This is a genomic window from Actinoplanes utahensis, assembly GCF_016862455.1.
In the GTDB taxonomy this organism is placed as follows: domain Bacteria; phylum Actinomycetota; class Actinomycetes; order Mycobacteriales; family Micromonosporaceae; genus Actinoplanes; species Actinoplanes utahensis.
Genome location: NZ_BOMZ01000015.1, coordinates 226,531 through 284,201 on the forward strand (window position 1 = coordinate 226,531; position 57,671 = coordinate 284,201).

At 70.9% G+C, this 57,671-nt stretch carries 46 protein-coding genes and 1 pseudogene (2 of these 47 only partly in view); 25 read left to right on the forward strand and 22 right to left on the reverse strand.

What is annotated here, in order from left to right; translation table 11 throughout:
- The 4 genes from Aut01nite_RS04690 to Aut01nite_RS04705 form a co-directional block, all read left to right on the forward strand.
- Positions 1-446 carry the final stretch of an ABC transporter permease gene (locus Aut01nite_RS04690; RefSeq protein ID WP_043522180.1) on the forward strand. The gene continues 481 nt to the left of window position 1, outside the view, so 446 of the gene's 927 nt are visible here — the last part of the coding sequence; its start codon lies beyond the left edge, outside the window; the stop codon is at positions 444-446.
- Positions 439-1,326 carry an ABC transporter permease gene (locus Aut01nite_RS04695; protein ID WP_052163151.1) on the forward strand — a complete coding sequence of 296 codons (888 nt, stop codon included), beginning with the start codon at positions 439-441 and terminating at the stop codon, positions 1,324-1,326. Before Aut01nite_RS04690 ends, Aut01nite_RS04695 begins: the two co-directional genes overlap by 8 nt.
- An 82-nt stretch (positions 1,327-1,408) precedes the next feature.
- A complete protein-coding gene (locus tag Aut01nite_RS04700; protein ID WP_043522178.1) occupies positions 1,409-2,440 on the forward strand; it encodes an ABC transporter ATP-binding protein in 1,032 nt (343 codons plus the stop codon).
- Positions 2,433-3,395: an ABC transporter ATP-binding protein gene (locus Aut01nite_RS04705; RefSeq protein ID WP_043522177.1), complete on the forward strand. Its 963-nt coding sequence runs from the start codon at positions 2,433-2,435 to the stop codon at positions 3,393-3,395. Before Aut01nite_RS04700 ends, Aut01nite_RS04705 begins: the two co-directional genes overlap by 8 nt.
- Before the next feature lie 135 nt (positions 3,396-3,530).
- On the opposite strand, the gene Aut01nite_RS04710 is transcribed toward Aut01nite_RS04705, so the two are convergent.
- A complete protein-coding gene (locus Aut01nite_RS04710; RefSeq protein ID WP_043522175.1) occupies positions 3,531-3,821 on the reverse strand; it encodes a chorismate mutase in 291 nt (96 codons plus the stop codon).
- A gap of 235 nt (positions 3,822-4,056) precedes the next feature.
- Complete coding sequence (locus Aut01nite_RS04715; RefSeq protein WP_043522273.1) at positions 4,057-5,862, reverse strand: bifunctional metallophosphatase/5'-nucleotidase; 1,806 nt, start codon at positions 5,860-5,862, stop codon at positions 4,057-4,059.
- 169 nt (positions 5,863-6,031) lie between these two features.
- Here Aut01nite_RS04715 and pcrA point away from each other — a divergent pair, with 169 nt between their 5' ends.
- Entirely contained in the window at positions 6,032-8,467 is a 2,436-nt protein-coding gene (gene pcrA / locus Aut01nite_RS04720; protein WP_043522173.1) for a DNA helicase PcrA, read from the forward strand.
- A 55-nt stretch (positions 8,468-8,522) separates the two neighbouring features.
- Here pcrA and Aut01nite_RS04725 read toward each other — a convergent pair whose 3' ends face one another.
- Both Aut01nite_RS04725 and Aut01nite_RS04730 read right to left on the reverse strand, forming a co-directional pair.
- A complete protein-coding gene (locus tag Aut01nite_RS04725; protein ID WP_043522172.1) occupies positions 8,523-9,290 on the reverse strand; it encodes a M23 family metallopeptidase in 768 nt (255 codons plus the stop codon).
- 146 nt (positions 9,291-9,436) lie between these two features.
- A complete protein-coding gene (locus Aut01nite_RS04730; protein WP_043522170.1) occupies positions 9,437-10,177 on the reverse strand; it encodes a M23 family metallopeptidase in 741 nt (246 codons plus the stop codon).
- 421 nt (positions 10,178-10,598) lie between these two features.
- Between Aut01nite_RS04730 and icmB the strand changes: the two genes are divergently transcribed.
- The 7 genes from icmB (at position 10,599) to mdh (ending at position 18,492) form a co-directional block, all read left to right on the forward strand.
- Entirely contained in the window at positions 10,599-11,003 is a 405-nt protein-coding gene (gene icmB / locus Aut01nite_RS04735; RefSeq protein ID WP_043522167.1) for a coenzyme B12-dependent isobutyryl CoA mutase small subunit, read from the forward strand.
- 583 nt (positions 11,004-11,586) lie between these two features.
- Positions 11,587-12,765 (forward strand): ADP-forming succinate--CoA ligase subunit beta, encoded by a 1,179-nt coding sequence (gene sucC / locus Aut01nite_RS04740; RefSeq protein WP_043522166.1) that lies wholly within the window; start codon positions 11,587-11,589, stop codon positions 12,763-12,765.
- 4 nt (positions 12,766-12,769) lie between these two features.
- Positions 12,770-13,651 (forward strand): succinate--CoA ligase subunit alpha, encoded by an 882-nt coding sequence (sucD, locus tag Aut01nite_RS04745; protein WP_043522164.1) that lies wholly within the window; start codon positions 12,770-12,772, stop codon positions 13,649-13,651.
- Positions 13,652-13,758: 107 nt separating this feature from the next.
- Positions 13,759-15,231, forward strand: coding sequence for a cell division protein PerM (locus tag Aut01nite_RS04750; RefSeq protein WP_173476630.1), 1,473 nt, complete (start codon positions 13,759-13,761; stop codon positions 15,229-15,231).
- A gap of 9 nt (positions 15,232-15,240) precedes the next feature.
- On the forward strand, positions 15,241-15,858 hold the full coding sequence (gene purN / locus Aut01nite_RS04755; protein WP_043522163.1) for a phosphoribosylglycinamide formyltransferase: 618 nt from the start codon (positions 15,241-15,243) through the stop codon (positions 15,856-15,858).
- Positions 15,855-17,420: a bifunctional phosphoribosylaminoimidazolecarboxamide formyltransferase/IMP cyclohydrolase gene (gene purH / locus Aut01nite_RS04760; protein WP_043522162.1), complete on the forward strand. Its 1,566-nt coding sequence runs from the start codon at positions 15,855-15,857 to the stop codon at positions 17,418-17,420. Before purN ends, purH begins: the two co-directional genes overlap by 4 nt.
- A 121-nt stretch (positions 17,421-17,541) precedes the next feature.
- Positions 17,542-18,492 (forward strand): malate dehydrogenase, encoded by a 951-nt coding sequence (gene mdh, locus Aut01nite_RS04765; protein ID WP_043522160.1) that lies wholly within the window; start codon positions 17,542-17,544, stop codon positions 18,490-18,492.
- Between the two features lie 53 nt (positions 18,493-18,545).
- Here mdh and Aut01nite_RS04770 read toward each other — a convergent pair whose 3' ends face one another.
- Positions 18,546-19,091 (reverse strand): hypothetical protein, encoded by a 546-nt coding sequence (locus Aut01nite_RS04770; RefSeq protein WP_043522159.1) that lies wholly within the window; start codon positions 19,089-19,091, stop codon positions 18,546-18,548.
- 169 nt (positions 19,092-19,260) lie between these two features.
- On the opposite strand from Aut01nite_RS04770, the gene Aut01nite_RS04775 reads away from it, so the two are divergent.
- Together Aut01nite_RS04775 and adhE are read left to right on the forward strand one after the other, a co-directional pair.
- The gene (locus Aut01nite_RS04775; protein WP_043522158.1) at positions 19,261-20,475 is read left to right on the forward strand and encodes an NADP-dependent isocitrate dehydrogenase; all 1,215 of its coding nucleotides are present in this window, start codon (positions 19,261-19,263) and stop codon (positions 20,473-20,475) included.
- A gap of 64 nt (positions 20,476-20,539) precedes the next feature.
- Positions 20,540-23,155 (forward strand): annotated as a pseudogene (adhE, locus tag Aut01nite_RS04780) (bifunctional acetaldehyde-CoA/alcohol dehydrogenase); the annotation flags it as partial.
- Positions 23,156-23,227: 72 nt separating this feature from the next.
- On the opposite strand, the gene galT reads toward adhE, so the two are convergent.
- The 4 genes from galT to Aut01nite_RS04800 all read right to left on the reverse strand — a co-directional run bounded on the left by galT (position 23,228) and on the right by Aut01nite_RS04800 (position 27,015).
- On the reverse strand, positions 23,228-24,313 hold the full coding sequence (gene galT / locus Aut01nite_RS04785) for a galactose-1-phosphate uridylyltransferase (RefSeq protein ID WP_043522154.1): 1,086 nt from the start codon (positions 24,311-24,313) through the stop codon (positions 23,228-23,230).
- Positions 24,310-25,086 carry a DeoR/GlpR family DNA-binding transcription regulator gene (locus Aut01nite_RS04790; protein ID WP_043522153.1) on the reverse strand — a complete coding sequence of 259 codons (777 nt, stop codon included), beginning with the start codon at positions 25,084-25,086 and terminating at the stop codon, positions 24,310-24,312. The genes galT and Aut01nite_RS04790 overlap by 4 nt, the downstream gene beginning before the upstream one ends.
- Before the next feature lie 82 nt (positions 25,087-25,168).
- Positions 25,169-26,083 (reverse strand): glycosyltransferase family 2 protein, encoded by a 915-nt coding sequence (locus Aut01nite_RS04795; RefSeq protein ID WP_043522151.1) that lies wholly within the window; start codon positions 26,081-26,083, stop codon positions 25,169-25,171.
- Complete coding sequence (locus tag Aut01nite_RS04800; RefSeq protein ID WP_043522150.1) at positions 26,083-27,015, reverse strand: sulfotransferase; 933 nt, start codon at positions 27,013-27,015, stop codon at positions 26,083-26,085. The genes Aut01nite_RS04795 and Aut01nite_RS04800 overlap by 1 nt, the downstream gene beginning before the upstream one ends.
- A gap of 62 nt (positions 27,016-27,077) precedes the next feature.
- Here Aut01nite_RS04800 and Aut01nite_RS04805 point away from each other — a divergent pair, with 62 nt between their 5' ends.
- Positions 27,078-27,875, forward strand: coding sequence for a WecB/TagA/CpsF family glycosyltransferase (locus Aut01nite_RS04805; protein ID WP_043522148.1), 798 nt, complete (start codon positions 27,078-27,080; stop codon positions 27,873-27,875).
- Here Aut01nite_RS04805 and Aut01nite_RS04810 read toward each other — a convergent pair.
- The 9 genes from Aut01nite_RS04810 to cysC all read right to left on the reverse strand — a co-directional run bounded on the left by Aut01nite_RS04810 (position 27,821) and on the right by cysC (position 38,481).
- Positions 27,821-28,384, reverse strand: coding sequence for a DUF4262 domain-containing protein (locus tag Aut01nite_RS04810; protein WP_063958703.1), 564 nt, complete (start codon positions 28,382-28,384; stop codon positions 27,821-27,823). The genes Aut01nite_RS04805 and Aut01nite_RS04810 overlap by 55 nt on opposite strands.
- Positions 28,385-28,493: 109 nt before the next feature.
- Positions 28,494-29,486 carry a glycosyl hydrolase gene (locus Aut01nite_RS04815; RefSeq protein ID WP_043522147.1) on the reverse strand — a complete coding sequence of 331 codons (993 nt, stop codon included), beginning with the start codon at positions 29,484-29,486 and terminating at the stop codon, positions 28,494-28,496.
- Positions 29,479-30,213 carry a methyltransferase domain-containing protein gene (locus Aut01nite_RS04820; protein WP_043522146.1) on the reverse strand — a complete coding sequence of 245 codons (735 nt, stop codon included), beginning with the start codon at positions 30,211-30,213 and terminating at the stop codon, positions 29,479-29,481. The genes Aut01nite_RS04815 and Aut01nite_RS04820 overlap by 8 nt, the downstream gene beginning before the upstream one ends.
- Positions 30,210-31,709, reverse strand: coding sequence for a lipopolysaccharide biosynthesis protein (locus Aut01nite_RS04825; RefSeq protein ID WP_236642492.1), 1,500 nt, complete (start codon positions 31,707-31,709; stop codon positions 30,210-30,212). The genes Aut01nite_RS04820 and Aut01nite_RS04825 overlap by 4 nt, the downstream gene beginning before the upstream one ends.
- Positions 31,706-32,584, reverse strand: coding sequence for a sulfotransferase domain-containing protein (locus tag Aut01nite_RS04830; protein ID WP_043522266.1), 879 nt, complete (start codon positions 32,582-32,584; stop codon positions 31,706-31,708). The genes Aut01nite_RS04825 and Aut01nite_RS04830 overlap by 4 nt, the downstream gene beginning before the upstream one ends.
- A 6-nt stretch (positions 32,585-32,590) precedes the next feature.
- The gene (locus Aut01nite_RS04835; protein ID WP_043522145.1) at positions 32,591-33,820 is read right to left on the reverse strand and encodes a hypothetical protein; all 1,230 of its coding nucleotides are present in this window, start codon (positions 33,818-33,820) and stop codon (positions 32,591-32,593) included.
- On the reverse strand, positions 33,817-35,187 hold the full coding sequence (locus tag Aut01nite_RS04840; protein WP_239124592.1) for a hypothetical protein: 1,371 nt from the start codon (positions 35,185-35,187) through the stop codon (positions 33,817-33,819). The genes Aut01nite_RS04835 and Aut01nite_RS04840 overlap by 4 nt, the downstream gene beginning before the upstream one ends.
- Positions 35,184-36,869, reverse strand: coding sequence for a Wzz/FepE/Etk N-terminal domain-containing protein (locus Aut01nite_RS04845; protein WP_043522143.1), 1,686 nt, complete (start codon positions 36,867-36,869; stop codon positions 35,184-35,186). Before Aut01nite_RS04845 ends, Aut01nite_RS04840 begins: the two co-directional genes overlap by 4 nt.
- A 91-nt stretch (positions 36,870-36,960) precedes the next feature.
- Complete coding sequence (gene cysC / locus Aut01nite_RS04850; RefSeq protein WP_043522142.1) at positions 36,961-38,481, reverse strand: adenylyl-sulfate kinase; 1,521 nt, start codon at positions 38,479-38,481, stop codon at positions 36,961-36,963.
- 181 nt (positions 38,482-38,662) lie between these two features.
- On the opposite strand from cysC, the gene Aut01nite_RS04855 reads away from it, so the two are divergent.
- From Aut01nite_RS04855 to Aut01nite_RS04880, 6 genes are all read left to right on the forward strand, one after another.
- A complete protein-coding gene (locus Aut01nite_RS04855) occupies positions 38,663-39,946 on the forward strand; it encodes a glycoside hydrolase family 26 protein (protein WP_236642491.1) in 1,284 nt (427 codons plus the stop codon).
- A gap of 103 nt (positions 39,947-40,049) precedes the next feature.
- Positions 40,050-40,964 carry an ABC transporter ATP-binding protein gene (locus tag Aut01nite_RS04860; RefSeq protein WP_043522140.1) on the forward strand — a complete coding sequence of 305 codons (915 nt, stop codon included), beginning with the start codon at positions 40,050-40,052 and terminating at the stop codon, positions 40,962-40,964.
- Positions 40,957-41,820, forward strand: coding sequence for an ABC transporter permease (locus Aut01nite_RS04865; protein WP_043522139.1), 864 nt, complete (start codon positions 40,957-40,959; stop codon positions 41,818-41,820). Before Aut01nite_RS04860 ends, Aut01nite_RS04865 begins: the two co-directional genes overlap by 8 nt.
- The gene (locus tag Aut01nite_RS04870) at positions 41,817-42,767 is read left to right on the forward strand and encodes an ABC transporter ATP-binding protein (protein WP_043522137.1); all 951 of its coding nucleotides are present in this window, start codon (positions 41,817-41,819) and stop codon (positions 42,765-42,767) included. The genes Aut01nite_RS04865 and Aut01nite_RS04870 overlap by 4 nt, the downstream gene beginning before the upstream one ends.
- Positions 42,767-43,477 (forward strand): ABC transporter permease, encoded by a 711-nt coding sequence (locus Aut01nite_RS04875; protein ID WP_043522136.1) that lies wholly within the window; start codon positions 42,767-42,769, stop codon positions 43,475-43,477. The genes Aut01nite_RS04870 and Aut01nite_RS04875 overlap by 1 nt, the downstream gene beginning before the upstream one ends.
- 114 nt (positions 43,478-43,591) lie before the next feature.
- On the forward strand, positions 43,592-43,978 hold the full coding sequence (locus tag Aut01nite_RS04880; RefSeq protein ID WP_043522135.1) for a MarR family transcriptional regulator: 387 nt from the start codon (positions 43,592-43,594) through the stop codon (positions 43,976-43,978).
- A 121-nt stretch (positions 43,979-44,099) separates the two neighbouring features.
- On the opposite strand, the gene ppc is transcribed toward Aut01nite_RS04880, so the two are convergent.
- From ppc to Aut01nite_RS04900, 4 genes are all read right to left on the reverse strand, one after another.
- Positions 44,100-46,895, reverse strand: coding sequence for a phosphoenolpyruvate carboxylase (gene ppc / locus Aut01nite_RS04885; RefSeq protein ID WP_043522133.1), 2,796 nt, complete (start codon positions 46,893-46,895; stop codon positions 44,100-44,102).
- A gap of 100 nt (positions 46,896-46,995) precedes the next feature.
- Positions 46,996-48,003: a glycoside hydrolase family 6 protein gene (locus tag Aut01nite_RS04890; RefSeq protein WP_043522132.1), complete on the reverse strand. Its 1,008-nt coding sequence runs from the start codon at positions 48,001-48,003 to the stop codon at positions 46,996-46,998.
- A gap of 4 nt (positions 48,004-48,007) precedes the next feature.
- Complete coding sequence (glxA, locus tag Aut01nite_RS04895; RefSeq protein WP_043522131.1) at positions 48,008-49,957, reverse strand: radical copper oxidase GlxA; 1,950 nt, start codon at positions 49,955-49,957, stop codon at positions 48,008-48,010.
- Positions 49,954-51,747 (reverse strand): glycosyltransferase family 2 protein, encoded by a 1,794-nt coding sequence (locus tag Aut01nite_RS04900; protein ID WP_236642490.1) that lies wholly within the window; start codon positions 51,745-51,747, stop codon positions 49,954-49,956. Before Aut01nite_RS04900 ends, glxA begins: the two co-directional genes overlap by 4 nt.
- 234 nt (positions 51,748-51,981) lie before the next feature.
- Here Aut01nite_RS04900 and mfd point away from each other — a divergent pair, with 234 nt between their 5' ends.
- From mfd to Aut01nite_RS04920, 4 genes are all read left to right on the forward strand, one after another.
- The gene (mfd, locus tag Aut01nite_RS04905) at positions 51,982-55,593 is read left to right on the forward strand and encodes a transcription-repair coupling factor (protein ID WP_043522130.1); all 3,612 of its coding nucleotides are present in this window, start codon (positions 51,982-51,984) and stop codon (positions 55,591-55,593) included.
- 96 nt (positions 55,594-55,689) lie between these two features.
- Positions 55,690-56,508: a DEAD/DEAH box helicase family protein gene (locus Aut01nite_RS04910; protein WP_152628465.1), complete on the forward strand. Its 819-nt coding sequence runs from the start codon at positions 55,690-55,692 to the stop codon at positions 56,506-56,508.
- Positions 56,505-57,464, forward strand: coding sequence for a nucleoside triphosphate pyrophosphohydrolase (locus Aut01nite_RS04915; protein WP_043522128.1), 960 nt, complete (start codon positions 56,505-56,507; stop codon positions 57,462-57,464). The genes Aut01nite_RS04910 and Aut01nite_RS04915 overlap by 4 nt, the downstream gene beginning before the upstream one ends.
- Positions 57,465-57,473: 9 nt before the next feature.
- Positions 57,474-57,671, forward strand: the beginning of a protein-coding gene (locus Aut01nite_RS04920; protein ID WP_043522127.1) for a DUF885 domain-containing protein. It continues 1,419 nt past the right edge of the window; only the first 198 of its 1,617 coding nucleotides appear in the window; the start codon lies at positions 57,474-57,476; the stop codon falls past the right edge of the window.

Here is a 57,671-nt window from a genome sequence, read left to right on the forward strand (position 1 = left end):
GGTTCCCGGCGACCGCCTCCCGGAACGCCTCCTTCTACGCGATGCTGCTGCCGGCGATCGTGCTGGCCACCACCGTGGTCGCCACCGAGCTGCGGGTGACCCGTACCTCGGTGGTGGAGAACCTGCGGTCGGACTATGTGCGGACCGCGCGGGCCAAGGGCCTGACCCCGCGCCGGGTGACCTGGGTGCACGTGCTGCGCAACTCGCTGATCCCGGTGATCACGCTGATCGGTGTCGACCTGGGCACGCTGATGTCCGGCGCGCTGATCACCGAGGAGGTCTTCAACATCCCGGGTGTCGGCCTGAAGCTGGCCCAGGGCATCCGCAACGAGGACGGCCCGATGGTGGTCGGCTTCGTCAGCATCCTGGTGATCATCTTCTTGTTCGTGAACCTCCTCGTCGACCTGCTGTACGCCGCCCTCGACCCCAGGATCCGCTATGAATGAGACTCCAGGATCCGTGGTGAACGTGACGCGCAGCCTCGCCGGCGACGCCTGGAGCGACCTGCGCCGCAACAAGATCTTCTGGGGCGCCGCGGTCCTGGTCGTGGTGGTGCTGACGATGGCGGCGGTTCCGTCGTTGTTCACCTCGGCCGACCCGGCCTCCTGCACGCTGGGCAACCAGCACAAGGGCCCGTCCGGCGGCGCCATCTTCGGGTACGACTTCCAGGGCTGTGACGTGTTCGCCCGGACCGTTCACGGCACCCGCAACTCGATCCAGGTCGGGATCCTGTCCACCCTGCTGGCCGGGATCCTCGGCATCGCGTTCGGGCTGACCGCCGGCTACTTCGGCGGGGCGGTCGACGCGGTGCTGTCCCGGCTCACCGACATCTGGCTGGGTGTGCCGTTCCTGCTCGGCGCGATCGTCCTCTCCGGCCGGCTGTCCGCGGGGGAGAAGAACGACGGCGTGATGGCGGTGACCCTCACCCTCGGCGTGCTGACCTGGACCTCCTCGGCCCGGGTCATGCGGTCCTCGGTGATCACGGCGAAGAGCCAGGATTACGTGGCGGCGGCCCGGATGCTCGGGGCGGGCCCGGCGCGGCTGATGTTCCGGCACATCCTGCCGAACTCGATCGCCTCCGTCATCGTGGTGCTGACCCTGCTGCTCGGCGCCAACATCGCCACCGAGGCGACGCTGTCCTACCTGGGTGTGGGCCTGAAGGGCGGCGCGCTGAGCTGGGGCCTGCAGATCGCCGACGCGCAGAGTTACGCCCGGATCGCGGCCGCGCCGCTGATCTGGCCGTCCGCCTTCCTCGCCGCCACCGTGCTGGCCTTCATCATGTTGGGCGACGCCATCCGCGACGCCTTCGACCCGAAGCTGCGGTGATCTCCATGAGCGAGCCTACGAGCGAATCAGTCAGCACCACAGGTGGGCCGGGACGGCGCCGGAGCGAAGCGGAGGCGACGGCATGACCGACATCAAGGCGCAGATCGACGTGCTGCCCGGTACCGACCCGCGGGCACCGTTGTTGCAGGTCAACGACCTGCATGTGGAGTTCCGCACCCGGGACGGGGTGGCGAAGGCGGTCAACGGGGCGAGCTTCTGGCTGAACCCCGGCGAGACCCTGGCGATCCTCGGTGAGTCGGGCTGCGGCAAGTCGGTGACGGCGAGCGCGATCATGGGCATCCTGGAGACCCCGCCCGGCCGCATCACCAAGGGCGAGATCCGCTATCGCGGCGTCGACCTGCTGAAACTGCGCGGGGCCGAACGGCGCCGGGTGCGCGCCAACAAGATCGCGATGATCTTCCAGGACGCGCTGTCGGCGCTGAATCCGGTCTACACCGTCGGTTTCCAGCTGGCCGAGCTGTTCCGGGTGCACCGCGGCATGTCCCGCGCGGACGCCAAGAACCGGGCCGTCGACCTGCTCGACCAGGTCCGGATTCCGGCCGCGCGGAGCCGGGTCGACGACTATCCGCACCAGTTCTCCGGCGGTATGCGGCAGCGCGTCATGATCGCGATGGCGCTGGCGCTCGACCCCGAGGTGCTGATCGCCGACGAGCCGACCACCGCGCTCGACGTCACCGTGCAGGCGCAGATCATGGGTCTGCTCGCGGAGCTCCAGCGGCAGCGCAACATGGGCCTCATCCTGATCACGCACGACATGGGCGTGGTCGCCGACGTCGCCGACCGGATCTCGGTCATGTACGCCGGCCGGGTCATCGAGGAGGCGCCCGTGCACGACGTCTACGCGCGCCCCGGTCACCCGTACACCCGCGCCCTTCTCGAATCGATTCCCCGGCTGGACCTCAAGGGCCAGCAGCTCAACGTGATCCGCGGCCTGCCGCCGGCGCTCACCGACATCCCGCAGGGGTGCGCGTTCAATCCGCGCTGCCGGTACGCGAAGGATCCCTGCCGCCAGGACCCGCCGCCGCCGGCCTACGCGATCGCGCCGCGCCGCACCGCCCGCTGCCACTTCTTCCGGGAGGTCCTCGGTGAGTGACGTCGTCCTCGAGACCCGCGGCCTGGTCAAGCACTTCAAGCAGGTGCGGGCGGTCGACGGCGTCGACGTGCACCTGCGGCGCGGCGAGACCCTCGGCGTGGTCGGCGAGTCCGGCTGCGGCAAGTCGACCCTGGCCAAGCTGCTGGTCGGCCTGGAGAAGCCGACCTCCGGCTCGGTCATGGTGCGCGGGCAGGACATGACCCGGCTCAAGGGCGGTGACCTGCGCCGGGCCCGCCGCAACATCCAGATGGTGATGCAGGACCCGTACACCTCGCTCAACCCGCGGATGACGGTCGGCGACATCATCGGCGAGCCGTTCGAGATCCACCCCGACGTGGTGGCGAAGGGCAAACGGCAGCAGGCCGTGCAGGACCTGCTCGACACGGTCGGCCTGAACCCGGACCACGTCAACCGGTACCCGCACCAGTTCTCCGGCGGTCAGCGGCAGCGCATCGGCATCGCCCGGGCGCTGGCGCTGCGGCCCGAGATCATCGTGTGCGACGAGCCGGTGTCGGCGCTCGACGTCTCCATCCAGGCCCAGGTGATCAACCTGCTGGAGCGGCTGCAGGACGACTTCGGGCTGTCGTACATCTTCATCGCCCACGATCTGTCGGTGGTGCGGCACATCTCCGACCGGGTCGCCGTGATGTACCTCGGCAAGATCGTCGAGCAGGGGCACGACGTGGCGATCTACGATCAGCCGACCCACCCGTACACCCAGGCCCTGCTCTCGGCCGTGCCCGTGCCGGACCCGCGCCTGCGGGGCCACCGCAACCAGATCGTGCTGGAGGGCGACGTCCCGTCACCGGCCGATCCGCCGTCCGGCTGCCGTTTCCGTACCCGTTGCTGGAAGGCGCAGCACGTCTGCGCCGAGCAGGAGCCGGTGCTGCAGATCCGGGAACGCTCGCCGCACCCCAGCGCCTGCCACTTCGCCGAGATCCGGCGTATTCATTGAGGGATGCGCGACGGGCACGGTCTGCGGCCCGTCGCGGCCCGTCTCTTCTCTTTTCCGGTACGGGCTACCCGCGGCCCGGACAGCGAGGACCACGGCAGGCGCGGCCTCAACTCGCGACAGTGCACGAAGCTCCGGTCACAGCGGGCCGCGACCGGAGCGCAGCAGCAACAGGGCGACCTGTGTGCCGTCCGGGCCGAGCGCCTCGCGGAAGTGCTCGATGATCTCCCGCTCCCGGGCCAGCACCAGGCGGGTGCCACCGCTGGCCATCCGGGTCTTGCCGACCTCCTGCGAGAGCGACGCGCGCTCCAGCCAGAGATCGATGATCGTCTTGTCGATCTCGTTGATGCGCTCGCGGATCGCGCGGATCTTGGCAGCGGCCTCTTCCTCGCCCGCGCCGGTGGTCTGGTCCATCACTTCGGCGGTCATGTCCTGCTCCTCGGGTGCTGGCGTCCCGGCCAACCCGGCCCGGACAGCATCAAGCCCCGAGCTGGGCGGCCCGGGGCTTGATGTAGGTCTGGGAATCAGGAGCGACCTACGGCTGCCGGGCTTCCGGTGCCGTAGTAAAAAAATCGCGCCTGCTGGATCACGAGCCGAGTATGCCCCCGGCTCGGACGGTCCCGCAAGGAAACCGCCCGAGTGTTGGGACGAAAGTAGGGGCTGATCAGGGGGTGGTCGTCACCCGGTCGGCCGGTCCCGGCGCGATCGGGCCGGTGGCCAGGTACGCGACGAGTGCGTCCACGTCGAAACCCGGCGCGGTGACCCGCCCGTCGCCGAGTGTCAGATTGCTGAACCCGTCCCCGCCGTTGGCCAGGTAGTCGTTGGTGGTGACCAGATAGGTCGCGGCCGGGTCGATCGGCGTCCCGTCCAGTGCCAGGGCGCTCAGCTTGGAACCGGGCGGCGCGGACGCGCTCCAGGTGTAGGTCAGCCCGGCCGACACCTGCAGGATCCGCTGGGTGGTCTGCCCGCCGAACCCGACGAACTGCTGCTCCAGGACGTTCTTCAGCTCGGCGCCGGTGAGGCTCTGGGTGACGACCAGGTTGTTGAACGGCTGGACGGTGAACGCCTCGCCGTACGTCACCTGGCCGTAGGCCTCGCCGCCGGAGGACTGGTCGGCGTCCAGGTCGGCGCGGATGCCGCCCGGGTTCATCAGGGCGATCTGCGCGCCCGCCGGCCGGGTGTAGGCGAGCTGGGCGTCGGCGATCACATCGCCGAGCGGGCTCTCCCCGGCCGCGTTGTTCGTCCGGACGATGTCCGCGCTGATGCTGCCGACCAGCCGGTTCGCGATCGGGGCGACCGCGGTGCGGTACTTGTCAGCCACCTTCTTGGCGGCGGCGTCCACGGTGTCCGGGTTGCGCAGGTAGGCGCCGGACGCGTCCTTGAGCCAGCCGCCGGCACCGTCCGGCACCCCGTTCTCGACGATCACGTTCCGCGCGCTGATCTCGGTGAACCGGCCGGTCCGCCGGTCCAGCGTGTAGTCGATGTCGGTGACCAGCTGACCGTTGGCGCCGGCGCTGGTGACGATGGTCTTCCGGCCCGTGCTGCCGGGCAGCGCACACGAGTAGAAGCGGTGCGTGTGCCCGGAGATCACCACGCTGATCGCGGGGTCGAGGCCCGCGACGATCGGCACCACCGGGCCGGTGAAGTTCACGCAGTCCGAGACGCCCGGCGTCGGCGTGGCCGAACCCTGCGAGCCGCCCTCGTGCAGGAGCAGCACCTGGGCCTTCACCCCGTACGACGTCAGCACCCGGCTCCACCTGTTGGCGGTCGCCACCTCGTCGGTGAAGGTCACGTCCTTGATGCCGGCCGGGTTGACGATGTTCGCCGTGCCTTCGAGGGTCAGGCCGATGAACCCGACCGGAACACCGCCCACGTACCGGATGTCGATCGGCGGCAGGATCGGCTTGCCGGTCCGCTTGTCGATGGTGTTCGCCGCCAGATAGGTGAAGCGGGCGCCCCGGTACGGATCGCCGTCCTGACACCCGTCGGTGGGGTGGCAGCCGCCCCGCTGGATCCGGATCAGCTCCGCCACGCCCTCGTCGAACTCGTGGTTGCCGACCGAGCTGACCTGCAACCCGATCTCGTTCATCAGCTCGATCGTCGGCTCGTCGTGGAACGCCGCGCTGACCAGCGGGCTCGCCCCGATCAGGTCACCGGCCCCGGCCGTGATCGTCGGCCGCTCCGCACGCAGCCTCTTCAGAACGGTGGCGAGGTACTCCACTCCGCCGGCCGGGGTGCTGGTGCCGCTGGCGTTGACCACCGCGCCGCTGCCGGTCGGTGGGTCGATCGCCCCGTGGAAGTCGTTGTAGCTGAGGATCTGGCCCTGGACCGTCTGAGCTCCACCTCCGTAGTAGGCGGAGGCCGGGGCGAACTCGGGCGGTGGAGCGGCGGCGGTCGGTGTGGTCGGGATCGCCGTGAGCACGCCGGCCGCGGCCAGCAGAGCGGCCGGTCCGGCAAGGTGACGCCGCATCTTCATGGGTCCCCCGATCGGAGAGATTTTTTCGTCGACCCGGACAGCCTGGTGGACCGGTCGATTCATCGCCACACTTCGGGGTGACGCATTCATAGTCTGACGCTGATGGGTACGGGGGTCGGGCGGCGGATTCGTGTCGGTGGGTCGGCATACACTGGCTCCCGCGATGCGACCTTCCTCAGAACCTTCCGACGCCCTGTTCTCGCTGCCCGCGGTGCGGACCCCGGCGCCGCCCCGGCCGGCGCCCCGCCCGGCCGCCCGGCGCCTCGACCCGGAGGAGCTGCTGACCGGTCTCAACGGTCCGCAGCGGGATGCGGTGACCCATGCCGGGTCGCCGCTGCTCATCGTGGCCGGCGCGGGTTCCGGCAAGACCCGGGTGCTCACCCACCGGATCGCCTACCTGCTGGCCGAGCGCGACGTGCACCCCGGCGAGATCATGGCGATCACCTTCACCAACAAGGCCGCCGGTGAGATGAAGGAGCGGGTCGCCGCCCTGGTCGGCCCGCGCGCCCGGCTGATGTGGGTGTCGACGTTCCACTCGGCGTGCGTGCGGATCCTGCGGGCCGAGCACGAGCACGCCGGGCTGAAGAGCACCTTCTCCATCTACGACGCCGACGACTCGCGCCGTCTGATGACCCTCGTCGCCCGCGAGCTCGACCTGGACCCGAAGCGGTACACCGCTCGGAGCCTGGCCGCCCAGGTGTCGAACCTGAAGAACGAGCTCATCGAGCCGGAGGAGTACAAGAAGGGCGCGAAGGGCCCGAACGAGCGGGCCGTCGCGGAGGCGTACGAGCTGTATCAGCGGCGGCTGCGTGAGGCGCACGCGCTCGACTTCGACGACATCATCATGACCGTGGTGCACCTGTTCCAGTCGCACCCGCACCTGGCCGAGGCGTACCGCCGCCGGTTCCGGCACGTCATGGTCGACGAGTACCAGGACACCAACCACGCGCAGTACACGCTGATCCGTGAGCTGGTCGGCGTGACCGGTGGCGACGTCGAGCCGAGCGAGCTCTGCGTGGTCGGTGACGCCGACCAGTCGATCTACGCGTTCCGGGGCGCGACGATCCGCAACATCCTGGAGTTCGAGCGGGATTACCCGGAGGCCCGCACGATCCTGCTCGAGCAGAACTACCGCTCCACCCAGACCATCCTGACCGCCGCCAACGCGGTGATCGACCGCAACACCTCGCGCAAGCCCAAACGGCTCTGGAGCGACCAGGGCCAGGGCGAGCAGATCGTCGGCTACGTCGCCGACACCGAGCACGCCGAAGCGGACTGGGTGGCCCGGGAGATCGACCGGCTCACCGACAACCACGACGTGCGACCCGGTGACGTGGCGGTGTTCTACCGGACGAACGCGCAGTCCCGGGTGTTCGAGGAGGTGTTCATCCGCGTCGGCCTGCCGTACAAGGTGGTCGGCGGGGTGCGCTTCTACGAGCGCAAGGAGGTCCGCGACGCGCTGGGCTACCTGCGCGCGATCGTGAACGACGACGACACCGTCAGCATCCGCCGGGTGCTGAACACCCCGAAACGCGGCATCGGCGACCGGGCCGAGGCCTGCGTCGAAGCCCTCGCCGCACGAGACCGGGTCTCGTTCGGCCAGGCGCTGCGGCGGGCCAAGGACGCGCCCGGCATCTCCACCCGCGCGGTCAACAGCATCACCGACTTCGTGCAGCTCCTCGACGATCTGCGGGACCTGGCGCTGTCCGCACCGCCGGAGGAGGTCCTGGAAGCGGTTCTGCAACGGTCCGGCCTGCTCAGCGAGCTGGAGGAGAGCCTCGACCCGCAGGACCAGGGCCGCGTGGAGAACCTTCAGGAGCTGGTGAGCGTCGCCCGGGAGTACACCGAGCGCGTCGAGTCGCTGGCTGATCCGGACTCGTCCGACGACGGCGAGCAGGTCGCCACCCTGGCCGGCTTCCTCGAGCAGGTCGCGCTCGTCGCCGACGCCGACCAGTTGCCCGACGACGACCCGGACAACCAGGGCGTGGTCACGCTGATGACCCTGCACACCGCCAAGGGGCTGGAGTTCCCGGTGGTGTTCCTGACCGGTCTGGAGGACGGCGTCTTCCCGCACATGCGGGCACTCGGCGACAACACCGAGCTGGAGGAGGAGCGCCGCCTGGCGTACGTGGGGATCACCCGGGCCAGGCAGCGGCTCTACCTGTCCCGCGCGGTGACCCGGTCGGCGTGGGGCCAGCCGCAGTACAACCCGCCGTCGCGGTTCACCGACGAGTTGCCGGCCGAGCTGGTGCGCTGGGAGCGGACCGGCGGGTCGTACACGTCCTGGTCCGGCACCGGCGGCGGGGTCGGCGGCCGGGGTGGCGGCGACCGGCAGCGCGGTGGCGGCTTCTCCGGTGGCACGCCGAAAGCGCAGCGCATCGCCGAACGGCTCGGTATCGACGCCAGCAAGCTGTCCACCGCGAGCGAGCTCAAGCAGACGCCGAAGGTGGATCCGGGCGACCGGGTCAACCATCAGCGCTACGGTCTGGGCCGGGTGCTGGCCGTGGAAGGGCACGGTCCGGGCACCCGGGCGCAGATCGACTTCGGTGACCAGGTGATGTGGCTGGTCCTCCGCCACGCCCCGATCGACAAGCTGTAAAGCCCCGGCTGGTTCGCATCGCCGTCTCAGCGACGCTGAGCCGGTGATGCGAATCTCAGGAGCAGCCGGGGATCGGCACGCCGTGCTCGCGCATCCAGGCGGTCGGTTCCACCGGGTTCTTGAAGTGCCCCCGGTGCACCTCGAAATGCAGGTGCGGGCCGGTCGAGTGCCCGGTCGAGCCCTCGTCGCCGATCCGCTGGCCGGCCTCGACCGTCTGGCCGGCCTCGACCGCGACCGCCGACAGGTGACCGTAATGGGTGAGCCAGCCGTCGCCGTGGTCGAGCAGGACCGCGTTGCCGTAACCGCCGTTCGGGCCGGCCGCCACGACCACACCGGCGCCGGCCGCGACGATCGCCGTGCCGTGCGGGGCGGCCAGGTCGACGCCGGCGTGCAGGCGGCCCCAGCGCTGCCCGAAACAGGACGTGGTCCGGGCGGCCGGATTCGGGTTCACCCAGGCGGCTTCGGGGAGCGGGCGTTCCTTCCGGCGTACCGGGGCGGCGGCCGGGGCGCCGCCGATCTCCTCGGGCAGCGGCTCCAGGAACTTCGCGGGCGCGTCGTCGCCGGGCGGCGGGACGATCGGCAGCGCCGCGGTGGCGTGCGCGGCGGTGGGCAGACCGGATCCGCCGTGGCCACCGACGGGGGACGCCGACGCCGCGACAGTAGCGGCGCCGACCCCGGCGGCCAGGGTGGCGCTCAGCGCGGTGATCGAGAGCGCGGAACGGCTGCGGGTGGCGAAGAGCGCGGGGAAGGCGGGGGCGCGGTGCCGGTGCAGATTCTCCTGGCGGTGCCGGCCACCTCGGCCTGATGACGAATGCTGCCCCACGCGGTTGCTCCTCCCCGACGGCCGTGACGTTGGCTTGTCACATGCCTGTCGGTCCGGGAGCGGGCGGCGCTGAGGGGGTGGAGCCGGGTTCTACCGACCTGCAACCGGGCAGGTTTCAAGTGGTCCCGGTCAGGAAAGTGGAGACGTCAGGAAGCCTGCTCGGCGGCGATCCCGGCGTAGACGGACTCCATCTGGAGCTTGATGTCGACGCCACGCTGCAGCAGGAACGTGATCGGGTCGGTCGGGGTGCCGTTGACGTGGACCTCGAGGTGCAGGTGCGTGCCGTACGAGTAACCGGTGTTGCCCACCTCGCCGATCACCTGACCAGCCTGGACCTTCGCGCCCTTGTCGACGAGCGTGCGCCGGGAGTGGGCGTAGATGATCTCGGTGCCGTCGTCCTGCTTGATGGTGATGGAGTTGCCGTACCCGCCGTTGTAGCCGACCTGGGTCACGGTGCCCGCGTGGATCGCCTTGTAGGGGGTGCCGTCCGGGGCGGCCAGGTCGATGCCGGCGTGCAGCTGGCCGAAGCGGACCCCGTAACCCGACGTGAACTCGTACTCGTCGAGGGGCAGCAGGTAGGTGTCCTTGGCGGCCTGCTCGGCGGTCAGCTCGGTGGCCGCCTGACGGTTCTCACCGCGGGAGGCGGCGTTCGAGCCCTCGCGGTTCTCCAGGGCCTCGGTGGCGACCTGCGAGTTCTGCGACATCCCCTGGAGGATCTCGGGGTCGACGGCCTTCTGATCCGGGAGGTTCGAGGCGGCGCCGAGAGCGACGACGCCGGCACCGATGAACGCGGAGGTGACGACGACCGCGTAGCGGCTGCGGGGAGGGGTGGGAACGCGACGCCGGCCGCGATAGCGATCGGGCTCAGACGACAAGCGCTGGCGCACGAAGGACCCTCCGTCGATGGCATTGCGGGCGGCGCGGTGAGCTCAGATCCCGGGAAATTGGGTTGAGCGTCGGTCCGGCCGGGCTGTCGCCGTGGGGGGAACCTGTGTGACAGCCGTGGCCACGGTAACGAAACGGCGACCGGGTCACAAGTCGCAGCGCCAATTTCGTGACAGTTCCTGGTCGGCATTGATCAGCTATTGTCCGAATTGATTACCTTTCTGGAACCCGGTTGTGGCGACCGTGTGTAATTGAACACGAAACGGAAAGTAATGTGACCCAGGGAACTATTCCTCGTGCCCATCGGCCGTGGTCAGCGGCTACCCCGGCCCGGCGCGGCAGGTTACCGTTCGTTCAGGTGACCACGGCGGTCGTCCCGCGTGGCGGCCGGACACCGGGGTCGGAGAGCCCGAAGGGGTCAGCATGCAAGCACGGATCAGGGTCGTCGTCGCCAAGCCCGGGCTGGACGGGCATGACCGCGGGGCCAAGGTGATCGCGCGCGCCCTGCGCGACGCCGGCATGGAGGTGATCTACACCGGGTTGCACCAGACCCCGGAGCAGATCGTGGAGACCGCGATTCAGGAGGACGCCGACGGCATCGGCCTGTCCGTGCTCTCCGGCGCGCACATGACGCTCTTTCGGAGAGTGCTCGAACTGTTGGCGGAGCGTGACGCGTCCGACATCGTGGTATTCGGCGGCGGCATCATTCCGGACGACGACATCACGGAATTGCAATCACTCGGGGTAGCCGCGCTATTCACTCCCGGTACCTCACTCGAAACCGTCGTCGAATGGGTCCGCGCCAATGTGGCGGCGCCGGTCTCCTGACCGGTGGGACTGAGCCGGCTGGTTCTCACAGCTGTCTCGACGCCGCCGAGGCGGCCCTGAGAACCAGCCGGAGGCGGTCGGAGGCAGTCGGAGGCAAGGGGAGAGGCCGGACGCACCCCTCACACGTCCGGCCCCTCTATGCGCGATGCCCCGCCGCCACCCCTCGACCGACAGGGCATCGGCCGCTTCCTTGCGGGCGCCGCAGCGCTCCGACACCACACTCAACGACCCCTCGGCGGGCCGGTTACGCGCGCCCGCGGGACTTTTTCGCGGGCGCCGGCGAGATGCCTCACCACAACGGCGCGAGACCTGTCGTGAAATCTCCCCAGGCACTTGGTGCACGGTGGCCCCGACCGTCCCGGAGCTGCGCTTTCGTCCCACTGGTGTGTGGTCTTGCACACCCTGTACCCGCGCGGGCACAGGGCCCTATTCGGTCGCTACTCTGCGGATGAGGGCCATTCGTCAGTTTGCGGATGGCCGGACGATCCTCACGCTGGCGGCGCGCCGCGCTGCCTCGCGCACACAGGTCGGGACGCAATGGTGCGGCTTGCCGGCGCTTGGCGTCGCGAGCGAAAGGAGACACGTGGACCTGTTCGAGTATCAGGGGCGCGACCTGTTCGAACGGCACGGGCTGCCCGTGCTGGGCGGCGGTGTCGCCGAGACCCCGCAGGAGGCCCGGGCGATCGCCGAGCGCCTCGGTGGCAAGGTCGTCGTCAAGGCGCAGGTGAAGGTCGGCGGCCGCGGCAAGGCCGGCGGCGTCAAGCTGGCCGACGGCGCGGACGAGGCCGAGGCCCGCGCGACCGACATCCTGGGCATGGACATCAAGGGCCACACGGTCCAGAAGGTGATGCTGGCCGAGACGGCCGACATCGTGGAGGAGTACTACTTCTCCTACCTGCTGGACCGGGCCAACCGCACGTTCCTCTGCATCGCCAGCGTCGCCGGCGGCATGGAGATCGAGACGGTCGCCGAGGAGGACCCGGACCGGGTCGCCAAGATCGCGATCGACGCGAGCAAGGGCGTGGACGAGGCGAAGGCGCGCGAGATCGTGACCGCCGCCAAGTTCCCGGCCGATGTCGCCGACCAGGTCGTCGACATCGCGGTGAAGCTGTGGCAGGCGTTCGTCGCCGAGGACGCCACGCTCGTCGAGGTCAACCCGCTGGCCAAGGTCGGCGACGGCCGCGTGCTGGCGCTCGACGCCAAGGTCACGCTGGACGAGAACGCCGGCTTCCGGCACCCCGACCACGAGGCGCTCGAGGACAAGTCCGCGGTCGACCCGCTGGAGCAGGCCGCCAAGGCGAAGAACCTCAACTACGTCAAGCTCGACGGCGAGGTCGGCATCATCGGTAACGGCGCCGGCCTGGTCATGTCGACCCTGGACGTGGTGGCGTACGCGGGTGAGAAGCATGGCGGCGTCAAGCCGGCCAACTTCCTCGACATCGGTGGCGGCGCCAGCGCCCAGGTGATGGCGAACGGCCTGGAGATCGTCCTCGGCGACCCGGCCGTCAAGTCGGTCTTCGTGAACGTCTTCGGCGGCATCACCGCCTGCGACGCGGTGGCCAACGGCATCATCCAGGCCCTGGCTCTGCTGACCGAGCGCGGCGAGACCGTCACCAAGCCGCTCGTGGTCCGCCTCGACGGCAACAACGCCGAGGCCGGCCGCGCCATCCTCGACGGCGCCAACAACCCGCTGGTCGAGCGGGTCGACACGATGGACGGAGCGGCCGCTCGCGCCGCCGAGCTCGCGGCTGCGGGGAAGTGAACTAATGGCTATCTGGCTCACCAAGGACTCCAAGGTCATCGTCCAGGGCATCACCGGTGGTGAGGGCTCCAAGCACACCAAGCGGATGCTCGCCGCGGGCACCCAGGTAGTAGGCGGCGTCAACCCGCGCAAGGCCGGCACCAAGGTGGACTTCGACGGCACCGAGCTGCCCGTCTTCGCCACCGTTGCCGAGGCGATCGCGGAGACCGGCGCCGACGTGTCCGTCATCTTCGTGCCGCCGGCGTTCACCAAGGCCGCGGTGGTCGAGGCGATCGACGCCGAGATCCCGCTCGCCATCGTGATCACCGAGGGTGTGCCGGTGCAGGACTCGGCGGCCTTCTGGTCGTACAACGTGGCCAAGGGCGAGAAGACCCGGATCATCGGGCCGAACTGCCCCGGCATCGCGTCGCCCGGCGCCTCCAACGCGGGCATCATCCCGGCCGACATCACCCCGCACGGCCGGATCGGCCTGGTCAGCAAGAGCGGCACGCTGACCTACCAGCTCATGTACGAGCTGCGGGAGTTCGGCTTCTCCACGGCGGTCGGCATCGGTGGTGACCCGATCATCGGCACCACCCACATCGACGCGCTGAAGGCGTTCCAGGAGGACCCGGACACCGACGCGATCGTCATGATCGGTGAGATCGGTGGCGACGCCGAGGAGCGGGCCGCCGAGTTCATCAAGGCCAACGTCACCAAGCCGGTCGTCGGCTACATCGCCGGCTTCACCGCGCCGCCCGGAAAGACGATGGGCCACGCCGGCGCCATCATCTCCGGCTCGGCCGGCACTGCCGACGCCAAGAAGGTCGCTCTCGAGGCGGCCGGCGTCAAGGTCGGCAAGACGCCGTCCGAGACCGCCCAGCTCATGCGCGACATCCTGAGCTGAATCGGCACCGTGCACACGGCGCGCCGTCGATCGGGGAACGACCCGATCGGCGGCGCGCCGTCGCATCTGTGTCGCCGTAGTGGCCACGGCATGGAAAAGTAGGCGCGATGTCCAGCACAACCGACCGGCCCGGCGGCTCGGAGGACCCGTTCGCGGTCGCCGAGGCGCTCCAGTCCGTGGTGCGGGACACCGCCGCCATCGATCGGGACCGGCCGGTGATCGCGCCCGCCGAGCCGGTCGAGCGGCCCACCGAGGCGATCGGCGCCGACGGCGACCGGCAGCACGACACGGTGGTCGTCGACGACGCGATGCTCGGGCGCCGGGAGACCGTCCGGGTGCCGATCCAGCGCCGCCCGCCGCGGGGACGGCGTGCCCCGCTGCTGGTGGCGGTGCTCTTCGCCACCCTGTGGGCGGCCCTGCTCGGCTATCTGCCGGTGGCCGTGGTGATCGGGCTGGCCCGCACCCTGGAGGGGTCCGCGGGCCTGGCCGGGGCCGCGCACGCCGGGCTGGCCGGCTGGCTGCTCGGGCACGGCGTGCCGATCGGCACCTCGATCGGCCCGCTGGCGCTGACCCCGCTGCTGCTCACGGTCTTCATGATCTGGCGGCTCAACCGGGCCGGCCTGCACGTCACCCGGGCGATCGGGGCGCGGCACAGCGGGTCGGCCGGCCGGGCGCTGCTGGTCGCGCTGCTGGTCGCCTCGGCGTACGCGCTGGTCGGCGCCCTTGCCGCCGTTCTCGTCGACGGCCGCGGCACCGACGTGACCGTCGGCCGTACCGCCGCGCACTTTCTGATCCTCGGCTTCTCCGGGGCCCTGCTCGGCGCCCTGCGCGGCACGGGCGCGGTCGCCACCCTGGCTCGGCGGGCGCCGCAGGCGATGCGGCACGGCATCCGGGCCGGCCTGGTCGCGGCCCTGTTGATCCTCGGCGCCGGCGCGGTGGCGGGCGGGCTCGCCGTCGCGCTCGGCGGCGCGCAGGCGGCCGACATCATCGCCGGCTACCAGACCGGCGTCGCCGGCCAGGCCGGGATCACCCTGGTCAGCATCGGGTACGCGGTGAACGTCGCGATCTGGGCCGCCGCCTACCTGCTCGGCCCGGGTTTCGCGCTCGGCGTCGGCACGACGGTCCGGCTGACCGAGGTGACGGTCGGCGCGACGCCGATGGTGCCGCTGGTCGCGGGCCTCCCCGAGGGCCCGATGGGCACCCGCGGCACCCTGCTGCTGGCATTGCCGGTGATCGCCGCCGCCATCGCGGGCTGGGCGCTCACCCAGCGGCTGCGGTTCGGCCGGGACAACGCCTGGCGGGCGTCGGGCGCCGGCCCGGCCGGCACCGAGCCGGCCTGGTCGATGGTGCTGGCCCCGGCCCTGTTCGCGGGCCCGGTCGCCGGTCTGGTGCTGGGGCTGCTCGCCTGGCTGTCCGGCGGCTCGCTCGGATCCGGCCGGCTGTCCCGGATCGGCCCGGACCCGGTGCAGACCGGTGTGATGACCGCGATCGTGGTGGCCGTGGCGGTCGGCATCGGGGCGGCCGCGACGAGGGCGTTCACCAAACGCCCCGGCAAGGGACGGGCAACCCCGCGGAGATAGGGTGCAAAGGTGACTGCCCCCGCGCCCGCCCGCCTGGTCGTCCTCATCTCCGGATCGGGCAGCAACCTGCAGGCTCTTCTCGAAGCGACAGCCGACCCGGCGTACGGCGCCGTCGTCGTGGCCGTCGGCGCCGACCGGGACGGGATCGCCGGCCTGGAGCACGCCGCGGCCGCCGGCATCCCCACGTTCGTGGATTCGGTGAAGGCCTACCCGAGCCGTGACGACTGGGACGCCGCGCTCGCCGCGCACGTCGCCGAGCACCGGCCCGACCTGGTGATCTCGGCCGGTTTCCTGAAACTCGTCGGCAAGCAGTTCCTGGACGCGTTCGGCGACCGGTACATCAACACCCACAACGCGCTGCTCCCTGCCTTCCCCGGCATCCACGGGCCGCGGGACGCGCTCGCTTACGGGGTGAAGGTGGCCGGGGCGACGCTGTTCTTCGTGGACGCCGGTGTGGACACCGGCCCGATCATCGCGCAGACCGTGGTCCCCGTGCTCGACGACGACACGGAGGAGACGCTCACCGAGCGCATCAAGGTGGCCGAGCGGGCCCAGTTGGTCGACTGTGTCGGCCGCCTGGTCCGTGAGGGCTGGACCATCCAGGACAGAAAGGTACGGATTCCGTGACCACCACTGACGAGGGTCGTCGTCCGATCAAGCGGGCGCTGCTGAGCGTCTGGTACAAGGACGGCATCGTCGAGTTGGCGCAGGCGCTGCACTCCGCCGGTGCGGAGATCGTCTCCACCGGTTCGACCGCGTCGACCGTGGAGAAGGCCGGTGTGCCGGTGACCCGGGTGGAGGAGCTGACCGGTTTCCCGGAGATCCTCAGCGATCGGGTCAAGACCCTGCACCCGAAGGTGCATGCCGGACTGCTCGCCGACCTGCGGCTGGAGAGCCACGTCGCGGAGCTCGCCGAGCTGGGCATCGAGCCGTTCGACCTGCTGGTCAGCAACCTGTACCCGTTCACCGAGACGGTGGCCTCGGGCGCGGGTGTGGAGGACTGCATCGCGAAGATCGACATCGGTGGCCCGGCGATGGTCCGTTCCGCGGCCAAGAACCACGCCTCGGTCGCCGTCGTCACCTCCGCCGCGGCGTACCCGCTGGTCGCCGAGGCCGCCGCGGCCGGCGGTTTCACGCTGAAGCAGCGTAAGGCGCTGGCGGCCCAGGCCTTCGCGGACATCGCGGAGTACGACGTGGCGGTCGCCCGCTGGACCGCCGCCGCCCTGGTGGACGAGGCCGAGTGGCCGGCGTTCGACGGGCTGGCGCTGCGCCGGGAGAACACCCTGCGGTACGGCGAGAACCCGCACCAGAAGGCCGCGCTCTACCTGGACCCGGCCGCGCCGGCCGGCCTGGCCCAGGCCGAGCAGCTGCACGGCAAGGAGATGTCCTACAACAACTACGTCGACGCGGACGCTGCCTGGCGTAGCGCCAACGACTTCACCGAGCCGTGTGTGGCGATCATCAAGCACGCCAACCCGTGCGGCATCGCGATCGGCGCGGACGTGGCCGAGGCGCACCGCAAGGCGCACGCCTGTGACCCGGTCTCGGCGTTCGGTGGTGTCGTGGCGGTCAACCGTGAGGTCACCGTCGAGCTGGCGCGCCAGCTGGGGGAGATCTTCACCGAGGTCGTGGTGGCGCCGTCGTTCGAGGCCGAGGCACTGGAGCTGTTCCGGGAGAAGAAGAACCTGCGGGTGCTGGTGGCCCCGGCCTGGAACCCGCCGGCGGCGGAGATCAAGCAGGTGGGGGGCGGGCTGCTGGTGCAGACCGCGGACCGGATCGACGCGGCGGGCGACGACCCGGCGAACTGGACTCTGGCGACCGGCGAGCCGGCCTCGGCCGCTCAGCTGGCCGATCTCGCCTTCGCGTGGCGGGCGATCCGCAGCGTGAAGAGCAACGCGATCCTGCTGGCCAGCGACGGCGCCACGGTCGGTGTCGGGATGGGCCAGGTCAACCGGGTCGACTCGGCGAAGCTGGCGGTGGACCGGGCCGGTGCCGAGCGCGCCGCGGGCAGCGTGGCGGCCTCGGACGCGTTCTTCCCCTTCCCCGACGGTCTCGAGGTGCTGATCGAGGCGGGCGTCAAGGCGGTGGTCCAGCCGGGCGGCTCGATCCGTGACAACCTGGTGATCGAAGCGGCGGAGAAGGCGGGCATCACCGTCTACCTGACCGGTACGCGTCACTTCTACCACTGATCACAACCGAAACCGGTCGGCTGAGGTGGCTTATCTCCCGTTCAGCCGACCGGCTGGTAATCAACCGTTAACCGGCTGATACGGTCGCGAAAAATCGCCCGGACACTGGGAGTGCAGAGCTATGGGCAAGAAGGTAACCGTCGTAGGCGCCGGTTTCTACGGGTCCACGACCGCGCAGCGTCTCGCGGAGTACGACATCTTCGAGACGGTGGTCCTCACCGACATCCTCGAAGGCAAGCCGGCCGGCATCGCTCTCGACCTCAACCAGTCCCGCGCGATCGAGGGCTTCGAGAGCAAGGTCGTCGGTGTCAGCACCGGCCCGAACGGCGAGGGCTACGAGCAGATCGAGGGCTCGGACGTCGTCGTCGTCACCGCCGGCCTGCCGCGTAAGCCGGGCATGAGCCGGATGGACCTGCTCGAGGTCAACGCGAAGATCGTTCGTCAGGTCGCCGAGAACATCAAGAAGTACGCGCCGAACGCCGTGGTGATCGTGGTGTCCAACCCGGTCGACGAGATGACCGCGCTGGCCCAGCTCGCCACCCAGTTCCCGAAGAACCAGGTCTTCGGCCAGGCCGGTGTGCTCGACACCGCCCGGTTCACCAACTTCATCGCCGAGGAGCTGAACGTTCCGGTCGCCAGCGTCAAGGCGCTGACCCTGGGCTCGCACGGCGACACCATGGTGCCGGTCCCGTCGCGCTGCACCGTCGACGGCAAGCCGCTGTCCGATCTGCTTCCGGCCGACAAGATCGAGGAGCTGGTGGTCCGGACCCGTAACGGTGGCGCCGAGGTGGTCGCGCTGCTGAAGACCGGGTCGGCCTACTACGCCCCGTCGGCCGCCGCGGCCCGGATGGCCAAGGCCGTGGCCGAGGACTCCGGCGTGGTCCTGCCGGTCTGCGCCTGGGTCGACGGCGAGTACGGCATCTCCGGCGTCTACCTGGGCGTCGAGGCCGAGCTCGGCGCGCAGGGCATCAAGAAGGTCGTCGAGGACAAGCTCACCGAGAGCGAGCTGGCCGGCCTGAAGGAGGCCGCCGAGGCGGTCCGCGCCAAGCAGGCGGACGTCGCGCACCTCTGATCCACACGGTTCCACCGAGAAAGGCCGGGGCGCTCCGAACGCCCCGGCCTTTCTCATGGCCGGGACAGCACGACGGCGGCGATCAGGGTCGCGATGACGAAGGCCATGACCGGCACGGCGAGGGCGATCAGCCGGACGCGTTCCCCGAGGGATTCCTTGAGGGCGTCGTTGAACAGCACGAACGGCGCGACGAGTGACGGCGCCAGCCCGGCCAGGAAGCCGTTGCGCATCCCGGTGACGACGGCGCTGCCACCGGGCCCGCTGACGGCGTCGGCGAGCCAGTGATTCGTGTCGCCGGGGTAGACCGGCAGGATGCTGGGTACCAGGAGGAACAGCATGCCGATGCAGACGGCGGTCCGTTTCCGGGCCGACGACTGCGTGGTGAACAGCACGATGAGCCAGACCAGCACGAACGGCGCGAGGAACAGCAGCCAGCCGCTGACCGCCATCACCCCGGTGTGCCCGCCGCTGACCAGGCGGGCCAGGCCGGCGTAGGCCGCCACGGTGAACTTGCCGGCGGCGAACAGCCCGATCAGCAGTGCGATCAGCGCAAACGTGGCCCACTTGCGGTTGCGTTCCCACCAGACATTGTCGATCACCGCTGAATGCTAAGTGGCGGCCGCGACTGCCTGCTTTTCGGTGCGCCGGTTCGTCCCGGCCTGGAATGGTAGTGGTTGGTCCGTCAGACGGGGCCGCCCGCCGAAGATCGCCGGGCGGGCAGTACGCTCGTACTGCTAAGCGTGTGTTTCGGGAGAGGAGCGCCGGCCGATGGCGAAAATCAAGGTCAAGAACCCGGTCGTGGAGATCGACGGCGACGAGATGACCCGGATCATCTGGAAGCAGATCCGTGAGCAGCTGATCCTGCCGTACCTCGACGTGAACCTCGAGTACTACGACCTGTCGATCCAGTACCGGGACGAGACCGACGACCAGGTCACGATCGATTCGGCCAACGCCATCAAGCGGCACGGTGTGGGCGTCAAGTGCGCCACCATCACGCCGGACGAGGCGCGGGTCGAGGAGTTCGGCCTGAAGAAGATGTGGCGGTCGCCGAACGGCACGATCCGCAACATCCTCGGCGGCGTCGTCTTCCGCGAGCCGATCATCATGAGCAACGTACCCCGGCTGGTACCGAGCTGGACGAAGCCGATCATCATCGGCCGGCACGCCCACGGTGACCAGTACAAGGCGACCGACTTCGTGGCGCCGAGCGCCGGCAAGATGACGGTGACCTTCACCCCGGCCGACGGCTCCGAGCCGATGGAGTTCCTGGTCTCCGACTTCCCGGCCGGCGGCGTCGGCATGGCGATGTACAACTACGACGAGTCGATCCGCGACTTCGCGCGCGCCTCGTTCCGGTACGGCCTGGCCCGCAACTACCCGGTCTACCTCTCCACCAAGAACACCATCCTGAAGGCGTACGACGGCCGCTTCAAGGACCTGTTCGCGGAGATCTTCGAGACCGAGTTCGCCGACCAGTTCAAGGAGGCCGGCCTCACCTACGAGCACCGGCTGATCGACGACATGGTCGCCGCCGCCCTGAAGTGGGAGGGTGGCTACGTCTGGGCCTGCAAGAACTACGACGGTGACGTGCAGTCCGACACCGTGGCCCAGGGCTTCGGCTCGCTCGGCCTGATGACCAGCGTGCTGATGACCCCGGACGGCAAGACCGTCGAGGCCGAGGCCGCGCACGGCACGGTCACCCGGCACTACCGGCAGTGGCAGAAGGGCGAGAAGACCTCGACCAACCCGATCGCCTCGATCTTCGCCTGGACCGGCGGCCTCAAGCACCGCGGCAAGCTGGACGGCACCCCCGAGGTGACCGAGTTCGCCGAGAAGCTCGAGCGCGTCTGCATCGAGACCGTCGAGGGCGGTCAGATGACCAAGGACCTCGCGCTGCTGATCGGTCGGGACGCCCCGTGGCTGTCGACCGACGAGTTCATGAACGCGCTGGACGAGAACCTGGCCCGCAAGCTGGCCTGAGGTTCGCATCGAGTGAAGGTCCCGCTTCGGCGGGACCTTTTCCTCTCGTTGGGCTCCGCACCCGGAAGCGACGATGAAGTCGACGAGGGAGCGTGAGATGAACGAGATCGACGGCCTGGTGGGCAATGCTCAGAGGGCTCTGGCCGAGTACGCCGACTTCACCCAGGAGCAGGTCGACCACATCGTCGGCAAGGCCTCGGTGGCCGCGCTGGACAAGCACGGGGACCTGGCCCGGCTGGCGGTCGAGGAGACCGGCCGCGGTGTCTTCGAGGACAAGGCCGTCAAGAACATCTTCGCCTGCGAGCACGTCACCAACAGCATGGCCGGGATGAAGACGGTCGGCGTCATCCACCGCGACGACGTCGACGGGATCACCGAGATCGCCGACCCGGTCGGGGTGGTCTGCGCGGTCACCCCGGTCACCAACCCGACCTCGACCACCATCTTCAAGGCGCTGCTGGCGCTGAAGACCCGCAATCCGATCGTCTTCGCCTTCCACCCCAACGCACAGGCCTGCAGCGCGGAGGCGGCCAGGGTGGTCCGGGACGCGGCGATCGCGGCGGGCGCGCCGGAGAACTGCATCCAGTGGGTCGAGCAGCCGTCGCTCCAGGCTACGGCAGCGCTGATGAACCACCCCGGTGTCGCGACGATCCTGGCGACCGGTGGGAACGCGATGGTCCGGGCCGCCTACTCGACCGGCAAGCCGGCTCTCGGCGTCGGCGCGGGCAACGTTCCGGCGTACGTCCATCCGTCCGCCGACGTGGTTCGCGCCGCCCACGACATAGTGCTGTCGAAGACCTTCGACAACGGCATGATCTGCGCCTCCGAGCAGGCCGTCGTCCTGGACCGCTCGATCGCTGCGCGGGCGCTGCGCGAGTTCGCCCGGCTGCACGCCTACCTGGTCACGCCGGAGGAGAAGCGGCTTCTCCAGGACTTCATCTTCCCGCCGGACGGGGAGGGCACCGACTGTGTCGGCGAGAAGCTCAACGCCGCGGTGGTCGGCCGGTCGCCGGTGTGGATCGCCGAGCAGGCCGGTTTCACCGTGCCGGCGGACACCTCGATCCTGCTCGCCGAGATCGGCGAGGTCGGCCCGGCCGAGCCGCTGAGCCGGGAGAAGCTGTGCCCGGTCCTGGCCGTGCTCACCGCCGAGGACGAGGAACAGGGCATCCGGTACGCCGAGCAGATGGTCGAGTTCCACGGCCTCGGGCACAGCGCGGTCGTGCACGGCAGGGACGCCGACCTGGCGGAGCGGTTCGGCAAGCGGATGAAGGCGGTCCGGATCATCTGGAACGCGCCCGCCTCGCAGGGCGGCATCGGCGACATCTACAACGGCTTCCGCCCGTCGCTGACCCTCGGCTGCGGCAGTTACGGCCACACCTCGGTCTCCGACAACGTCTCCGCCCTCAACCTGCTCAACATCAAGCGCATCGGCCGTAGGACGAACAACATGCAGTGGTTCAAGGTGCCGGCGAAGATGTACTTCGAGCCGCACGCCATCCGCTACTTCCGGGACATGCCGGACGTCCGGCGGGTCACCATCGTCACCGACCACACCATGACCAGGCTCGGTTACGTCGACCGGATCAGCAACGTGCTCCGCGAGCGGCCCGAGCCGGTGACCATCCAGATCATCGACACCGTCGAGCCGGAGCCCAGCATCGACACGGTCCGCGGCGGCGCGGCTCTGATGCGCTCGTTCCGCCCGGACACCATCATCGCCCTCGGCGGTGGCTCGCCGATGGACGCGGCCAAGGTGATGTGGCTGCTCTACGAGCACCCGGATGTCGACTTCGCGGACATGAAGGAGAAGTTCTTCGACGTCCGTAAGCGGGCCTTCAAGTTCCCGGCCCTGGGCGGCCTGGCGAAGCTGGTGTGCGTGCCGACCACGTCCGGCACCGGCGCCGAGGTGACCCCGTTCGCGGTGATCACCGACACCGCCACCGGGCAGAAGTACCCGCTGGCCGACTACGCCCTCACGCCCAGTGTGGCGATCATCGACCCGCACCTGACCCGGGACCTGCCGCCGGTGGTGACCGCGGACAGCGGCTTCGACGCGCTGACCCACGCCACCGAGGCGTACGTCTCGGTCTACGCCAGCGACTTCACCGACGGGCTGGCCCTGCACGCGATCAAGCTGATCTTCCAGAACCTGGAGCGGGCGGTCACGGCCGGCCCGGAGGACCCGGTCGCCCGGGAGAAGATGCACAACGCCGGGACGATCGCCGGCATGTCGTTCGGCAACGCGTTCCTCGGCATCGTCCACGCCATGGCGCACACCCTGGGCGCCAGTTTCCACGTCGCGCACGGCCGGACCAACGCGATCCTGCTGCCGCACGTGATCCGGCACAACGGCACCGTGCCGTCGAAGTTGAACAGCTGGCCCAAGTACGAGCGGTACATCGCCCCGGAACGGTTCCAGGAGATCGCCCGGCACCTGGGCCTGCCGGCCGACACCCCGCAGCAGGGCGTCGAGTCGTACGCCCAGGCCGTCGAGAGGCTCCGCGAGGCGGTCGGGATCCCGGCGTCGTTCAAGGGCGCCGGCGTGGACGAGGACGAATTCCTGGCCGCGCTCCCGCAGCAGGCGATGAACGCGTACCTCGACCAGTGCGCGCCGGCCAACCCGCGGATGCCGATGCTGGCGGATCTCGAGCGGATCATGCGGACCGCGTACTACGGGTAGTAACCCGGGATCCACGCGATTCGTTGGACGAAGTGGGGAGGCCTTGTCCCGGGCCTCCCCACTTTCGCGGGGTCAGATGTCGCGCAGCCGCTGGGCGGCGGCCTCCGGGACGATGTCGTTGACGAAGGCGCCCATCGCCGACTCCGACCCGGCCAGGAACTTCAGCTTGTCCGCCGCGCGCCGGATGCTGAACAGCTGCAGATGCAGGTAGCCCAGGTCACGGCCCTCGCCGACGACCGCCTGGTGCCAGGCCGAGATGTACGGCATCGGCTTGCCGAACAGGCCGTCGAACCGGCGCAGGACGTCCAGGTAGAGCGGGCCGAACGCGTCCCGCTCGGCGTCGGTCAGCGCGGGCAGGTCGGGGACCTGCCGGTGCGGGGCCAGGTGCACCTCGAACGGCCAGCGGGCGGCGGCCGGCACGTACGCCGTCCAGTGCTCGTTGGCGGCGACCACCCGGACCTTCGCCTCCTGCTCGGCGGCGAGGACGTCGGCGTACAGGTTGCGCCCGGTCTTCTCCCGGTGTCGCGCCGCGGCCCGCAGATAGGCCGCCGTCTTCGGGGTGACCGTGGGGTAGGCGTAGATCTGGCCGTGCGGGTGGTGCAGCGTCACGCCGATCTCGACGCCCCGGTTCTCGAACGGGAACACCTGCGCCACCCCGGGCATCCGGGAGATCTCCGCGGTGCGGTCGGCGAGCGCGTCGATCACGGTCCGCACCCGGGACGGTGGCAGCGACCCGAAGGCGGCGTCATGGTCGCTGGTGAAGCAGACGACCTCGCACCGGCCGCGGCCCGGCCGCACCGGCACCATGCCGGTGACCTGGGTGATCTCGTCCGGGACGATCCGGTCGCTGAACGACGGGAACTGGTTCTCGAAGACCACCACGTCGTAGTCCGGCGCGGGGATCTCGCTGGCGAACCGCTCACTGGTCGGGCAGAGCGGGCACGCGTCCGACGGCGGCAGGAACGTGCGGGTGTTGCGGTGTGCGGCGACCGCGATCCACTCGTCGGTCAGCGGGTCGTAGCGCAACTGCGACGCCGGCGGGGGCGGCGGCAGCTGCCGGGTGTCCGGATGTCCGGAGCGGCCGCTGTCCGGGGATTCGTCGAAATAGATCAGCTCACGGCCGTCGGAGAGACGGATGCTCGAGCGGGTCGGGGTCACTGGGGGTTCACCACCACGAGTTCAGGAACGGAATCGATGAGGATCTGGCGGGCGCCGTCGTCCAGGCCGTCGTCGGTGATCAGGATGTCGGCGCGGGACAGCGGAACGATCGAGGAGATGCCGACGGTGCCCCACTTGGTGTGGTCGGCGAGCACGACCACACGCTCGGCCGCCTCGACCAGGGCCCGGTTGACGTCGGCCTCCATCAGGTTGGGCGTGCTGTAACCGGCGCGCTCGCTCATCCCGTGCACGCCCAGGAACAGCACGTCCAGGTGCAGGGCGCCGATGGCGGCGACGGCCACCGGGCCGACGAGAGCGTCAGAGGGGGTACGCGTCCCGCCGGTCAGGATCACGGTCTGGTCCGCCCGGCCGCCCCGGTAGAAGACGTCGGCGACCGGGATCGAATTCGTCACCACGGTCAGCGCGGGGACGTCGACGAGACGCTCGGCGAGCTCCGCGGTGGTGGTGCCGGCCGAGAGCGCGATCGCGTCACCGGGCGACACCAGCGCGGCGGCCCGCATCGCGATCGCCGCCTTCTCCTCGCGCTCGCGCACCGACTTGGCGGTGAAGCCCGGCTCGTGTGCCGAACCGGGACTGACCGTGGTCGCGCCGCCATGTACTTTCGCCAGCAGGCCGCGCTCAGCGAGCGCCTCCAGGTCGCGGCGGATGGTCATGTCGGAGACGCTGAACTCGGTGGCCAGCTCGGTCACCCGGACGCCACCGCTGGCGCGCACCCGATCAAGGATGGCGGCCTGGCGCTGCGGTGCCAGCATCAGCGACCCGCTCGCCTGATCCGAACTAATTCCAACACACTCGAACGGTACCCCGTGATCGGGTGAGTGCGAAAGAGTGAGCTCAGATACCGCGGCCCCGCTTGTGCAGGGCGGACAGCACGTTCTCCACCTTGACCGCCCCGGTCATCGCGGCCAGGGCTATCGCGGCCCGCGGCTCCCGCCAGTTCGCCCGCACCGCCTCCCGGGTGTACCGCCAGGCCGCGCTCCGGTTCCCGCTCGCCGCCGACCAGCACGCCAGCTGGCCGTAGACCCGGGCCGCGCCGGGCCGGCAGCCGCTGATCTCCGGGTGCCGCCGCATCATCCAGCGCAGCGAGGAGATCTTGGTGGCGTACTCGTAGGCGTAGTGCGAGGTCCGGCCCCACAGCACCCGGACCAGCGGTTCGTCCAGATGCACGATCGGCGCGCGGCGGGCCGCCCTGAGGAGAAGATCCCAGTCCTCGTTCTGGCTGCCCGGCGCATCCTCGGCGACCAGGCCGATCCGCTCCGGGTCCAGGGCCTCCCGGCGGATCAGGAACGACGACGAGTGCAGCATCGCCATCCGGGACCGGGCCAGGTCCGCCACGGTTACCCGGCTGCGCCCGGCCAGCCGGGGGGTGGTGCGCCCCTCGTACTCCACCTCGATCGCGCAGGTGGCGAACTCGGCCTCCGGCTCGGCCAGCAGCGCGGCGACCTGGCGGCGCAGCTTGTCCGGCGTCCACTGATCGTCGTCGTCACAGAATGCGGTCAGCTCGGTGTCGAGCGCCAGCAGGCCGGTGTTGCGGGCGCCCGCCAGCCCGGCGGCCCGCCAGTTGGTCAGCACCAGCACCGGGACGCCGTCGGTGGAGGCGAGCAGATAGTCCGGCTCGGTCTGGTCGTAGACCACGACGACCTTCAGCTCACCCGGATAGCGCTGCCCGCGGACCGCGTCGATCGCGCGGCGCACCAGCTCGGGACGGTTGCGGGTGGGGATCACGACCCCGACCGACGGCCAGTTCATCATGCCTCCGATGAGATGTGGATCGGGTAGCCGTACGCCCGGAGAAGGGGTCCGCAGACCGCGCCCACCAGCCTGCGCTGGGAGCCCGGCAGCGCACGCACCCAGGCGTCGTCGTGCCGCAGCGGCAGCCGCCCGACGGTGAACCGCATCGGGTTGCCCGCCGCGCTGTGCCCGACCCCCAGGTCGGCGTGCCCGCTGCGGAGGAAGTCCAGGTCGTCCGGGTGCAGCGGGACGCCCGCGAAGTCGGCCAGGCGGATCAGCCCGGCCCGCGGGTCGGTGAGGAACTCCTCGTAGCGGATCCGGCGGACCGGCACGCCCCGGCGCGCGAGCAGGCCGAACGCGGCGTTGTGCGCGTTCCACAGCAGCGCCGAGCGGCCGGGGGAGTAGCGGGTCATCTGGTCGGCGCCGTCGGTCTCCGGCCGGGTCACCGTCTTGGTCCAGGAGTACGCCACCCCGCGCGCGTCCCGGACCACGTGCACCACCCGCAGGTCGACGTCGTCGGCCCAGCGCAGGACGTGGGCCAGTGCGGAGTGCTTGGAGGAGTCGATCACCACGCGGGCGCCGGACACCTCGGCGGCGGCGGCGTAGACGCGGGCGTAGTACGACGCGTACTCCCGGACCTCGGGGGAGGCGGCGGTGGCCGTGGCGAGGCGGGGGATGTGCCGGGTCCGTTCGACCGCGTCGCGCAGCGCGTGCACCCGGTCGACGTCCACGTTCGCCCAGCCGTTGAAGGCGAGATCGCCGACGCGCCGCCAGAACGTGCAGCCGGAGAACCGGGCGCCGCAGCCGCAGCGCTCGTCGTCGCGGACATCGCGTTGCCACAGGTGGACGACCTCGCCCAGGGCGCACATGCCGGGCAGTTCGCCAAGCAGCCGTTCGACGAGCGTGGTTCCGCTTCGTCCGAATCCGCCCAAAAACAGCACTTGTGCCACTTTGGCCCGCCTTCATTCGTTTCGCTCTGGTAACGAGTGAAGCAGGGTAAAGGAGGCGTTAGGTGAGTATCGAGGCTTTCGACCGTGTGCACCTGGACGGAACCGGTATCGACCGGATCACCGAGGACGAGGTCGTGGCCGTGGTGCGCGAGTCCCTGGCCCGTGGCCGCGGCGGCCGGATCATCACCCCGAACGTCGACATCCTGCGCCGGGCCGCCGCCGACGTCGGCGTCCGCCGGCACCTCGACGACGCCGACCTGATCGTGGCCGACGGCATGCCGCTGATCTGGGCCAGTCGCCTCGGCGGCGCCCCGCTGCCCGAACGGGTCGCCGGCAGCAGCCTGATCTGGTCGCTCTCGGAGGGCCTCGGCCGCGACGCCCGCTCCGTCTTCGTGATCGGCGGATCCCCGGCGCGTTCCGGCCGGGAGAGGGACGGCGCCGCCCGGGCGGCCGCCCGGCTCGCCGAGAAGTGCCCCGGCCTGCGGATCGCCGGAACGATCAGCCCCGATTACGGTTTCGAGGAGGACGAGGCGAGTTATGCCGCGGTGTGCGCGCGGGTCGTCGCCGCCCGGCCGGACATGGTCTTCGTCGGCCTCGGTTTCCCCAAGCAGGAGATCGTGATCGAGCGGCTGCGGCCGCAACTGCCGGACGCCTGGTTCGTCGGATGCGGCGCCGCGGTCAACTTCGTCGCCGGCGACGTGGAACGGGCGCCCCGCTGGATGCAGCGCACCGGCCTGGAATGGGCCCACCGCCTCGGCGTCGAGCCGCGCCGCCTGGCCGGCCGCTATCTGCGGCACGACGCCCCTTACGCCCTGCGCCTCCTGGCGGCGGCGCCGCGCCGCCGAGCGCGGCGGGCCTGAGCGCCCGGGACGCCGCGGAACCGGGCGCAGCGCTGCCCGGCTCGCAGCCGGATCGCGCCGATCGTGGGCTGTGGATGACCGGCCGCGTCATAGCCGCTCTGCCAGGGGAACCGGTCGTCCGGATCGGGCCAGGCGAGCTGCAGCAGGCGGACCCGGTCGTCGCCGTAACGCATCAGGGCGGCGCCCGGGAACAGCGTCTCGCTGATCCCGCCCGCCACGACCCGGACCTCCTGATCCACGATCAGGCCGCGGATGCTCTGCCCGTGCCGCAGCAGCAGGGCCTCGTCGACGACCCGGCCGGCCACCTCGTTGAGCAGCAGATGGCCGGTCTCCGGCGGCAGGCCGGCGATGGTGAGCTCGGGAAACCCGTAACCGGTTAGGCCGACCGTGTAGGCGAACGGAACCGTGCCCTCCGGATCGTCCTCCTCCGGCAGCACGTGCACCACCGCCCAGCCGAACCTGCCGATGATCTCGCTCTGCTCGTCGAAGAAGTCGTCGAGGTAGGACATCGCATGACCCCCGTTGGCTCGGCACGGTGTCTGACAGAGCCAACTATGGAACACACGTACGACATTTTTCCGGGGATCCGCCGTGCAAGGCGGATCCCCGGTCGAGCGATCAGCGGTTGAAGTAGGGGTCTTTCGCGAGGCGGAGGAACTGCTTGAAGGCCCGGTCGTCGCCGATCAGGCGGAACTGCTGGTTGGGGCTGTTGCCCTCGGGGTTCGACTCGAAGTAGGCGACCGCCTTGATCTGCCGGTTCGCCTTGAAGGTCCGCTCGGCGTCCTTCAGCCACGCCGCCCGGGCCGCCGACCCCCACGCCCGGGCCACCCCGAACTCGCCGATCACGATCGGTTTCGGCCGCTTGGCCGCCCACTCCAGGAACGGCCCCATCAGCGTGCCGATCGGCTGGAAGTCGAACCCGGCGTAGACATCCACGCAGGTCCAGTCGACCTGATCGTCACCGGGGTAGAACTGCGGTGCGTCCCCCCGGACGAAACCCTCGGCGGTCGGGCACCACACCCAGGACACGTTGTCGGCCCGCTCCTCGCGGAACAGCTTCCGCACGTACCGCCAGGCGGCGATGTAGTCCTCGCCGGACCACATGGTGGCCCGCAGGTTGGGCCGGTCCATCTCCCAACGCATCCGCAGCATCACCGGCTTCTTGATCGCGCGGATCGCGACCGCCTGCTTACGGATCAGGTCGTCGTGCTCGCCGGTCAGGATCGACCGGTTGTCACCGGTCGCCCAGCTGATCATCAGGGACGCCCCGTCGGACAGGAAGGCCTGGTCCGACGGGGTGCCCATCATCTGCTCGAAGCGCCGGTACGTGTTGATGAAGTCCAGCTTGCGCCCCATCGACTGTTCCAGCCCGGCGACCGCGGTGAGCCGCCCGACGTGGGTGAGCTCGTCCGGCTTGATCCACGCCCCGAACAGCGCGCCCCGGCGCGGCGGCTTGAACGGCCCGGCCTGGAACGGCCCCGGCTGCACCGCCACGGCCCGCGGCGCAGCGGACAGGTCGGGCGAGGGCGCCGGCGGCGGTGGCGGGTCGTCGCCGCCCCAGCCGCAGCCGCCCAGCAGCAGGACGAGCAGGATCGCCAGACCCCTACGCATTGATCCGCCGGGCCGTGTAGAGGACGTTCACCGCGTACGAGTCGCTGCCCGGCAGCCTGCGGGCCGCCGCGTCGGCGAGACGAGCCACCCGGTGGTCGTGCAGCGACGGGGTCAGCATCGAGAAGCCCTTCCGGCCGACGATCTCGAAACCGTGCCGGGCCAGCAGCCGTTCCACCTGCTCGTGGGAGAGCTCGGCGAACCAGCGCTGCCCGTTGTGCCGCCGGGCCCGCAGGTGCCGCACCGAGCCGGCGTTGCCGTGGTTCTCCACCACGAGCAGCCCGGATCCGCGGTGCGGCAGCACCTTGGCGGCGAAGGCCAGGGCCCGGTCCCGGACGGCGTCGTCGACGTTGAGCAGCAGCCGGAAGATCGTCACGATCGCCGGGAAGCCGGCCGCCACCGGCTGTGGCACCGGGCCGTCCGGGTCGACGCGGTGCCAGGTGGCCCGGGAGCCGACCTCGGCCGCCTTCGCCATCATCTCGGCCGACGTGTCGTACCCGTGCGCCTCCCGCACCAGCCCGTGCAGCGCCCGGATCGCCCGCCCGGTGCCGCAGGCGAAGTCGTGCTGGACCGGCGGCCGGTCCGGGAACTCGCGGCGGATCAGGGCCCGCAGATGATCCCGTTGCCGGTCGTTGATCCGCGACGCGTAGCTGTCCGGGGCGTACGTCACGGTCTCGTATTTCTCGACCGCCTCGGTGTCCTGGAAAACCTCGGTGTAGTCGCTGGTCAACTCTTCCTCCTAAATGCGCCGAGCATCAGCCGTCCGCGTAGCAGCCAGGCCCCCATGGCGTAGGCCGGGACGGCGGCCACGAGAGCCGCCGGAAAGAACAGGACAGGTCCGAAGCACCCGGCGGCCAGCAGTGCCGCGGTGCGGGTGCCCGGCCCGAACGGGTGCATACCGGTGCCGCGGTGGACCTGGGCCAGCGGCAGCAGGTTGTTCACGACCATGGCCCCGGCCAGGCCGAACGCCGCTCCGAGCGCGCCGAATCGGGGGATCAGCAGCACGTCCAGCCCGACCGTGACGGTCAGGGCGATCAGGACGTTGCCGAGGTTCGCCGAGGTGCGGCCGGCCATCGCGAGCACCATGTCGACCATGCCGCAGCCGGTCGCCACCAGCATCGCGGCGGCCAGCACCAGCACCACCGGGGCGCCGGCGGCGTACTCCGGTCCGAAGATCCGCAGGTAGTACGGGGCGAACGCGGCCACCAGCAGGCAGACCGGCCAGGTCACCAGCACCAGCCAGCCGGTGGCGATCTGGTAGAGCCGCTTCGCGCCGGCCGTGTCGCCGGTGCTCAGCGCCTCGGCCAGCCGTGGCTGCACCGACTGCGACAGCCCTTGGTTGGCGAACTGGACCAGCACCACGAACCGCCCGGCCACCGCGTAGATCGCGGCCGGCGCCAGTCCGCCCAGCGCCGCCACCAGCAGCACGTCCACCCGCTGGAGCGCGAGCTGAGCCACCGCGGCCACCGCCCGCGGACCGGTGAAGACCCAGAAGTCCCGGCGCAGGGTCCGCCGCTCGGCCCGGGTCGCGTTCCGTTCGCGATCGACCCCGGCGGTGTACGCCCTCCGCGCCGCGAACCCGGCCAGGACCACCACCGGCAGGTACGGCGCGGCCCAGGCGAACGCGAAGACCGGCAGCGAGGCCGCCGCCCACGACGCGGCCACCCCGGCCGCGCACACGGCCAGCACCTGCAGCCCGCTGCGCAGCACCCGGTCCAGCAGCACGGTCGGCCGCATGATCCGGTAGCCGCGGGTGACGGTCAGCAGCACGTCGGTGAGCGCCTGCAACGGGACGAACACGGCCAGCACCCGCAGCCCGGTGGTGTGCACGGCCACCACCTCCGGCGACTCGCCCGCGGTGAGGTGGGCGATCCCCGGCGCGGCCAGCCACATCCCGAGCGCGAGGGCCACCGAGAACACCGCGACCGGGGGGATGCCGGCCCGCAGACAGGCGCCGAGCAGGTGGTCCTGCCCGGTGGCCCGCAGCCGGGCCGGCCAGTAGACCAGCCCGGTCTGCGTACCCAGCTTGGCCAGGCCCCCGGCCAGCACGAACGCGGCGGTGGCGGCGAAGAACGCGCCGGCCTCGGCGGTCGGCAGCGTGCGGGCCACGACCCAGGTGACGATCACCCCGGCGCCGCCGGCCAGCACCGAACCGGCCATGTTGGCCAGCCCGCCACGGGCCGCGCCGCGGGCGCTCGCGGGCCGCTCGGTGGTGCCCGCCGTCACCCGCGGCGCCAGACGGGCGTGTGCCCCAGCCAGGTGGCCAGCGCCTCGTCGTGCGACCGGTAGTGCTCGCTCAGCTCGCGGCGCAGCCCCGGGTCCATGTCGGCCTGCCGGGGGCGGGCGTTGTGCCGCTCGAACGGCGGCCGCTCCAGGCCGGCCGGCAACCCGAGGAACCCGCACACCTCGTCGTAGACGGCCTCCGGCTCGGTGAAGAAGCGCTCGCTCTCCACCACGTGGATCCGCTCCCGGCCGACGTGCTGGGCCATCACGCTCAGGTAGCGGGCGTACTCGCCGCGGGCCCGGTAGGCGTGGTGCTGGTGGGCGAAGCTGTAGAACGCCGGGTCGAGAGCGAGCCGTTCCTCCTGGCGGTGCAGCCGGGCCGGCTCCAGGGTCAGGGCCGCCCCGAAATCCTGCTCGGTCTCGTAACCTCGGGCCACCTCGTGGTGGTGCTGCGAGTAGGCGCGTTCCACCGGGTCCCGGACCAGGACCACGAGCTTGCTGTACGGCAGGTCGCGCGCGATCCGGGCGGCGGCCTGCGGGTGGTACATGTAGTACGGGCTGGATTCGAAGGTCTGCGCGCGTACCCCGTACCGCTCGCCGATCCGCTCGGCGCTGCGCAGCAGCGGAAAGTGCCCGCGGTACCACTCGGGTCCCCGCTTGTACGACGTGTCGAAGTAGTGCACACCCTTGTGCAGGACCGCCTTGAGCACCACCGGATGCGCGGCCAGCGCGCGGTACAGCGACGTGGTGCCGCAGCGCTGCCCGCCACAGATCAGGAAGGACGGCAGCATCCGGCTGTCCGAGGTGAGCCGTCCGTAGGATCGGGTCCCCAGGTGCACGACCCGTTTCACCGGCGCCGGCAGATTGCGCACGTTCACGGCCACTTACAGCTCCTCCACGCGCCGGATCAGTACCGGCAGCAGCCAGGTCCCGAGCACGCCGAGCCGGGCGCCGGCCTCGGCCTGCCGGTCGGTCAGGTAACGGACCGCGAGATCGACCAGGTAGAGCAGGGCGGTGATCTCGCGGGCCACCGGCGCCACCCCGAACGGGGCGAGCAACTCGTCGGCGCGGTGCACGGTCGCCTCGACCGCGGCCCGGGCGTCACCGGTGGACTGGATGCGTTTCTGCAGCTCATGGTGGATGGCGTCGAAGCCGAGCGGGACGCCGGTGGCGAACCGTTCCCAGTCCCAGACGAGCAGCGCGTCGGCCAGGTTCGCCATGTTCCAGGGCGCCCAGTCGCCGTGCCAGGCGCCGTACCGCAGCGCGGTCTCGCCGCTGTGCGCGGCCAGCACGTCCACCGCGGCGGCCAGCCCGGCGCCCTCCGGCCGCTCCGCGACCGCCTTGAGCCGGGCCTGCAACTCCTGCCAGTACCCGCTGCCGACCAGCGGCCCGGTGCTGTACCCGCAGCAGCCGGCCACGTCGAGCATCGCCGAGGTGAGCCGCCGCTGGGTCAGCGGGGCCCGCGGCAGCCAGACCGGCAGCGCCGACTGCACCAGCACCCGCATGCCCCGCCACTGCCCGGCGTGCAGCACCCGCGGCACGGTCAGCTTGGTGAGCTGGCTGTGGCCGAGCGCGGTGAGCGCGGCCGTCTCGGCCTGGACCAGGCGCCGGGTGAGCGGGCCGGTGCCGAGCTTGCCGAAGGCGAACGTGTCGCCGTCCGGACTGAGCAGCTGGAGCACCGGTTTGCGGTTGGCGCGGGCCGGGCCGATGTGGATGCTGACCGCCAGGTCGCGGCGCAGGGCGTCGCTCAGGTACCCGTCGATGCCGGCCGATACTGGGCCGGTGACCCGGATCCGGTCGCGGAACAGCAGGCCGGTGGCGCGGGTGTGCACGGCGGCTACCACGGCGTCCCGTTTCAGCCGGGCGATGCGGGACTGGGGTTCGGCGTACCGGCGGACGGCGGCCGCGGCGACCGCCGGGGAGAGCGTCGGGACCAGCAGGCGGGGCCGGTGCGCGTTCGGCACCACCAGGTACTCGGCGACCAGCGGCCCCGGTGTCCCGTCGGTCCGGCACGGCTCCGGATAGAGCTGCGCCATCACCTCGGTCAGATACTGCGTCCGTAGTGCGGCGTCGCCTGCCGTCAGTTCCGCAGGCGCGGTTCGAACCGGACTCAAAGATCGCTCCCCTCGATCGAGTTGCGCCAGAGCAGCGCGTAGGCCAGGAACATGAAGGCCAGAGGGGTGACCAGCGAGTTGTACCAGAGCATGGCGGAGAACGAGGTGACCAGCGCGGCGCTCCCGGCGATGCCGATCGGGCTGCGGTCGTGGCGGAAGCGCCACAGCCCGTAGGCGAAGAAGCCCAGATACCCGAGGGTTCCGGCCGCGCCGTGCGCGTAGAGCAGCTGCCAGAGCTGGCCGTTGCCGCCGACGGTGAAGTTGCCGCAGCGCTCGCAACTCGCGCTCTCCCCGACGGTGATCGAGTTGCGCCCGCCGAGGGTGTCGCGGGTGCCGCCGTAACCGATCACCGGCGAGCCGGTGAACCCGTCCAGAGCCTTGTCGATCAGGAACGACCGGACCCCGTTGGACTTGCCGTTGTCCAGCCGGGCCTGCACGGTCGTGCCGAGCGGGGTGGCGGTCACGGCGAGCGCCAGCAGGCCACCGACCACCGGCAGCAGGAGCAGGATCCACAGCCGGCCGGCCAGCACGTACCGGAGCGCCACATAGACCAGCAGCAGGCCGACGCCGATCCACAGGCCGCGGTTCAGCGAGGCGATCGCCGGCGCCACCGAGACGGCCAGGAAGATCACCGCGAGCAGCTTGCGGCCACTGCCACGGCTCGCCCAGGCGGCCACCACCAGCCACGGCAGCAGCAGACAGAAGTTGTTGCCCCAGGTGTTCGTGTAGCCCCACGGGGCGGCCGGGCGCGGCTTCGGGTCGCCGACGATGTCCATGATCTGCGCCGCGTACGGGTGCACCAGCGACTTCACGAACCCCTTGCCGCGCATGCCGCCCGGCAGCAGCCACTCCACCGGCGAGGTGAACTCGAAGTTCCCGGCCACCATGCCGAGCAGGCCGCCCAGCACGGTCACCACGAACATGCCGGCGAGCAGCCGCACCAGCCGGCGGCGGGACAGTTCCGCCTCGGTCAGGTTGCCGGTGTAGATCAGCAGGACCGTCAGGGACGCGTACATCGAAAGCTTGTAGACGACGGCGACCAACCGGTCACCCGCACGTTCCGCCACCGTGCCGGGCGGGTCCGCGCCCAGCGCGGCGATGCTCGCGACCACCGCGACCAGGAAGATCACCCACCAGACGAAGCCCGGCGGAAGACGCAGCGGACGGCCCGCCGCCCGGCGGCGCAGCAGCAGGAAGACCATCGGCACGGCGGCCATCGGAAAGATCAGCACGCCCAGGCCGAGCGCCCACCAGAGTGGGTAGAGCAGCAGGATCCCGGCGACCGGCCAGGACGGCAGCGATCGGTTCCTGGCGGTGCGGTGGGCGGGTCCGGCGGGAGCGAGGGCTTCGGCCGTGACCACTGTCACTTCTCGTCGCCGTCCGCGGCGCCCGCGCCGGAGAGGTCGATGACCGAGGTGGCGTTAGGGTCGTCGTCCTGGCCGCGCTGCCGGCCGGCGTAGGACAGCTGCTGGGTCGGGCTCTCCGCGCCGGTGTCGAGGACCGGCGGCAGGCTGACCGCGGGCGCCGCCATCTCGCCCGGGCGCAGCGCGGTGAGCCGGGGCATGACCACCGCGCCGAGCAGCTTGGTGCCGACTCGCCGCAGCTGCTCGGTCGCGTCGATCAGCGCGGGCCGGCCGGAGCGGCGCAGCTCGACGGCGAGGATGGCCGCGTCGGCGAGGCTGGCGAGGCTCTGCGCGTCGGCGCTGCTGCTCGTCGACGGCGCCTCGATGATGATGTATCCGCCCTGCTTGCGCAGCGTCTGGAGGGTGTCGCGGAGGCGCTGCGACTGCATCAGGCCGGCCGCGGTGGCCGCCCCGCCGGTGGTGATCACCCGCAGCGACGGGATGCGCGGGGTGCGCTGCAGGGCACGGGCCAGGGCGACCCGGCCGGCCAGCAGGTCGGAGAGGCCGGGCACCGCGGAGATGCCGAACATCCGGGCCAGCGGCGCGGCGTCGATCACGCTGTCCGGCAGGTGCGCGCCGATCAGGACCACGTCGCTTCCGGTACGGGCCAGCGCCGCCGCCAGGTTCGCGGCGACGAGCGTGCTCGCCGAACCACGGCTGGTCCCGGTCACCACGATGATCTGGTCGCCGTCGTCCAGGCTGGCCAGCACCTCGTTGCGCAGCCGGTTGAAGACGCGACCGCCCGGACCGTACGGCTGGAGCACGTCGTCGAAGTGCGGGGTGGTCCGCTCGTCCAGCGCGGCCAGCACCGGCACCCGCCCCCGGTCGCGCACGTCACCCGGTTTGACCAGCCGCCTGTCGAACCGTTCCCGCAGGTATGCCAGCCCGAGCCCAAGGAGCAGCCCGAGCATGCCGCCGGTGCCGACGTTGAGCCAGGTGTTCGGGCTGGTCGGCTCCTCCGGCAGCCGGGAGTCGCTGATGATGCTGCCGCCGCCGACCATGGTCGTGGTCAGCTCGTTGAGGCGCCCGGTCAGCGAGTTGAGCTGGTTCTGCGAGTTGTTGCGCAGGCTCTGCAGGTTGCCCTCGGTGGGGCTGCCTTTCGGGGCCACCGCCAGTTTCGCGTTGATCCCGGTGAGCATGCCGGTGAGCTGCTGCACCTTGAGGTTGAGTGACTTGATCCGCTTGTCGAGCTGGGCCCGGGCGGTCTCCTCGCGGTTGCGCAGGTACGCCTCGGCGAACGCGTGCGACCCGGCCTGGGCCTTCCGCGGATCGTCGGCCTTGAAGTTGATCACCAGGACGGTGGTGTTCGGCGGAACCTGCACCGACACCGACTTGGCCAGCTCGATCGGCGACAGGTCGCTGCGCAGCAGGGTGGCCGCCTTCACGGCGACCGCGCCGGAGCCGACCAGTTGCGCCTCGGTGTCCAGGTTGACGGTGCCCTTGGTGCGGCCGCCCTCGGCGTTGGTGTCCTGCCCGGCCGATTCGACGAGCACCGACGCGGACGACTCGTAGACCTTCGGCATGGTCTGCGTCAGGACCGCTCCGCCGCCGAGGCCGGCGCCCGTGGCCACCAGGGCGATCCACCAGTGGCGGCGGAACGCACCGAGGTAGTGCGACAGGTCGGACGAGGGGCGAGGCGGTTCCATCAGTCTTCGACGTCCCTTCCGGGAGAGAGGAGTGTGGTTTGGGCGTTTCGCCCCAGAGGTGCAACGCCACACTCCCGCCGAAAGTGACTGCCTAAGTCAGTTTGGGCTCCATCCAGCCGCTCTCGACCAGGAAGTTCAGCACCACGTCGACCGCTTCCGCGACGCTCATCGTGGTGGTGTCGACGGACAACTCGGCGTCGGCGGGTACCTCGTACGGGTCGTCGATGCCGGTCATGCCGCGCAGCTGACCGGCCCGCGCCCGGGCGTACAGACCCTTGCGGTCCCGGCTCTCGCACACCTCCAGAGGCGTGGCCACGTGCACCAGGATGAACCCGCCGCCCGCCTCCACGGCCATCTGCCGGGCCGCCTTGCGAGCCGCGTCGTACGGCGCGATCGGGCAGGCCACCGCCACCCCGCGGTGCCGGGCCACCTCGGCGGCGACCCAGCCGATCCGGCGGACGTTGCGGTCCCGGTCGGACTTGCTGAAGCCCAGCCCGGCGGTCAGCTCCCGGCGCACCACGTCCCCGTCCAGCAGGGTGATCGTGCGGTCGCCGGCTTCCCGCAGCGCGTCGGCCAGGTTGCGGGCGATCGTCGACTTGCCGGAGCCGGACAGGCCGGTGAAGAACAGCACCAGGCCGCGGTGCCGGCGCGGCGGCCGCACCCGGGCCAGCTCACGCGCGACGGCCGGCGGGGTGTGCCACTCGGGCAGTGGGAAACCCCGGTCCAGCAGGTCGTCGATCTCGCCGGGGCTCATCGCCAGACGGCGGTTGCGCGGCGGGATGTCGTCGCGCCAGCGCCACTGGCCGTCCCGGTTGTCGTAGGCGAGCTCGCGGGGCAGCAGCACGCGCAGGCCCGCCCCGGAGAGCGAGTCGCCGGTGGACAGCACGTGGGTCACCCCGTACGCGCCGGCGACCCGGGCCCGCAGCAGCGCGTCGCGCAGCTCGTCGCCGCGGGTGAGCAGCGGCACCGCGACCACCGTGGCCGGCGGCATCCGGTCGCGGGCCGCGAAGATCGAGCGGACCAGCGCTTCCGGCGGCAGTCCGTCCGGTCCCGGTCCGCTGACCGGGATCAAGATCAAGAGATGGGCCGCCAGGGTACGGGCGGCGTGCGCGATCTGCGCCAGCTGCGGCCGGTGCAGGGGCCGGTCGGCGATCACCCCGAGCACCCGTCCCGGTGGCAGCAGCGCCGTGACCTCCTCCGGTGTGCGGCGCAGGCGCTGGAACGGGCCGTGCCCGCCGTCGCCCATCCGCCGCACCGGGCCGCCGATGCCGAACCGGTTCTCCCCGGTCGGCCAGACGTCGGTCACCTCGATCGCGGCGACCGGCGCGCCCTCCGGGTCGGTCAGCACCAGGGTGCGGCGGGCCGGGTCGGCCGGGTCCAGTGCGGACGCCACCTCGCCGGGGATCTCGCAGGTCACCGGCACCGGCCAGGACTCACCGCCGGTCAACCGGCCGGTGCGCGCGACCGAGACCAGATCGGCGCGGCCGAGGAAGCCGGTCAGCGGGGTGTACGCCCCGGAGAGCAGCAGTTCGAGGTCGGCCAGCTCGTAGGGCCGAGGGGTGAAGGAGGGAGCATCCCGGAGCACGTCCTCGGGCAGTACCGAACCATTCACTTCGAATCCCCCTGCAGGTATTTGGGGGACAGTTTCCCAGGCGCTGTCGAGCCGGTCGAGTCGGGATCTCGGTCCCCTCCTGATCTTTCATCAGTGTTGACAAAAGCCACTTAACACCAATTCGGTCGGAAACCATCCGAATGCTGGACAAGATGAGATGATCGTCTGATACTCGGCCTTTGTGAGAAAGACCCGTTCCCGACTAGTGCATCTCGGCGTGCTGACCACCGCCTTCGCCATGTCCGTCGTCGTCACGCTCTCCTGGGCCTGGACCGGTGGCATCGACCAGCTCGGCGTCCCCTACCCGCCGCCGGCGTTCGTGGAGCCGCCCGTCACGGCGTCCATCCCGCCGCCGGGGCTGCCGGACCGGCTCGCGCCGTCCGCACCGCCGGACCGGCTGGCGCCGTACGAGCCCGCCCCCACATCGGATGCGCTGCCTCCCCGCCCGCCCGCGGCCGGCCGGGGAACCACCAAGGTGGTCCGGTTCCCGGGCGCGGCGTCGTCGAAGCAGCAGAACCGCGGCTGCAAGGTCGGGTCGAAGCTGGTGCCCACCTGCGGAATCCTGTGGGGCGTCGCCCCTGGGGCCCGCACCGAGGAACGGGGCGTCCGGGCGCTCGCCGAGTTCGAGCGCAAGACCGGCCGGCACCAGGCCGTCTTCCACGCGTACCACCGTGGCATCCGGCAGGTCTTCCCCACCGAGCAGGAGATCGCCATCGCCCGCGAGCCGGGCCGGGAACGGATCCTGCTGCTCAACTGGAAGCCGGAGAGCACCACCTGGGCCCGGATCGCCCGAGGCGACCGGCGCACCGATCAGTTCCTGGACCGGCTCGCCGTACACCTCAAGAAGAACTTCCGGGAACCGTTCTTCTTCGCGGTGCACCACGAGGCCGAGGATCAGGTACGGGAGCGGAGCGGCTCCGGGTACACCGCCCGGGACTACGCCGCCATGTTCCGGCACGTGGTGAAACGGCTGCGGGCCAAGGGCGCCACCAACGTGGTCACCGTGCTGGTGCACATGGCGTACGTGCCGCACACCACGAAGAGCTGGTTCCAGCACATGTACCCCGGTGACGACGTGGTCGACTGGATCGGCTTCGACACGTACTCCTACAGCGACCCCGGTTACGGCCACGGCGACTTCGCCGAACTGCTCAACCGGCGGTCGGCGAGCAGGCCCGGCTGGCCCGGCTTCTACAACTGGGTACGCGCCCGGCACCCCCGGAAACCGCTGATGGTGGCCGAGTGGGGCGTGTGGTTCTCCAAGCGCAACCCCGGTCACATGGCGGAGTTCTACCGCGAGGTCGGGCAACAGATCCCCCGGTTCCCGGGCATCAAGGCGATGGTCCACTTCGAGACGCCGGCCAACCACAAGGGGCAGGACTCGTCGGTCGACAGCACACCCGCCGCGCTGCGCGAATACCGCCGTCTCGGCAAACTCCCGGTCTTCCAGGTCTCGGTCCGCTGACCGGCCGGGCAGACACAAAGCTGAGAGCAACCTGAGAAACCCTGAGAACGGCTCAGGGGTTTTCCGGATCCACCGGCGTGCGCGGCCTCCATAGGCTGAGCCCGTGACCATCATCGTTACGGACGGGCTGACCAAGACGTACGGCGGCGGGGTGACCGCCCTCGCGGACCTGACCGTCGCCGTCGATGCCGGCGTCATCGGACTGGTCGGCGCCAACGGCGCCGGCAAGAGCACCTTCATCAAGATCATGCTCGGGCTGCTGCCGCCCACCAGCGGCAGCGTCCGGGTCTTCGACCTCGACCCGGTAACCGAGACCGACCAGGTTCGCGCCCGCGTCGGCTACATGCCGGAGAACGACTGCCTGCCCGGTGACGTCTCGGCCGCCGAGTTCGTCACCCACCTGGCCCGGATGAGTGGCCTGCCCAAGACCGCCGCCCGCGAGCGTGCCTCCGAGGCGCTGCGGCACGTCGGGCTCTACGAGGAGCGCTACCGGCAGATCGGCGGCTACTCCACCGGCATGAAGCAGCGGGTCAAGCTGGCCCAGGCGCTCGTGCACGACCCCGACCTGCTGCTGCTCGACGAGCCGACGAACGGCCTCGACCCGGCCGGCCGCGACGCGATGCTCGGCCTCGTTCACCGCATCGGCAACGAGTTCGGCATCTCCGTGGTCGTCTGCTCGCACCTGCTCGGCGAGGTCGAGCGGATCTGTGACTCGCTGATCGCCATCGAGGGCGGCCGGCTGCTCCGCGCCGACCGCATCTCCTCGATGACCGAGGCCTCCGACATCCTCGCGGTCGAGGTCGCCGACGGCACCGACGAGCTGGCCGCCGCCCTCGCCGCGGTCGGACTGACCGCCACCCGGGACGGGCGCATGCTGCTCGTGCCGCTGCAGTCGGATGCGGCGTACGACCGGATCCTGCGTGCCGTCGCCGACCTCGACCTCAACCTGCACCGCCTGGACCAGCGTCGGCACCGCGTGGCCGAGCTCTTCACCACGAAGGAGACCGCCGATGTCTGAGGCCGGCGTCATCCATGACATCGGATACCAGCGGTATTCGGGTCCCCGCCTGGGCCGCCTCGCGCTGCAACAGGCGCTCTACGTGCACGGGCTGCGCTCCGCCTTCGGGCTGGGCCGCTCCGCCAAGGCGAAGATCTTCCCCTGGCTGGTCTTCGGCATCATGCTGCTGGTCGCGGTGATCGTGGCCGCGGTCCGCGCGGTGGGCGGCGAGTCGATCCTGAGCTACACCTCGTTCGCCGACCAGATGAGTTTTCTGATCATCTTCTTCGTGGCGATCGTCGCGCCCCAGCTGGTCTCCCGTGACCTGCGGGCGGGCACCCTCCCGCTGTATTTCAGCCGCCCGCTGCGCGCCGCCGACTACGTGAGCGCCAAGTACGCCGCCATGGTCTCGGCGATCTGGCTGCTCCTCGGCGTCCCGCAGTTCGTGATGTTCCTGGGCGCCGCGTTCACCACCGAGGACGGCTTCAAGGGCGTGTGGAACGAGATCGGCGACCTGCTGCCCGGCTGGGGTTACAGCCTACTCTGGGCGCTGATGTTCGCCGGGATCAGCCTGCTGATCGCGTCCTTCACCGGCAAGCAGGCGTTCGCGGCCGGCGGCATCGTCGCGGTCATGCTGATGACCACCCCGATCGTCGGCGTCCTCGCCTCCCTGCCGAACACCACAGCGAACAGCCTGGCCGGCCTGGCCAGCCCGGTGTTCCTGATCGCCGGCGTCGGCGAGTGGCTGCGCGGCACCGGCGGGATGGAACTCGACCTCGGCCGGTTCGGGCCGATCTACGGCATCGAGGCGGTCTGCCTGATCGCCGCCTGCCTCCTGCTCCTGCTGGCCCGCTACCGGAAGGTGGCCTCGCTGTGACCACCCAGACCCTCCCGGCCGACACCCGGACCACCACCGGCGTGGTCGAGCTGAGCAACGTCTCCCGCTGGTACGGCAACGTGGTCGCGGTCAACGACATCTCCATGTCGCTGTACCCCGGCGTCACCGGCCTGCTCGGGCCGAACGGCGCCGGCAAGACCACCGTGCTGCACATGATGGCCGGGTTCCTCGCGCCGTCGCGGGGCACCGTCACCATCGACGGCAAGCCCACCTGGCGCAACCCGTCGGTCTACCGCGACCTCGGCCTGGTCACCGAGCGGGAGGCCGTCCACGGCTACCTGACCGCCCGCCAGTTCGTCACCGCCTGCGCCAAGATGCAGAAGCTGCCGGACCCGGCCGGCGCCGCCCAGCGCGCGCTGGAGCTGGTCGAGATGACCGGCGCCGCCGAACGCCGCATCGAGACCTTCTCCAAGGGCATGCGCCAGCGCACCCGGGTCGCGGCCGCTCTGGTCCACGAGCCGCGGGTGCTGCTGCTCGACGAGCCGTTCAACGGCATGGACCCGCGCCAGCGGATGCACATGATGGAACTGCTGCACTCGCTCGGCGACCGTGGCCACACCATCCTGTTCAGCTCGCACATCCTGGAAGAGGTCGAGCAGGTCGCCGGCCTGGTCCAGGTCATCGTGGCGGGCCGGCTGGCCGCCTCCGGCGACTACCGCAAGATCCGCCGGCTGATGACGAACCGGCCGCACGTCTTCGCCGTCCGCAGCTCCGACGACCGCCGGCTGGCCGTCGCGCTGATCGCTGAGAAATCGGTGGCCGGCATCGAGATCGACGCGACCGGCATGACCGTGCGGGCCGCCGACTACGGCAGCTTCACCCGGGCCCTGCCCCGCATCGCGCTGGACCAGGGCATCCGCCTGCACCAGCTGGTGCCGTCCGACGAATCCCTGGAGAGCGTCTTCTCCTACCTGCTGGAGGGCTGATGTCCACCGTCGCTATGATCACCGCGCGTGGGCTCTTCGGCCGCCGCCGGGCGCTGCTGCTCCTGCCGCTGCCGCTGCTGCTGATCGGCCTGGCCGCGATCTGCCGGGCGTACGGCGTGTCCCCCGACATGTGGGGCAACGCCGTCATCTACTCCCTCGGCCTGGCCGTGGTGCTCCCGGTCGTCGCCCTGATCGTCGGCACCGGTGTTCTCGGTTCCGAGATCGACGACGGCACGATCGTGCACATCCTGACCAAGCCGCTGCCCCGCCGCGACATCATCCTGGCGAAATACGCGGTCGCCGCCTCGGTCACCGCCGTCGTCTCGGCCGTGCCGCTGTTCGTCGCCGGCATCCTGGCCGGCTCGGTGAAGCTCGGCGCCGCCCTGGCTGCCGCCAGTGTCGTCGGAGCCCTGGCCTACTCCGCCCTGTTCCTGCTGTTCAGCCTGCTCAGCCGCCGCCCGGTGCTGCTCGGCCTGGTCTACATCCTGGTCTGGGAGGGCCTGCTCGGAAACTTCGTGAGCGGCACCAAGTCCCTCTCCGTCGGCCAGTACGTCGTCACCATCGCCGACAAGATCTCCCCGACCAACATCCTCGCCTCGTCCGTCGGACTGACCACCGCCATCGTGATGAGCGCCATCTTCACCATCCTGGGCACTCTGGCCGCCATCAACCGCCTGGGCTCCTTTAGCCTCGCCGGCGAGACCAGCTGACCCTCCGTCTTCACCCCCGGCCCGTCTCCCGCTCCCCCGGGAGGCGGGCCTTCGTGTTTCGGCAAGGCTGCTGACGGCCTGTGCTGACGAACAGCGCCTCTGTCCCGCTCCCCGATGACCGCACTGGTGATGATGCGTAATGGTGCGGTGCTGACCAATAGTGGCTACCGGACTTCGACGGGTGTGCAGGACAGCCGTGCGGCAACGCGCGAGTTGAGGGAATTGGTCGACGCGGGCGTCGTCGAGCAGGCCGGCACCCGAGGCTCCACGACGTATCAGTTGGCAGTCAAGCGCGATCCCGCTGCTGCCGGACTCACCGGCAACGAAGTGAAGATCATGGAAGCGCTCGGTACGGGGTCGCTGACCCGAGCCGAACTCGAGGAATCCACCGGCCTGTCGAAGGACCAGGTCCAGCATGCGCTGCAGACACTTCGGCAGAAGGGGCTCGTGAGATTGCTGGGCAAACCGCGGTCTCGTGTCGCCCGCTGGTCGCGGGCCTGATGAAACGGCCACGACGGGAGTCCCGGTCTGGACGGCTCGGCATCGTCCTCCCGCAGCGGAGACGAAACGGAACGAGCCCCGTTCCCTGAGGGAACGGGGCTCGAAGGACGTGCCGAAGGGGTCAGCCGGTGTTGCGCATGCCGGCGGCGATGCCGTTGACCGTGGTCAGCAGGGCGCGTTCCAGCGCCGTCGAGTCGGACGGGCCGCGGCGGGCGCCGGGGGCCGTCGGGAGCTGGCGGCCGGTGTCGCCCAGGTCGCGGTACTGGCGGAGGAGGGCGACCTGCAGGTGGTGCAGCGGCTCCAGGTAGGTGTCGCGGACGCCCAGGGTGCGGGACAGCTCCGGCTGCGAGGACAGCAGTTCGGCGCCGCCGGTGATGGCGGTGACCTCCTGGACGGTCAGCGCGTACTCCTGCTCGATCTTGGCGAAGATCGGGTGCAGGTTCTCCGGGACCAGGGTCTCGACGTAGCGGCGGGCGATCGACAGGTCGGTCTTGGCCAGCATCATCTCGACGTTCGACAGGAACGTGCGGAAGAACTGCCAGTGCTCGTGCATGGCGTCGAGTTCGCCGCCCTGGCCGGCGGCGCGGACGGCGGCGAGGCCGGTGCCGACACCGAACCAGCCGGGGACGATCTGCCGGGTCTGGGTCCAGCCGAACACCCACGGGATGGCGCGCAGGCCGCCCAGTCCGGCGTCCGCGTTGGGGCGTTTGGCCGGGCGGGAGCCGATGTTGAGGGCGCCGAGCAGTTCGGTGGGGGTGGCGGCCCAGAAGTAGGCGGCCAGGTCCGGGTTCTCCACCAGTGAGCGGTACTGGGTGAACGCCGCGTCGGAGGCGGTGTCCATGACCGCGTCCCACACCTTCAGGCGGACCGGGTCGACGGAGATGCTGGTGTGCAGCAGGGTGGCCTGGAGGACCGCGGCGACGGTCAGTTCCAGGTTCTCTCGGGCCAGGGCGGGCACGGTGTACTTGTCGGAGATGACCTCGCCCTGCTCGGTCACCTTGATCGCGCCGTCGAGCGTGCCGTACGGCTGCGCCAGGATCGCCTCGTGGGTGGGGCCGCCACCACGGCCGACGGTGCCGCCGCGGCCGTGGAACAGGCGCAGCCGCACACCGTGCCGGGCCGCCACGTCACGCAGCGACCGCTGCGCCTTGTGGATGCGCCACTGGCTGGTGGTGATACCGGCCTCCTTGTTGGAGTCCGAGTACCCGAGCATGATCTCCTGCACGTCGCCGCGGGCGCGGACGATCTCCCGGTAGGCCGGCAGCGACAGCATCTCGTCGAGCAGGTCACCACCGGCGTCCAGCTCGGCCGGGGTCTCCAACAGCGGGATGATGTCGACCTGGGCGCGGCCGGTGTGGATGTCGATGAGACCGGCCTCGCGGGCCAGCACGGCGGCGGCGAGCACGTCGTCGACGCCGAGGGTCATCGAGATGATGTACGACTCGATGACGTCCTCACCGAACCGGGCCTGCGACGTGCGGATCGTGTGGAACACGTCGAAGGTCTTGCGGGCCGAGTCGGTGAGCGGGGTGTCGGCGTTGGACAGCGGCCGCCGCCCGGTCAGCTCGGCGGCGAGCAGCTTGGTGCGGGACGTCCGGTCCAGGGTGGCGTAGTCGTCGACCTCGCCGATCTGGGCGTACATCTGCTGGAGCACCTCGTGGTGCTTCTCGGCGTGCTCACGGACGTCGAGGGTGGCCAGCTGGAGGCCGAACGCGGACGCCTGCCGGATCGCGGTGGACACCACGCCGACGGCGGAGAGCTGGCCGGAGTTGCGGGCCAGCGACGCCCGCATCAGCTCGAGGTCGCTGATCAGCTCGTCGCTGCCGAGGTAGTCGCGGCCGGCCACGTGCGGGGTGCCGTTGACGAGCCGGGCTCGGGTGTTCTCCAGCTTCGCCTTGATCGCCCGGATCTTGAGGCGGTACGGCTCCTCGGCGTTGACCCGGCGGAACCGCTGCGGGATCTCGGGCAGGTTGTCGAGGTCCTGGGCGAGGCTGGCGGACAGGTCGAGGGACACGCCACGCAGCCGCCGGGAGACCGACAGCTCGTCGATCAGGTTGTCCATCGCCTTCTCGGTGGCCTGGATGCCGTGCTCATGTTGGATGAGCAGGACCTCGCTGGTGACCTTCGGGGTGACGAACGGGTTGCCGTCGCGGTCGCCGCCGATCCATGAGCCGAAGGTGAGCGGCTTCGAGGTGGGCGCGGTCTCCACGCCGAGCCGGCGCAGCGTCTCGGCCAGGTCGTCGAGCACCTGCGGGGCGGCGTCGGCGTACAGGTCCTTGAGGTAGTAGACCGCGTTGCGGGCCTCGTCGGTCGGGTCCGGCCGGTCCAGGCGCAGCTCGTCGGTCTGCCAGAGCAGGTCGATCAGCTCGGCGAACCGCTTGGTGGAGACGGTGGTGTCGGTGGCGCCGTACAGCGCGGCGGCGGCGGACTCGGCGTCGAGCGAGTCGGCTACCTGGCGCAGCTTCGACAGGATCGAGCGGCGGGCGGCCTCGGTGGGGTGCGCGGTGAAGACCGGGCGGATGGCGAGGCGGCGGGCGGCGGCGGCGATCTCGTCGGCGGGCACGCCCTTCTCGGCGATCCGCTTGGCGGCCTGGTCCAGCCAGCCGCCGTTCTTGGCGCGGCGGCGGCGCAGGTCGCGGGCCCGGTGCACCTGCTCGGTGATGTTCGCCAGGTGGAAGTACGTGGAGAAGGCGCGGGCCAGCTTGGTGCCGGTGGTGATGTCCATGGCGGCGAGCCGGTCGGCGGCGGCCGGGGCGTCCTGGCGGACCAGGGCGCGGATCTCCTCGACCAGGTCGAGAAGGGGGCGGCCCTCCTGGCGGGCCAGGGTCTGACCGAGCAGCGTGCCGATCCGGCGGATATCGGCACGAAGTTCTGCGTCGGGACCCTCTGGCTCGAGTTGGGCAGGCTGCTCTGTCATCGGGGCGCTCCTTCGCTCGGATGGCTCCAGGACGGCGCTGTCCCGACTTCGCCGATGTTATCGGCGTGGCCCGGTCAAGGGGTGAATTGAGTCAAGAGTCTCATGACCCGGTCAGGGCCCGTGCATAGGCCGGGTACCACTGACCTGCGGGCGGGGCGCCGGCGCCGCACGCGCCATCGGACTCCCCGGGACGTTTCACCCAGAGGTACGCGTCGACGAGCGGCAGCCCGGTCCGCAGCGTCGGGGTCGCCCCGAGCCGCCGTCCGGGCGGGTTGCACCAGCGCCGGACGCCCTTGGCGAGGCGGAGCGGCCCCCATCCGTTGCGGCTGGTGTCGATCACGAAGTGCCTGCCGCCGAGGAGGCGGGACAGCGTCGTCCCGTACCGCACGTTGTCGGCGGTGGTCTCGAAGTTGGCGACGTTGAGGGCGAAGCCGCGGGCGCGCGGCGCGCCGGCTCGGCGCAGGGCCGGCGCCATCCGGGCCGCGGGAACCCATCCGGGATGCCCGGCGTCCAGGTAGACGGCGACGCCGGGCTGCGCCCGCAGGGTGTCGATCGCGTGCGCGAGCAGCGCGAACCGGGTGGCGGTGGCGCGTGGCCCGAGGCAGCCGGAGGCGGCGTGCGCGACGGCGTCCGGTTCCAGGATCACCAGGGCGCGGTGCCCGCGCAGGGCGGCGGCCATCGAGGAGATCCATCGCCGGTACGCCGGACCGCCGCGCGCCCCGCCCGAGGAGTACCCCCGGCAGTCCCGGTGGGGGATGAAGTACAGGGTGAGCACCGGCAGCCGGCCGGCCGCGTTCGCGGTGGCGACCAGGTGCCGGGCCCGGTCCGCGAACCCGGCCCGCGCGTCGGTGAACCAGGTCGCCGCCGGCTGCCCGGCGATCGGCTGGAGGGCCGCCGCCTCCCGGTGCCGCCCGGCCGACCGCAGCGCGCGCACGTGCCGCTGGGCCAGCCCGTTCGGATCGACGTAGAGGGCGGTGGCCGGCGTGGGCGGCGGCACCACGATCGGGGCGGGGGCCGCCGGGTCGCGCAGCAGCAGGCCGCCCGCGGTGACGCCGAGCAGGGCGGCCAGCGTCAGCGCCAGACGGCTTCGGTTGCGGTGCCATGCCATCCGGTCAGCGCACCCGGACCCAGCGGGCGACCGACGGGATTCCGTTTTCGTCCACAAGGAACAGCATGTACCAACCTGAGGGGATAAGTCCGGATTTGGGCGGTACGGTCACTCGCACGCCGCTCTCCACCCGGGTCAGGCCGAGCGCGACCGACCGCTGGTCGACGTCCGTGACATGGGTGACCGCGCTGGGGCGGACCAGGCGCGCCGACGTGATCCGGGACGCCTGCGGCGTACCGAAGAAGGCATTCGATCCGCGCTCCACAGTGACCGGACCGCCGGTGATGGTGGGCCGCTCGCCCTTGAAGAGGTAGGGCGGGCTGTAGATCTCGATCCGCTGCTCGAAGGTGCCGGCGTTCTCGCCGGACTTGTCGTAGAGCGGATCGCCGCCCATGGTGATCACCCGGCCGTCCGGCAGCAGGATCGCCTCGGCGTGGTAGTTGCGGCCGACCGTCGAGTCCGCCGCCTTGTCGAACGCGTTGCGCCCGGGGTGGTAGATCTGCGAGTTGAACAGGTCGCTGCGCGGATCGCCCCGGTACGGGCCGCCGCGATAGCCGGACGAGCCGCCGGTGGTGAGGACCGTGTCGTCCGGCAGCAGCACCGTCGACAGGTAGCGGGCCGGTTTCGGCAGGTCCGGGCCGGGCCGGTAACGCGGGTTCTTCTCGTCGAGGTCGGCGATGTCGGTCCGCGCCGTGGACTCCTGCGACTCGCCGACGCCGCCCCCTCCGAAGATCATCACCTTCTGCTCCTGGGCCGGCGCCAGCAGCACCGACGAGCTGGTCTCGTTCATGTCCGCGTCGCGCAGCCCGGGCACGACCTGGAAGGTGTTGCGCCGCACGTCCCACAGCCCGGGGGTGCGGCCCTCGGTGTCCGAGCCGTACCCGGAGTTCGACCCGGAGTAGAAGACCCGCCCGTCGCCCATCAGGTGCAGGCCGGGGTAGGTGGGGAAGTACCGCTTGAGCTCCGGCGCGGCCACCCAGCGGCGCTGCGCCGGCAGGTACCGCTCGTTGCGGCCGGGCAGGATCCGGCCGAACTGGTCCAGGCCGGAGACGGCGATCACGTCCCCGCTGGTCAGCCCGATCAGCGTGGGGTACCAGCGGTGGTCGCGCATGTCCCCCGTGCGCACGTAACGTTCGGTCAGCGGGTCGAACTCGTAGGAGGTGCGGTCCCCGCCGTACTCCTGCTTCTCCCTGGTGATCTTCTCGGCGACGCCGTAGAGGTTGCGGGCGGCCGGGCCGGTCAGGCCCTCGATCGAGTACTGGGCGGGGGACTTCACCACCGGCCGGTCGCCCTTGGCGACCGCGTCCACCCACACCTCGGCCTCGCCCGCGTGCACCATGGTGTGCGCGCCGTGGGTGATCTTGCGGGCGGCCGGGACGGTCACCGCGGACCGGGTCCGGTACACCTCGCCGCCGGCCGACCGCAGCCGGGCGCCCTTCGGGAAGATCCGCGGCCCGCCGTCCGGCGACTCGTTCTTGATCTTCATGACCCCGGCGGCGTGCTCCACGTCCTCGGCGAGCACCTCGTACGACTTCGTGCCCCCGGCCACCAGCAGTTTCCCGTCCGGCAGGAAGGTGTGCCCGGCGCAGAACACGTCCGTCGGCGTCGGCACCTCGGTGAACTCGTCCTCGACGGGGTCGTAGAGCACGGTCCGGAACGACTTCGCCTCGAACGCGTCCCGGTTGTTCCCGCTGCCCGCGATGATCAGCACCTTGCCGGTGTGCAGCAGGGCCGCGTGGATCGCGTTGACCTTGAAACCCTGCGGAACCGGCAGCCGGGACCAGAGCCCGTAACGTTCCTTGTAGGACTGCCTGGTGATCTGGAACTCGTGCAGCGCCTCGGCAGCGACCGCGACCATCGGCCGGTTCGCGATCGCCACGACGGCCAGCACCACCAGCGTGACCAGGCCGCTCGTCAACCGGCGAGCGAGGGTGGGACGCGAGCGGGGCTTCATCGCGGGGTGTCCTTCCATTTCTGCAGCCGCCACAGGGCGACCGGGGCGAGACAGATGGCGAGGTTCAGGGCGGGCCAGGCGTACATCGCCGGGTCGACGTGGTCGACGAACGGCGAGACGGTCAGGAGGACGGCGTACAGGGCCGCCCAGCGCAGTCCGGGCGCGAACGTGGCGAGCCGGTCCGGGCTCGTCGAGTCGCCTTTCGGGGTCACCACGAAACCGGTGGTCCGGCGCAGCGCCGCGGCGATCAGCGAGGAGACGTAGACCGGGGTGCAGAGCGTCGAGGCGAGCATCCCGGCCAGCCCGGACGACCCGGACTTCTCGTGCGGGCTGACGTTGTGCCGCCGGTTGAACAGGTACAGGCCGACCTGGAACAGCGCGGCGTCCACATAGAGCATCAGCCAGACCTCACCCGGCACCTGGACGCCCTTCGCGCCGAGCAGCAGGAAGCAGGCGGCGTTCACCGCGCCGAGCAGCCATGCCAGCGCGGTCAGCGGGTAGTACGACATCAGCAGCGCGTAGTGCAGCGACCGGGCCGGGCCGAGCCGCCACAGCATCCCGGCGAAGTTGCGGACCACCACCTCGTCGGTGCCGCGGGACCAGCGGTGCTGCTGGGTGAAGAAGTCGGTCCAGGACGACGGTCCCTCACCGACGGCGAGGACGTCCGGGGTGTAGACAGAGGCCCACCGCCGGCCGGTCGCCGGATTACGGGTGGCGTGCACCGCGAGGCTGGTCGCCATGTCCTCGGTGATCGAGTCCTGGAGGCCGCCGATCTGGTCCAGCGCGGAGATGCGTACCGCGTTGTTGGTGCCGACCAGCATGGCGATGCCGCGCCGGTTGCCGGCTCGCTGGAGCAGCGAGTGGAAGAGGTACTGCTGCGACTCGGCCCAGCGGGTCACCCGGTTGTCGTAGTTGCCGTAGATCTGCGGCCCGACCACGAACGCCACGTCCGGGTCACGGAAGTAGCCGAGCAGCCGCTCGCAGAGATTCGGCTGCGGGACGTGGTCCGGGTCGACGGAGACGAACACGTCGTACTCGCCGCCGTGCGCGGTGAGCCAGGAGTTGTAGTTGCCGTGCTTGGTCTTCGCCTTGTAACGGCCGGCGGCGGTGTTGAACTCGGTGATCCCGCGGCGGGTGAAGTGCCGGACGCCGAGCCGCCGGCACATCAGCTTCACCACCGGGTCGTCGCCCTCGTCGAGCAGCCACACGTCGTACCGGCCGTCGTACCGGACCTGGCGGGCGGCCCGCAGCGTCCGCTCGACCATCTCCACCGGCTCCTTGCCCGGCACGATCGTGGTGAGGAACGCGACCCGCAGCCCGGTGTCCGGCACGACCGGCTGCGGATCCCGTGCCCAGAGCGTTGCCAGACACAGGGTCACGACGTTGACCAGCCGGAACAGTTCGATCGCCGCGGTCGCCGCGATCATGAAGGCGGTGGCCAGATAGAGCATCGTCTGCAGGCGCTGGTCCGGCATCTCGATCGAGGTGACCAGCCAGCCGAAGAATGTGCTCTCGAACGCGAAGGCGAACAGCGTGATCAGCAGGGTCCGGATCGGACGGCGACGGGCCAGGCGCCGCATCCGCACCCGGTAGCCGTCGCCGTCCTCGGGCGCCGGCTCGGCCGGGCCGGCCAGCACGCTGTACGCGCTGTAGGCGGACTGCCGTGGCAGCAGATGCGTGCTGCCCATCTCGTCGGCCGGCATCGGCACGCTGCCGACCGGTGGGCGCTGCGGTGGGACCCTGGGGGCATGCTGGGTGGCCCCGGGGTCCGGGGTGTGCAGGATGCTCATCGCTCAGACGCTCGAACCAGCTGAGCGGAAAAGTATGATACGCACGTTGCCTCCCCATGTGTTGCGTGCAACGTTCGGGCACTCTTCCATGGCTGCTCGGCCCACATGTCGGACATGCTGTGCGATAAGGCGCGCGGTGCGGGTTCTGTCGGTGTGTCGGACTAAGCTGAGGGGCACACCCCCGTCCTCACATGGATCGGGGCTGTTCGTCGTGCCCTCAGGGGGTCTTCTCGCATGCAACTCTCCGGCCTGATTCCTGCCGCCCTGCGCGATCGCGGGCTCGCACGCGCGCGCGACCTCGCGGCGAAAGGCTTCGTCGATTCCGACTCGCTCGACCTGACCGCACCGGTCTCGCTGCGGCCGTTCGTGGTCGCCACCGTCGCCGGCCCGGCCGACGTCGGCGGCGCCGGCCGGCCCGTCCTCGCGGTCACCGCCACCTCCCGCGAGGCCGACGACCTGGCCGATGCGCTGGGCTGCCTGATCGACCCCGACCTGGTCGCCGTCTACCCGTCGTGGGAGACGCTGCCGCACGAGCGACTGTCCCCGCGCTCGGACACCGTCGGCCGCCGCCTGGCCGTGCTGCGCCGCCTCGCCCACCCCGGTGGGCGCCCGCTCAAGGTCATCGTCGCGCCGGTTCGGTCGGTGCTCCAGCCGCAGCTCAAGGGCCTCGGCGACCTGGAGCCGGTCGAGCTGGTCACCGGGCGCGACGCGGAGCTGGAGGGGGTCGCGCGCCGGCTCTCCGACATGGCGTACGCGCGGGTCGATCTCGTCACCAAACGCGGCGAGTTCGCCGTCCGAGGCGGCATCCTGGACGTCTTCCCGCCCACCGACGAGCACCCCTCGCGTGTCGAGTTCTGGGGCGACACGGTCGAGGAGATCCGCACCTTCGCGGTCGCCGACCAGCGCACCATCGACAAGGTCGAGCGTCTCTGGGCGCCGCCGTGCCGTGAGCTGCTGCTGACCGCCGACGTCCGGGCGCGCGCCGCGGAGCTGGCGGGCCGGCACCCCGAGCTGGCCGAGATCCTCGACAAGCTGGCCGAGGGCATCCCGGTCGAGGGCATGGAGTCGCTGGCCCCGGCCCTGCTCAGCGGCACCGACAGCATGGAGCTGCTGATCGACTGCATGCCGGCCGGCACCCACGTGCTGCTCTGCGACCCGGAGCGGATCCGCACCCGTGCCCACGACCTGACCCGGACCTCCGACGAGTTCCTGGAGGCCTCCTGGGCGGCGGCCGCGGTCGGCGGTCAGGCACCGATCGACGTGGGCGCCGTCGCTTTCAAGACCCTCGCCGATGTGCGAGCGCACGCGGCCGTTCGCCAGCAACCCTGGTGGACCCTCTCGCCGTTCGGCCTGGTCTCCGCCGAGCCGGCCGCGGAGGCCCTGCCCTGGGAGGACAGCGCCGCCGTCGAGGTCGCGCCGGATCTCGGCGACGCCGTCGCGCTGGCCGCCCAGCCGGTCCCGCTCTACCACGGCGACACCGGCCGGCTCGCCGCCGACCTGGCCGGCTGGGCCGGGCAGGGCTGGGCGATCGCGCTGGTCTTCGAGGGCAAGGGCACCGCCCAGCGGGCCGCCGAGGTGCTCCGGGACGCGGGCCTGGGCGTCACCCCGGTCGACTCGATCGCCGCGCCGATCACCGACGGGCAGCTGCTGATCACCTGCGGCGGGCTGAACCACGGTTTCGTCGACGAGGCGTCCCGGCTCGCCGTGATCACCGGCAACGACATCTCCGGCGGCCGCGGCGCGTCCACGAAGGACATGCGCAAGATGCCGGCCCGGCGGCGCAACACCATCGACCCGCTCGAGCTGAAGACCGGCGACTTCGTCGTGCACGAGCAGCACGGCATCGGCCGCTACATCGAGCTGGTGCAGCGCAAGGTCAACGGCGCCGACCGCGAATACCTCGTGCTCGAGTACGCCGCCTCCAAGCGCGGTCAGCCCGGCGACCGGCTCTACGTGCCCACCGACCAGCTCGACCAGCTCTCCCGTTACGTCGGCGGGGAGTCACCCACGCTGCACAAGATGGGCGGCGCCGACTGGCAGAAGAGCAAGGCCCGCGCCAAGAAGGCGGTCAAGGAGATCGCCGCCCAGCTGATCCAGCTCTACGCCGCCCGACAGGCCTCCCAGGGCCACGCGTTCGGCCCGGACACCCCGTGGCAGCGGGAGCTGGAGGACGCCTTCCCCTACACCGAGACGCCCGACCAGATGGCCGCGATCGTCGAGGTCAAGCAGGACATGGAGCTGCAGGTCCCGATGGACCGGCTGATCTGCGGCGACGTCGGTTACGGCAAGACCGAGATCGCGGTGCGGGCGGCGTTCAAGGCCGTGCAGGACGGCAAGCAGGTGGCCGTGCTGGTGCCCACCACGCTGCTCGCCCAGCAGCACTTCAACACGTTCACCGAGCGGATGAGCCAGTTCCCGGTGCAGATCCGGCAGCTGTCGAGGTTCCAGACGCCGAAGGAGACCACCCTCACCCTGGAGGGCGCGGCGAACGGCACGGTCGACATCGTCATCGGCACCCACCGGCTGCTCGCCAAGTCGACCCGGTTCAAGAACCTCGGCCTGATCATCGTGGACGAGGAGCAGCGGTTCGGGGTCGAGCACAAGGAGCAGCTCAAGGCCCTGCGCGCCTCGGTCGACGTGCTGACCATGTCGGCCACCCCGATCCCGCGGACCCTGGAGATGGCGATCACCGGCATCCGGGAGATGTCCACCATCGCCACCCCGCCGGAGGAGCGGCACCCGGTCCTCACCTACGTCGGCGCCTACGACGAGAAGCAGGTCGCCGCCGCCATCCACCGCGAGCTGCTGCGCGACGGCCAGGTGTTCTACCTGCACAACCGGGTCGAGTCGATCGACCGGGCCGCCCGTAAGCTGCGCGAGCTGGTGCCGGAGGCGCGGGTCGCGGTGGCGCACGGCCAGATGAGCGAGGAGCAGCTCGAGAAGGTGATGGTCGGCTTCTGGGAGAAGGAGTTCGACGTCCTGGTCTGCACCACCATCGTCGAGTCCGGCATCGACATCCCGAACGCGAACACCCTCATCCTGGAACGCGCCGACCTGCTCGGCCTCGCCCAGCTGCACCAGATCCGCGGCCGCGTCGGCCGGGGCCGCGAGCGGGCGTACGCGTACTTCCTCTACCCCCGGGAGAAGCCGCTCACCGAGCACGCCCACGAGCGGCTGGCCACCATCGCCCAGCACACCGAGCTCGGCGCCGGGATGTACGTGGCGATGAAGGACCTGGAGATCCGCGGCGCCGGCAACCTGCTCGGCGGGGAGCAGTCCGGCCACATCGAGGGCGTCGGCTTCGACCTGTACGTGCGGATGGTCGGCGAGGCGGTCGCCCAGTTCAAGGGCGAGCGTCCCGAGGAGGAGCCCGAGGTCAAGATCGACCTGCCGATCGACGCGCACCTGCCCACCGAGTACATCTCGGTCGAGCGCCTGCGCCTGGAGATGTACCGCAAACTCGCCGAGGCCCGCGACGGCGCCCGCCTCGACGAGGTCGTCGCCGAGATGAACGACAGGTACGGCGAGCCCCCGGCCCCGGTGGTCAACCTGATCGCGGTCGCCCGGTTCCGTCAGCTGGCCCGCGCCTACGGCCTCACCGACGTGTCCCTGCAGGGCAGGCACATCCGGTTCTCCCCGCTGCCGCTGCCCGACTCCAAGCAGATGCGCCTCAAGCGCTACCACCCCGACTCGGTCTACAAGACCGGCGCCGATCAGGTCAGCGTCCCGTGGCCGACCACCCGCCGGATCGGCGGCGAGCCGGTCCGCGACCAGGCCCTGCTTCAGTGGTGTGCCCAGCTGCTCAAGGATGTGCTCGGCGAGGTGCCCGCCCCGGTCCGGGCCTGATCACTTCGCCGGTGGCGGTGCGGTGGTGCGGCCGGCGGTAAGGGTGATGCAGGGCGGGGCGACGTAGATCACAATGCGCGTGAGAGAGTGTTGACCATGCAGCGTGCTCGCCGACTCGCCACCGCCGTTGTCGCCGCGTCTCTCGCCGTGGGCGGGCTCTCCGCCTGCCGGTCGGAGCCGACCGTCGCCGCCTACCTGGGTGACTCCGAGACCGTCTCCGAGCGGGAGGTCCAGGAGATCTGGGACGACGCCCACGACATCCTGACCACGCAGGCCCGCGATCAGGCGGCCGCCGCCGAGAAGGCGCAGCGTGCGGAGGAGGAGAAGCGCACCGGCAGCGGTGAGAAGGTGCGGCCCGCGCCGACCATCACGGCCAAGCCGGTGCAGATGCCGTTCAGCCGCGCGGACATCGTGCACGCCCTCGTCGCCCGGGACCTGTACGACCGGGTCGCCGCCGAGCGGCAGGTCCGGCTGCCCGACACGGTGCCGTACGATGCGGTCGCCGCGGACCGGAAACTGCCCGCCGGCACCGATTACGTGCGGGTGCTCACCGAGGGCCTGCTGCTGCGCGAGCTGCTGGTGGAGTCGTACATGACGTCCGCGACCACGCCGGAGGAGGGCGACATGCGCGAGGTGTTCGACGCCTTCGTCTCGGTCGGCGGTGTCCAGCCCGGGCAGGACTTCAGCGCCTGGAAGGCCGAGCAGTCGGAGCAGAACCTGAAGGTGGTCGCCGCCGTCGGGCAGGTCCGGGACCGGATCCAGGCGGCCGCCACCGATCTCGGCGTCAAGGTCAACCCGCGCTACCACCCCTTCGAGGTCAGCGTGCTCTGGCTCCAGGACGAGACGACGAAGCTGGACCTGATCAAGACCAGCCTCGGCGACGACCAGTCCGTTCCGGTGGCCGACGTCTCTTGAGCACCCGGATCGTCCTTCTCGTCACCTCGCCGCGACTGCCGGCCGGGCTGCTCACCGCCGAGGCGTGGGACGCGGTCCGGGCGTACCCGGTCTTCGCCGCCGCGGACAGCGCCCAGGCCGTGGCGCTGCGGGTCACCGGTGTCCCGGTCACCGTCCTGGACACCGACGCCCAGGGGTTCCTCGACGCGATCGCCGGGCAGCCGGCCGCGGTCTGGCTGGCCGGTCCGGACGGCGATCAGGCCTTCGCCCGGCAGTTGGGGCTGCGGCTGACCCGCGAGCCCGGCCTGGCCGAGCTGGAGCTGATGTACGGCTCGTGGGACCCGCCCGGCGCCCGGCTGCTCGACGTGGTCACGGTGATGGACCGGCTGCAGTCACCCGGCGGCGACCCGTGGAAACGGGCGCAGACCCATCAGACGCTCGCCCCGTACCTGCTGGAGGAGAGCTACGAGGCGTACGACGCGATCGTCGGCGAGGATCTCGGCGCGCTCCGCGAGGAGCTCGGGGACGTGCTGCTGCAGGTGGTGCTGCACGCCCGGCTCGCCGAGGAACGCGACGAGAGCGACCGCTGGGACATCGACGACGTGGCGGGCGCGCTGGTGGAGAAGCTGATCCGCCGCAATCCGCACGTGTTCGCCGGTGAGCGGGTCGCGGACATCGAGGAGATCACCGCCAACTGGGAGCGGATCAAGCGCGAGGAGAAGGCCCGGGACTCGGTGCTGGACGGGATCGCGCTGAGCCAGCCGGCCCTCGCCCTGACGGCGAAGATCCTGCAGCGGGCGGAGCGGGGCGGGGTGGACGTGCCCCTGCCGGACCGCGACGACCTCGGCGGCCTGCTGCTGAAGGTGGTGGCCGAAGCCCGGGCCGCGGGCCTCGACGCGGAGGCCGAACTGCGTGCGGCCGCCCTGGAATTCGCGGCGGCGGTGCGTGCGGCGGAAAATGTCGGTGGCGCCGAGTAGTTTCGGGGCATGCCGGAGTTCGTAACGCTCGCCGAGCGCATCGTCGACGCCCTGCTGGAGAGCGACCCCGCCGCGGCGTCCTTTGCGGGCGATCACCGTTTCGACGACCGTCTGCCCGACCACTCCGCCGCCGCGGTCGCCGCCCGGGCCGCCATGCTGCGCGACGCCGGTGACGCGCTCAGCGGTGTCGACGCCGACGGTCTCGGC

Coding starts and splice junctions, on each gene's coding strand:
- Aut01nite_RS04845 (WP_043522143.1), bottom strand. CDS start 36,869: ATGGAACCGCCTCGCCCCTCGTCCGACCTGTCGCACTACCTCGGTGCG.
- Aut01nite_RS04710 (WP_043522175.1), bottom strand. CDS start 3,821: ATGACCGCCGAAGTGATGGACCAGACCACCGGCGCGGGCGAGGAAGAG.
- pcrA (WP_043522173.1), top strand. CDS start 6,032: ATGCGACCTTCCTCAGAACCTTCCGACGCCCTGTTCTCGCTGCCCGCG.
- Aut01nite_RS04910 (WP_152628465.1), top strand. CDS start 55,690: ATGCAGCGTGCTCGCCGACTCGCCACCGCCGTTGTCGCCGCGTCTCTC.
- Aut01nite_RS04775 (WP_043522158.1), top strand. CDS start 19,261: ATGGCGAAAATCAAGGTCAAGAACCCGGTCGTGGAGATCGACGGCGAC.
- mfd (WP_043522130.1), top strand. CDS start 51,982: ATGCAACTCTCCGGCCTGATTCCTGCCGCCCTGCGCGATCGCGGGCTC.
- Aut01nite_RS04695 (WP_052163151.1), top strand. CDS start 439: ATGAATGAGACTCCAGGATCCGTGGTGAACGTGACGCGCAGCCTCGCC.
- mdh (WP_043522160.1), top strand. CDS start 17,542: ATGGGCAAGAAGGTAACCGTCGTAGGCGCCGGTTTCTACGGGTCCACG.
- Aut01nite_RS04865 (WP_043522139.1), top strand. CDS start 40,957: ATGTCTGAGGCCGGCGTCATCCATGACATCGGATACCAGCGGTATTCG.
- ppc (WP_043522133.1), bottom strand. CDS start 46,895: ATGACAGAGCAGCCTGCCCAACTCGAGCCAGAGGGTCCCGACGCAGAA.
- Aut01nite_RS04790 (WP_043522153.1), bottom strand. CDS start 25,086: ATGCTGGCACCGCAGCGCCAGGCCGCCATCCTTGATCGGGTGCGCGCC.
- icmB (WP_043522167.1), top strand. CDS start 10,599: ATGCAAGCACGGATCAGGGTCGTCGTCGCCAAGCCCGGGCTGGACGGG.
- Aut01nite_RS04795 (WP_043522151.1), bottom strand. CDS start 26,083: ATGAACTGGCCGTCGGTCGGGGTCGTGATCCCCACCCGCAACCGTCCC.
- Aut01nite_RS04900 (WP_236642490.1), bottom strand. CDS start 51,747: ATGAGCATCCTGCACACCCCGGACCCCGGGGCCACCCAGCATGCCCCC.
- Aut01nite_RS04880 (WP_043522135.1), top strand. CDS start 43,592: ATGACCGCACTGGTGATGATGCGTAATGGTGCGGTGCTGACCAATAGT.
- Aut01nite_RS04715 (WP_043522273.1), bottom strand. CDS start 5,862: ATGCGGCGTCACCTTGCCGGACCGGCCGCTCTGCTGGCCGCGGCCGGC.
- sucD (WP_043522164.1), top strand. CDS start 12,770: ATGGCTATCTGGCTCACCAAGGACTCCAAGGTCATCGTCCAGGGCATC.
- Aut01nite_RS04875 (WP_043522136.1), top strand. CDS start 42,767: ATGTCCACCGTCGCTATGATCACCGCGCGTGGGCTCTTCGGCCGCCGC.
- glxA (WP_043522131.1), bottom strand. CDS start 49,957: ATGAAGCCCCGCTCGCGTCCCACCCTCGCTCGCCGGTTGACGAGCGGC.
- Aut01nite_RS04810 (WP_063958703.1), bottom strand. CDS start 28,384: ATGTCCTACCTCGACGACTTCTTCGACGAGCAGAGCGAGATCATCGGC.
- Aut01nite_RS04750 (WP_173476630.1), top strand. CDS start 13,759: ATGTCCAGCACAACCGACCGGCCCGGCGGCTCGGAGGACCCGTTCGCG.
- Aut01nite_RS04700 (WP_043522178.1), top strand. CDS start 1,409: ATGACCGACATCAAGGCGCAGATCGACGTGCTGCCCGGTACCGACCCG.
- Aut01nite_RS04890 (WP_043522132.1), bottom strand. CDS start 48,003: ATGGCATGGCACCGCAACCGAAGCCGTCTGGCGCTGACGCTGGCCGCC.
- Aut01nite_RS04815 (WP_043522147.1), bottom strand. CDS start 29,486: ATGCGTAGGGGTCTGGCGATCCTGCTCGTCCTGCTGCTGGGCGGCTGC.